Source organism: Streptomyces lunalinharesii (assembly GCF_039532155.1).
Lineage (GTDB): Bacteria > Actinomycetota > Actinomycetes > Streptomycetales > Streptomycetaceae > Streptomyces > Streptomyces lunalinharesii.
On record NZ_BAAARK010000039.1, the window covers coordinates 1 to 57,483 of the forward strand.

46 protein-coding genes and 1 tRNA gene are annotated in these 57,483 nt (G+C 72.9%); 25 read left to right on the plus strand and 22 right to left on the minus strand.

Annotated elements, in window-relative coordinates; all coding sequences use genetic code 11:
• Positions 1–117 precede the first annotated feature (117 nt).
• Complete coding sequence (gene mfd / locus ABD385_RS34535) at positions 118–3,657, minus strand: transcription-repair coupling factor (protein WP_344583392.1); 3,540 nt, start codon at positions 3,655–3,657, stop codon at positions 118–120.
• Positions 3,658–3,974: 317 nt separating this feature from the next.
• Here mfd and ABD385_RS34540 point away from each other — a divergent pair, with 317 nt between their 5' ends.
• Positions 3,975–5,705, plus strand: coding sequence for an MFS transporter (locus ABD385_RS34540; protein WP_425585543.1), 1,731 nt, complete (start codon positions 3,975–3,977; stop codon positions 5,703–5,705).
• A gap of 54 nt (positions 5,706–5,759) precedes the next feature.
• Here ABD385_RS34540 and ABD385_RS34545 read toward each other — a convergent pair whose 3' ends face one another.
• The 3 genes from ABD385_RS34545 to ABD385_RS34555 all read right to left on the minus strand — a co-directional run bounded on the left by ABD385_RS34545 (position 5,760) and on the right by ABD385_RS34555 (position 11,281).
• A complete protein-coding gene (locus ABD385_RS34545; RefSeq protein ID WP_425585544.1) occupies positions 5,760–6,806 on the minus strand; it encodes a coiled-coil domain-containing protein in 1,047 nt (348 codons plus the stop codon).
• 666 nt (positions 6,807–7,472) lie between these two features.
• Entirely contained in the window at positions 7,473–10,268 is a 2,796-nt protein-coding gene (locus tag ABD385_RS34550) for an SUKH-4 family immunity protein (RefSeq protein WP_344583394.1), read from the minus strand.
• 5 nt (positions 10,269–10,273) lie between these two features.
• Entirely contained in the window at positions 10,274–11,281 is a 1,008-nt protein-coding gene (locus ABD385_RS34555; protein ID WP_344583395.1) for an HNH endonuclease, read from the minus strand.
• Positions 11,282–11,715: 434 nt separating this feature from the next.
• Between ABD385_RS34555 and ABD385_RS34560 the strand changes: the two genes are divergently transcribed.
• Both ABD385_RS34560 and ABD385_RS34565 read left to right on the plus strand, forming a co-directional pair.
• The gene (locus ABD385_RS34560; protein WP_344583397.1) at positions 11,716–12,249 is read left to right on the plus strand and encodes a YwqJ-related putative deaminase; all 534 of its coding nucleotides are present in this window, start codon (positions 11,716–11,718) and stop codon (positions 12,247–12,249) included.
• Positions 12,250–12,257: 8 nt separating this feature from the next.
• Positions 12,258–12,818: an SUKH-3 domain-containing protein gene (locus ABD385_RS34565; RefSeq protein ID WP_344583398.1), complete on the plus strand. Its 561-nt coding sequence runs from the start codon at positions 12,258–12,260 to the stop codon at positions 12,816–12,818.
• An 11-nt stretch (positions 12,819–12,829) separates the two neighbouring features.
• Here the strand turns inward: ABD385_RS34565 and ABD385_RS34570 are convergent, their stop codons facing one another.
• The gene (locus tag ABD385_RS34570; protein WP_344583399.1) at positions 12,830–14,299 is read right to left on the minus strand and encodes a sensor histidine kinase; all 1,470 of its coding nucleotides are present in this window, start codon (positions 14,297–14,299) and stop codon (positions 12,830–12,832) included.
• 333 nt (positions 14,300–14,632) lie between these two features.
• Here ABD385_RS34570 and ABD385_RS34575 point away from each other — a divergent pair.
• From ABD385_RS34575 to pth, 5 genes are all read left to right on the plus strand, one after another.
• Positions 14,633–14,704, plus strand: a tRNA-Gln gene (locus tag ABD385_RS34575).
• Positions 14,705–14,835: 131 nt separating this feature from the next.
• Entirely contained in the window at positions 14,836–16,323 is a 1,488-nt protein-coding gene (glmU, locus tag ABD385_RS34580; RefSeq protein ID WP_344583401.1) for a bifunctional UDP-N-acetylglucosamine diphosphorylase/glucosamine-1-phosphate N-acetyltransferase GlmU, read from the plus strand.
• Positions 16,324–16,396: 73 nt separating this feature from the next.
• Positions 16,397–17,371 (plus strand): ribose-phosphate diphosphokinase, encoded by a 975-nt coding sequence (locus tag ABD385_RS34585; protein WP_344583402.1) that lies wholly within the window; start codon positions 16,397–16,399, stop codon positions 17,369–17,371.
• 186 nt (positions 17,372–17,557) lie between these two features.
• Positions 17,558–18,136: a 50S ribosomal protein L25/general stress protein Ctc gene (locus tag ABD385_RS34590; RefSeq protein WP_344583404.1), complete on the plus strand. Its 579-nt coding sequence runs from the start codon at positions 17,558–17,560 to the stop codon at positions 18,134–18,136.
• 88 nt (positions 18,137–18,224) lie between these two features.
• Positions 18,225–18,815 (plus strand): aminoacyl-tRNA hydrolase, encoded by a 591-nt coding sequence (gene pth / locus ABD385_RS34595; RefSeq protein WP_344583405.1) that lies wholly within the window; start codon positions 18,225–18,227, stop codon positions 18,813–18,815.
• 94 nt (positions 18,816–18,909) lie between these two features.
• Here the strand turns inward: pth and ppc are convergent, their stop codons facing one another.
• Entirely contained in the window at positions 18,910–21,675 is a 2,766-nt protein-coding gene (ppc, locus tag ABD385_RS34600; protein ID WP_425585545.1) for a phosphoenolpyruvate carboxylase, read from the minus strand.
• Positions 21,676–21,938: 263 nt separating this feature from the next.
• On the opposite strand from ppc, the gene ABD385_RS34605 reads away from it, so the two are divergent.
• A complete protein-coding gene (locus ABD385_RS34605) occupies positions 21,939–22,961 on the plus strand; it encodes an acyl-CoA desaturase (protein WP_344583406.1) in 1,023 nt (340 codons plus the stop codon).
• A gap of 7 nt (positions 22,962–22,968) precedes the next feature.
• Positions 22,969–23,670: a TetR family transcriptional regulator gene (locus tag ABD385_RS34610; protein ID WP_344583407.1), complete on the plus strand. Its 702-nt coding sequence runs from the start codon at positions 22,969–22,971 to the stop codon at positions 23,668–23,670.
• Between the two features lie 317 nt (positions 23,671–23,987).
• On the opposite strand, the gene ABD385_RS34615 is transcribed toward ABD385_RS34610, so the two are convergent.
• Positions 23,988–24,845, minus strand: coding sequence for a trans-aconitate 2-methyltransferase (locus ABD385_RS34615; RefSeq protein WP_344583408.1), 858 nt, complete (start codon positions 24,843–24,845; stop codon positions 23,988–23,990).
• A gap of 201 nt (positions 24,846–25,046) precedes the next feature.
• Between ABD385_RS34615 and ABD385_RS34620 the strand changes: the two genes are divergently transcribed.
• From ABD385_RS34620 to ABD385_RS34630, 3 genes are all read left to right on the plus strand, one after another.
• On the plus strand, positions 25,047–25,544 hold the full coding sequence (locus tag ABD385_RS34620; RefSeq protein ID WP_016573281.1) for a MarR family winged helix-turn-helix transcriptional regulator: 498 nt from the start codon (positions 25,047–25,049) through the stop codon (positions 25,542–25,544).
• A 66-nt stretch (positions 25,545–25,610) separates the two neighbouring features.
• The gene (locus tag ABD385_RS34625; RefSeq protein ID WP_344583410.1) at positions 25,611–26,432 is read left to right on the plus strand and encodes an SDR family NAD(P)-dependent oxidoreductase; all 822 of its coding nucleotides are present in this window, start codon (positions 25,611–25,613) and stop codon (positions 26,430–26,432) included.
• A gap of 119 nt (positions 26,433–26,551) precedes the next feature.
• Positions 26,552–28,606 carry a beta-galactosidase gene (locus ABD385_RS34630; protein WP_344583412.1) on the plus strand — a complete coding sequence of 685 codons (2,055 nt, stop codon included), beginning with the start codon at positions 26,552–26,554 and terminating at the stop codon, positions 28,604–28,606.
• A gap of 19 nt (positions 28,607–28,625) precedes the next feature.
• Here ABD385_RS34630 and ABD385_RS34635 read toward each other — a convergent pair whose 3' ends face one another.
• From ABD385_RS34635 to galT, 4 genes are all read right to left on the minus strand, one after another.
• The gene (locus ABD385_RS34635) at positions 28,626–29,405 is read right to left on the minus strand and encodes a LuxR C-terminal-related transcriptional regulator (protein WP_344583413.1); all 780 of its coding nucleotides are present in this window, start codon (positions 29,403–29,405) and stop codon (positions 28,626–28,628) included.
• Positions 29,406–29,654: 249 nt separating this feature from the next.
• The gene (gene galK / locus ABD385_RS34640; protein ID WP_344583415.1) at positions 29,655–30,830 is read right to left on the minus strand and encodes a galactokinase; all 1,176 of its coding nucleotides are present in this window, start codon (positions 30,828–30,830) and stop codon (positions 29,655–29,657) included.
• Between the two features lie 63 nt (positions 30,831–30,893).
• Positions 30,894–31,892, minus strand: coding sequence for a UDP-glucose 4-epimerase GalE (gene galE, locus ABD385_RS34645; RefSeq protein WP_344583417.1), 999 nt, complete (start codon positions 31,890–31,892; stop codon positions 30,894–30,896).
• The gene (galT, locus tag ABD385_RS34650; RefSeq protein WP_344583418.1) at positions 31,889–32,935 is read right to left on the minus strand and encodes a galactose-1-phosphate uridylyltransferase; all 1,047 of its coding nucleotides are present in this window, start codon (positions 32,933–32,935) and stop codon (positions 31,889–31,891) included. The genes galE and galT overlap by 4 nt, the downstream gene beginning before the upstream one ends.
• Positions 32,936–33,219: 284 nt before the next feature.
• Here galT and ABD385_RS34655 point away from each other — a divergent pair, with 284 nt between their 5' ends.
• A complete protein-coding gene (locus tag ABD385_RS34655; protein ID WP_344583419.1) occupies positions 33,220–34,887 on the plus strand; it encodes a sodium:solute symporter family protein in 1,668 nt (555 codons plus the stop codon).
• Positions 34,888–34,901: 14 nt separating this feature from the next.
• Positions 34,902–35,222, plus strand: a complete 321-nt coding sequence (locus ABD385_RS34660; RefSeq protein ID WP_344583421.1) for a hypothetical protein — start codon at positions 34,902–34,904, stop codon at positions 35,220–35,222.
• On the opposite strand, the gene ABD385_RS34665 is transcribed toward ABD385_RS34660, so the two are convergent.
• Together ABD385_RS34665 and ABD385_RS34670 are read right to left on the minus strand one after the other, a co-directional pair.
• A complete protein-coding gene (locus tag ABD385_RS34665) occupies positions 35,210–35,896 on the minus strand; it encodes a response regulator transcription factor (protein ID WP_344583422.1) in 687 nt (228 codons plus the stop codon). The two genes, ABD385_RS34660 and ABD385_RS34665, sit on opposite strands and share 13 nt — an antisense overlap.
• A gap of 193 nt (positions 35,897–36,089) precedes the next feature.
• Entirely contained in the window at positions 36,090–37,892 is a 1,803-nt protein-coding gene (locus ABD385_RS34670) for an ABC-F family ATP-binding cassette domain-containing protein (RefSeq protein WP_344583424.1), read from the minus strand.
• Positions 37,893–38,084: 192 nt separating this feature from the next.
• On the opposite strand from ABD385_RS34670, the gene ABD385_RS34675 reads away from it, so the two are divergent.
• Positions 38,085–38,657, plus strand: a complete 573-nt coding sequence (locus ABD385_RS34675) for a Uma2 family endonuclease (protein ID WP_344583426.1) — start codon at positions 38,085–38,087, stop codon at positions 38,655–38,657.
• On the opposite strand, the gene ABD385_RS34680 is transcribed toward ABD385_RS34675, so the two are convergent.
• Together ABD385_RS34680 and ABD385_RS34685 are read right to left on the minus strand one after the other, a co-directional pair.
• Positions 38,654–38,851, minus strand: coding sequence for a DUF397 domain-containing protein (locus tag ABD385_RS34680; RefSeq protein WP_344583428.1), 198 nt, complete (start codon positions 38,849–38,851; stop codon positions 38,654–38,656). The two genes, ABD385_RS34675 and ABD385_RS34680, sit on opposite strands and share 4 nt — an antisense overlap.
• Entirely contained in the window at positions 38,832–39,692 is an 861-nt protein-coding gene (locus ABD385_RS34685; protein ID WP_344583429.1) for a helix-turn-helix domain-containing protein, read from the minus strand. The genes ABD385_RS34680 and ABD385_RS34685 overlap by 20 nt, the downstream gene beginning before the upstream one ends.
• Before the next feature lie 195 nt (positions 39,693–39,887).
• Here ABD385_RS34685 and ABD385_RS34690 point away from each other — a divergent pair, with 195 nt between their 5' ends.
• The 5 genes from ABD385_RS34690 (at position 39,888) to ABD385_RS34710 (ending at position 45,033) form a co-directional block, all read left to right on the plus strand.
• Positions 39,888–40,157 (plus strand): hypothetical protein, encoded by a 270-nt coding sequence (locus ABD385_RS34690; RefSeq protein ID WP_344583459.1) that lies wholly within the window; start codon positions 39,888–39,890, stop codon positions 40,155–40,157.
• Positions 40,150–40,773, plus strand: a complete 624-nt coding sequence (locus tag ABD385_RS34695; protein ID WP_344583460.1) for a DUF6879 family protein — start codon at positions 40,150–40,152, stop codon at positions 40,771–40,773. Before ABD385_RS34690 ends, ABD385_RS34695 begins: the two co-directional genes overlap by 8 nt.
• A gap of 24 nt (positions 40,774–40,797) precedes the next feature.
• The gene (locus ABD385_RS34700) at positions 40,798–43,221 is read left to right on the plus strand and encodes an ATP-binding protein (RefSeq protein WP_344583430.1); all 2,424 of its coding nucleotides are present in this window, start codon (positions 40,798–40,800) and stop codon (positions 43,219–43,221) included.
• 323 nt (positions 43,222–43,544) lie between these two features.
• On the plus strand, positions 43,545–44,396 hold the full coding sequence (locus tag ABD385_RS34705) for a flagellar biosynthesis protein FlhF (protein ID WP_344583432.1): 852 nt from the start codon (positions 43,545–43,547) through the stop codon (positions 44,394–44,396).
• Positions 44,397–44,445: 49 nt separating this feature from the next.
• On the plus strand, positions 44,446–45,033 hold the full coding sequence (locus tag ABD385_RS34710; protein WP_344583434.1) for a Uma2 family endonuclease: 588 nt from the start codon (positions 44,446–44,448) through the stop codon (positions 45,031–45,033).
• Positions 45,034–45,054: 21 nt separating this feature from the next.
• Here the strand turns inward: ABD385_RS34710 and ABD385_RS34715 are convergent, their stop codons facing one another.
• The 7 genes from ABD385_RS34715 to rsmI all read right to left on the minus strand — a co-directional run bounded on the left by ABD385_RS34715 (position 45,055) and on the right by rsmI (position 52,219).
• The gene (locus ABD385_RS34715) at positions 45,055–46,443 is read right to left on the minus strand and encodes a hypothetical protein (RefSeq protein WP_344583436.1); all 1,389 of its coding nucleotides are present in this window, start codon (positions 46,441–46,443) and stop codon (positions 45,055–45,057) included.
• Positions 46,444–46,565: 122 nt separating this feature from the next.
• Positions 46,566–47,507, minus strand: coding sequence for a 4-(cytidine 5'-diphospho)-2-C-methyl-D-erythritol kinase (locus ABD385_RS34720; protein WP_344583438.1), 942 nt, complete (start codon positions 47,505–47,507; stop codon positions 46,566–46,568).
• A complete protein-coding gene (gene rsmA / locus ABD385_RS34725) occupies positions 47,504–48,403 on the minus strand; it encodes a 16S rRNA (adenine(1518)-N(6)/adenine(1519)-N(6))-dimethyltransferase RsmA (RefSeq protein WP_344583439.1) in 900 nt (299 codons plus the stop codon). Before rsmA ends, ABD385_RS34720 begins: the two co-directional genes overlap by 4 nt.
• Positions 48,400–49,560, minus strand: a complete 1,161-nt coding sequence (locus tag ABD385_RS34730) for a resuscitation-promoting factor (protein WP_344583441.1) — start codon at positions 49,558–49,560, stop codon at positions 48,400–48,402. The genes rsmA and ABD385_RS34730 overlap by 4 nt, the downstream gene beginning before the upstream one ends.
• A gap of 117 nt (positions 49,561–49,677) precedes the next feature.
• The gene (locus tag ABD385_RS34735; RefSeq protein ID WP_344583443.1) at positions 49,678–50,553 is read right to left on the minus strand and encodes a TatD family hydrolase; all 876 of its coding nucleotides are present in this window, start codon (positions 50,551–50,553) and stop codon (positions 49,678–49,680) included.
• 33 nt (positions 50,554–50,586) lie between these two features.
• Complete coding sequence (locus ABD385_RS34740; protein WP_344583445.1) at positions 50,587–51,081, minus strand: hypothetical protein; 495 nt, start codon at positions 51,079–51,081, stop codon at positions 50,587–50,589.
• 259 nt (positions 51,082–51,340) lie between these two features.
• On the minus strand, positions 51,341–52,219 hold the full coding sequence (gene rsmI / locus ABD385_RS34745; protein ID WP_344583447.1) for a 16S rRNA (cytidine(1402)-2'-O)-methyltransferase: 879 nt from the start codon (positions 52,217–52,219) through the stop codon (positions 51,341–51,343).
• A gap of 107 nt (positions 52,220–52,326) precedes the next feature.
• Here rsmI and ABD385_RS34750 point away from each other — a divergent pair, with 107 nt between their 5' ends.
• From ABD385_RS34750 to ABD385_RS34765, 4 genes are all read left to right on the plus strand, one after another.
• Positions 52,327–54,066, plus strand: a complete 1,740-nt coding sequence (locus tag ABD385_RS34750; protein ID WP_344583449.1) for a dolichyl-phosphate-mannose--protein mannosyltransferase — start codon at positions 52,327–52,329, stop codon at positions 54,064–54,066.
• A gap of 156 nt (positions 54,067–54,222) precedes the next feature.
• Positions 54,223–55,878, plus strand: coding sequence for a penicillin-binding transpeptidase domain-containing protein (locus ABD385_RS34755; protein WP_344583451.1), 1,656 nt, complete (start codon positions 54,223–54,225; stop codon positions 55,876–55,878).
• Between the two features lie 94 nt (positions 55,879–55,972).
• Positions 55,973–56,488: a YbaK/EbsC family protein gene (locus tag ABD385_RS34760; RefSeq protein WP_344583452.1), complete on the plus strand. Its 516-nt coding sequence runs from the start codon at positions 55,973–55,975 to the stop codon at positions 56,486–56,488.
• Positions 56,485–57,333, plus strand: a complete 849-nt coding sequence (locus ABD385_RS34765; protein ID WP_344583454.1) for an EamA family transporter — start codon at positions 56,485–56,487, stop codon at positions 57,331–57,333. The genes ABD385_RS34760 and ABD385_RS34765 overlap by 4 nt, the downstream gene beginning before the upstream one ends.
• Positions 57,334–57,483: the final 150 nt, after the last annotated feature.

The window sequence follows — 57,483 nt, forward strand, 5'->3', positions numbered from 1 at the left end:
TGCACAACGCCCCCGCAGGCCCGACCCCGGCACCACCCACCAACCGACGCCCCCACCCGAACCCACCCCCGCCGAAGGCGAAACCGCACCCCCACGGCCGAGAAAACCAACCGCAGATCAGCCCAAGATCGTCGTGAGGAACTCGCCGACCCACGCCAGCAGTTCCCGCCCCACCACCGGCTTGCCGCCGATCCGGCCGGTCGTCGGGCGCGGGACCAGGATCTGCCGGGTGGCCGGCTTGAGGACCGTCCGGGGATGCAGCCGCTTGAGGCGCAGCTCCTGGGACTCCCGCAGCTCCACCGGCCCGAAGCGGATGTTGGAGCCCTGGAGGGTGATGTCGCTGACGCCGCAGGCGCGGGCCAGCATCCGCAGGCCGGCGACCAGGAGGAGGTTCTCCACCGGCTCGGGCAGCTTGCCGTAGCGGTCGGTGAGTTCCTCGCGGACCGCCGCGACGTCCTCCTCGGAGGTGGCCGAGGCGATCGCCCGGTACGCCTGGAGCCGCAGCTGCTCGCCCGGCGCGTAGTCGTGCGGCACGTGCGCGTCCACCGGGAGTTCGATCTTGACCTCCAGCGGCGGCTGCTCCTCCTCGCCGCCCTCCAAGGACGCGCGGTAGTCGGCGACCGCCTCGCCGACCATCCGGACGTACAGGTCGAAGCCGACGCCCGCGATGTGGCCGGACTGCTCGCCGCCGAGGAGGTTGCCCGCACCGCGGATCTCCAGGTCCTTCATGGCGACGTACATGCCGGCGCCCATCTCGGTGTGCTGGGCGATGGTCGCCAACCGCTCGTGCGCGGTCTCGGTGAGCGGCTTCTCCGGCGGGTAGAGGAAGTAGGCGTAGCCGCGCTCCCGACCACGACCGACCCGGCCGCGCAGCTGGTGCAGCTGGCTGAGGCCGAAGTTGTCGCCGCGCTCGACGATCAGGGTGTTGGCGTTGGAGATGTCGATGCCGGACTCCACGATCGTGGTGGAGACCAGGACGTCGAACTTCTTCTCCCAGAAGTCGACGACGACCTGCTCCAGCTGCGTCTCCCCCATCTGGCCGTGGGCGGTCTGGACGCGGGCCTCGGGCACGATCTCCCGGAGCCGGGCCGCCGCCCGGTCGATGGACTCGACGCGGTTGTGGATGTAGAAGACCTGGCCCTCGCGGAGCAGTTCACGGCGGATCGCAGCGCCGATCTGCTTCTGCTCGTAGGGGCCGACGAAGGTCAGGACCGGGTGCCGCTCCTCGGGCGGCGTGGTGATCGTCGACATCTCCCGGATGCCGGTGACCGCCATTTCGAGGGTCCGTGGGATCGGCGTCGCGGACATCGTCAGCACGTCGACGTTGGCCCGGAGCTTCTTCAGCTGCTCCTTGTGCTCGACGCCGAACCGCTGCTCCTCGTCGACGATGACCAGGCCCAGGTCCTTGAACTTGGTCTCGGACGAGAACAGCCGGTGGGTGCCGATGACGATGTCCACCGCGCCCTCCCGCAGCCCCTGGAGGACCGCCTTGGCCTCGGTGTCCGTCTGGAACCTCGACAGTGCCCGGACGTTGACCGGGAACTGGCCGTAGCGCTCGGTGAAGGTGCCGAAGTGCTGCTGCACGAGGAGGGTGGTGGGGACCAGCACCGCCACCTGCTTGCCGTCCTGGACGGCCTTGAAGGCGGCCCGGACCGCGATCTCGGTCTTGCCGTAGCCGACGTCGCCGCAGATCAGCCGGTCCATCGGGACCGACTTCTCCATGTCCTCCTTGACCTCGGCGATGGTGGTGAGCTGGTCGGGCGTCTCCACGTACGGGAAGGCGTCCTCCAGCTCGCGCTGCCAGGGCGTGTCCGTGCCGAAGGCGTGCCCGGGGGCCGCCATCCGGGCGGAGTACAGCTTGATCAGGTCGGCGGCGATCTCCTTGACGGCCTTCTTGGCGCGCGCCTTGGTCTTCGTCCAGTCCGCGCCGCCGAGCCGGTGCAGCGTCGGCGCCTCGCCCCCCACGTACTTGGTGACCTGCTCCAACTGGTCGGTGGGGATGTACAGCCGGTCCCCGGGCTGGCCGCGCTTGGCCGGCGCGTACTCCACGAGGAGGTACTCGCGGGTGGCGCCCTGGACGGTGCGCTGCACCATCTCGATGTACCGGCCCACGCCGTGCTGCTCGTGGACGATGAAGTCACCGGCCTGGAGGGTGAGCGGGTCGATCTGCTTGCGGCGGCGGGCCGGCATCCGGGCGGCGTCCTTGCCGGCGGCCTTCTGCCCGGACAGGTCCGTCTCCGTCAGCACCGCGACCTTCAGGCCGGGGTCGACGAAGCCGTTGTCGATCGATCCGCACGCCACGTGCACCACCGACGGCGCGATCTCGCCGAGGTCGGCCTCCAGGCGCGCGGCGATGCCCTCGCCGCCCAGCACCTCGACGGTGCGGGCCGCCGGACCGTGGCCCTCGGTGACGAACACCGTCCGCCAGCCGTCCGCCAGCCACTGCTTGGTGTCGGCCAGCGCCCGCTGGGTGTCGCCGCGGTACGTCTCGGGGGCGTGCATGCCCAACGTGAGGGTGTCCCCGTCGGCCTCCGCCTCGTCGGCCGCGAACGGCGACACCGACCACCACATCATGCCCAGTTCACGGGCCCGGTCCCGGACGTCCGCGATGCCCCACAGGGACGCCGCGCCCACGTCGATCGGGGCCGCGCCGCCCCCGGCGCTGGCCGCCCAGGACGCCTGGAGGAACTCCTGGCTCGTCGCCACCAGGTCGGCCGCGCGGGTCCGGACCCGCTCCGGGTCGCAGACCACCGCCATGCTGCCCTTCGGCAACACGTCCAGCAGCAGCTCCATGTCGTCGACCAGCACCGGGGCCAGCGACTCCATGCCCTCGACGGCGATCCCCTCGGCGATCTTGCCCAGCAGTTCGCCCAGCTCCGGGTGTTGCTCGGCGAGGTCCGCGGCCCGTGCCCGCACCTCGTCGGTCAGCAGCAGCTCGCGGCACGGCGGCGCCCACAGCCCGTGCTCGGCCACCTCCAGGGACCGCTGGTCGGCGACCTTGAAGTACCGGATCTCCTCGACGTCGTCGCCCCAGAACTCCACCCGCAGCGGGTGCTCCTCGGTCGGCGGGAAGACGTCCAGGATGCCGCCGCGGACCGCGAACTCGCCGCGCTTCTCGACGAGTTCGACGCGCGCGTAGGCGGCCGCCGCCAGGCCGTCGACGACCGCTTCGAGATCGGCCGTCCGGCCCGTCCGCAGACTCACGGGCACCAGCTCGCCCAGCCCCTTGACCTGCGGCTGGAGCACGGAACGGATCGGCGCGACCACCACCGACACCGGGCCGGCCGTCGGGTCGTCGGCGCTCGGGTGGGCCAGCCGGCGGAGCACCGCCAGGCGCCGGCCGACGGTGTCCGAGCGCGGCGAGAGCCGCTCGTGCGGCAGCGTCTCCCAGGACGGGAACTCCACGACGGAGTTCTCCTCGCCGGCCGGCATCAGCGAGCGCAGCGCGGCGGCCAGGTCCTCGGCCTCCCGGCCCGTGGCGGTCACCGCCAGCACCGGGCGGCCGGTGCGCCGCGCCAGCGCCGCCACCGCGAACGGGCGGGCGGCCGGCGGCCCGACCAGGTCGACGTGCGGCCGGTGCCCGTCGGCCGCGGCCTTGACCGCTTCGGTAAGCGCCGGGTCCCGTACGACGGCGTCGAGCAGACCACTCAGGCTCATGAAAAGGTTCCGTCCCAGCGAGGCGAACAACGCGACCGGTCCGCCACCCCTCGACGGCGCCGGCGGGCGCACACGGACCAGGGCTGACCACCTTACGCCGGCCCGCCGACAACCGGCCGCCGCGACGGCCGGCGCCGCCGTCCACGCTGCGAGAAACCCCATTCCGCCCGGCCACCGCGCGTGCAAGGGTGTCCAGCGGAATCGTGCCGACTACACGTATGCCCACCGCACGGACCCCGGTCGCCCGGGCACCGGCCGCGCGGGGCGGGGCGCACACCGGGTCGGTCACGCCGCAGCAGGGCAGGAGGGGGGCCACGGTGAGCCGCACCACCGAGGACAGTCACGGCACGGGCCGCAACGGCATCGGGAACCAGCCACCCGACGGGCCGGCCGCCGCCCGCCGCGGCCCGGTCGTCGCCGCCCTGATGCTCGGCATGGCGCTGGCCGCCCTCGACTCGACGATCATCGCCACCGCCGTCCCGCAGATCGTCGGCGACCTCGGCGGCTTCGCCGTCTTCTCCTGGCTCTTCTCCGGCTACCTGCTCGCCGTCACCGTCACCCTCCCCGTCTACGGCAAGCTCTCCGACACCTACGGCCGCAAGCCGATCCTGCTCACCGGCATCGTGCTGTTCCTCATCGGCTCCCTGGCCTGCGCCGGCGCCTGGAACATGGGCTCGCTGATCGCCTTCCGCGTCCTCCAGGGGCTGGGCGGCGGCGCCCTCCAAGGCACCGTCCAGACCATCGCCGCCGACCTCTACCCGATGAAGGAACGCCCCAAGATCCAGGCCAGGCTCTCCAGCGTCTGGGCCACCTCGGCGGTGGCCGGCCCCGCGCTGGGCGGCCTGCTCACCACCTACGGCGACTGGCGCTGGATCTTCCTGGTCAACCTGCCCGTCGGGGCGGTCGCCCTCTGGCTGATCGTCCGCCACTTCCACGACGTCCACCGCGACCGGCCGACCGCCGGCACCCGCACCCGCACCCGCGTCGACTGGCCCGGCGCGCTCGCCGTCTTCGCCGCCGGCGGCCTGCTGCTCACCGCCCTCGTCCAGGGCGGCACCGCCTGGCCGTGGCTCTCCCCGCCGTCCCTCCTGCTGTTCGCCGGCAGCGCCGTGGCCACCCTCGCCACCGTCCTGATCGAACGCCGCGCCGCCGAACCGATCATTCCCGGCTGGGTCTGGCGCCGCCGCACCATCTCCGCCGTCAACGTCGCGCTGGGCGCCCTGGGGCTGCTGATGGTCGCCCCGACGGTCTTCCTGCCCACCTACGCCCAGGCCGTCCTCGGCCTCGGCCCGATCGCCGCCGGCTTCGTGCTCTCCGTGATGACCCTGAGCTGGCCGATATCCGCCGCCTTCAGCAGCCGCGTCTACAACCGCATCGGCATCCGCAGCTGCGCCCTCCTCGGCATCGGCGGCGCCGCCCTCGTCCTGCTCGCCTTCCCCCTGCTCCCCTATCCCGGCGCCGCCTGGCAGCCCGCCCTGCTCATGCTCACCCTGGGGGCCACGCTCGGCCTCTTCCAACTCCCGCTGATCATCGGCGTCCAGTCCTCCGTCGGCTACGCCGAACGCGGCACCGCCACCGCCTCGATCCTCTTCTGCCGCCAGGTCGGCCAGTCCCTCGGCGCGGCCCTCTTCGGCGCCGTCGCCAACGCGACCCTCAACGACCGCCTCACCCACGCCCCGGCGGCCATCCGCGCCGGCCTCCCGCACGACCTGGACGCCGTCTCCCGCGCCCTGCAACACGCCGGCACGCTCGCCGCCGGCACCGCCGACTACCTCCGGCGGGCCGTCGCCACCACCGTCGAGCACGTCTACCTCGGCGCCGCGGCCGCCGCCGCCCTCGCCTTCCTCAGCGTCCTGGTGTTGGCCCCGCGCCGCTTCCCCGTCCACCCGGACGCCCAGCCGACGCCTCCCGCCGAGACCGCGCCCGACGCCACCGCTGCCGGCACGACCGGCGACGCGGTCACCTCGGGGGGCGTTGCCGCCGGGGACGCCCGCCCCCTCGGGGACACCGGCAGGAACGACGGCGCGAGCACCCCGTCCGCCGGCTGACGGCGGCGGCCCGCCCGCCCACGGAGCCACGGGGCACGGCCGCCGACCGGTGCCCTAGCGCCGGCCCTGGCCGCCCCGGTCCGCCCGCGGCAGCTCCGTCTCCCGGGTCTCCTGGGCGTCCGGCTCCCGCTCCGGCTCCGCGGCCGCACCCGTAGTCGTACCCGCACCCGTGCTCGTCCCGGGCGCCGGCGACCCGGCGCCCGCCCCCGCACCGGAGAACTGCGCCGGGTCCTTCCCCGTCAACGCCGCCAGGCTGTTCCGCACGTGCGTCATGTGCACCCGGACCTCCTCGCGCGCCTCGTCGTGCTCCCGCACGACCCGCTCGGTCGTCCGCTCGATCCGCTCCAGCTCGACCTTGGCCTGCGCCAGCAGCTCCGCCGCCCGTGCGTCGGCGTCCTCCAGCCGGTGCCGCGCGGACTCCTCGGTCTCCGCCGTCAGGCGCCGCCGCTCGGCCATCACCGCTTCCCCGTGGGCGTCCAACTCGGCGACCCGCTGGTCCATCTCGTTCTCCAGCCGCGCCAGCTCCCGCTCCAGGGCGTCCCACTCCTCGGTGTGCCGGGCCTCCTGGTCCTTCAGCAGCCGCTCGGTGCGCCGCCGGGTCTCGGCCAGTTCCTCCGCCGCCTCGGCCCGCGCCTGCTCGGCCTCCTGGCCGGCCTCCGTCACGAGCTCCGCCGCCTCGTCGGTCGCGGCCTTCTCGGTGTGGCGCGCGTCCTCCGCGGCCTCCGCACGCAGCCGCTGCGCCGCCTCGTCCGCCGCGTCCTGGACCTGCTGCGCGTACTCGGCCGTGTCGTCGTGCGCCCGCTCCGCGTCCGCCTCCGCCCCGGTCAGCAGCCGCACCGCCTCGGACTCCGCGGTCGTCAGGATCAGCCGCGCCTGCTCACCGAGGGACTCGTACGTCTGCTCCGGCAACTGGGCGACGTAGCCCTGCAGTTCGTCGAGTTCGGCTTCCATCTCGTTGGCCAGGACCGTCAGCCGGGCGGCACGCTCCCAGCAGGAATCGCGGTCGATCGAGAGCCCCTCGACGCGCCGGTCCACGTCCTCCGGCCGATAGCCGCGCCCTCGTACGGTCTCGAACCCGTGAGGCGAAACCGAAGTACTCATCCCTCAAGCCCCTCTCCGCTGCGCACAGCAGTGGCGCGAACCCGCAAGCTTCCGCACAGTCCGGCGCACATCTTTCTGGATCGGCCCGAAGCGGCCTCATCACGACACTCCGCCCATTCCTTCCCACAAGGATGCGCCATTTGCCACCAGAAGCCGGAATTGGATCTTCGCCCGCCAGGGGGTTTCGCCACCTCCCACGTTGCCGAGGCGTCCCGCGCGCCACGGCGCCACCCCTGCGTCGCCCCTGCGTCGCCCCGCTTCCGTCAGCCGTCCGGGCATTCCGGGGGGCTCCGGCGACTCGGGGAACTCAGGGAACTCGGGGGCTCGTCAGGGCGAGTTCGCCGTCACGGCGCACGGCCTGAACGGTGGGGGCCGGGAGGGGTCGAGGGCGCACCCCTGCGGGCCGGGCCGGCGGCCTGCGCGGCCCGGGTGGCCGGTTGACGGTCGGGCCGGCGGCACCCGGATCGCCGTCGCCCGAACGGCGGCGCGGGCGTCGGAAGCACGGACGCCGGCTTGCCCTGTGGGGTACCGGCACCGGCGCGGGCGGGGCCGCCTCAACCGCCCGCGGCGCATCATCACGCACGGCACGCGGCATAACGGCGCGGCGCGGCTACGGACGGCCCGTGCAACCGCTCCGGGCTCCGCAACCGCGCCGCGCGCCGCCGCCTACAACAAGCCGTCCCACATCTGTTCCAGCAGGACCGACCACCACGTCTCCGGGGACCCCAGCGCCGGCGGGTCCAACGCCACCAGCTGCGCCTGGAAGTCCACCGTCCAACGGCCGGCCTGGTCGGGCGTCAGCCCGTACCGCAGGCGCCACATCCGCCCCAGCATCGCCAGGCACCGCACGAACTCCGGCAGCCCGCTGTTCACGAACTGCGGCGCGACGGGCTGCCCGCCGGGTCCTGCCTCCAACGGGACGGCCACGATGTTCGCGGTCCCGTACTGGACGCACAGCTGGCGCCCGAAGTCGTTGCCCATCACCAGGTACGAACCGGCGTCCGGCGACGGCTGCACCCGTCGTTCCATCGCCAGCTCCGCCAGCGTCGGCACCGGCCGCCCCGGCTGCGCCTGCGCCCAGAAGAACGGCCCGAAGTCGACCGGCAACCCGGCCCAGACCAGGGTCTGCGCGACGACGTCCGGCACGCCCTGCCGGGAGACCGCCCGCTGGTCGAAGCGGAAGACCCCCTGCGGCCCGAACGCCTGCTCCAGTTCGTGCCCGATCGCCTGCGGCGGCGCCGGCGGCACCGGCTGCACCTGCGACGGGTGCGGCAACGGCGCCCGCACCGGCGCGGGCCGCGCCGGCCCGTCGGCGACCTGGTGCAGCTCGCCCTGGTGCTCGACCAGGTGCCGGACGCCCTGCTGCCGCGACGCGTGGTCCTTGCCGTACGCGGCGGTGTGGCTGATCCGGACCTGCGGCCAGGTCTCCCGGATCATCCGGGCGCAGTAGCCACCGGGCAGATCACAGCACTCCAGCTCGGTGTGGAGCTCCACCACCTGCTGCGGCGGGACGTTCAGCGCGCGCAGCTCGTGCAGCAGTTGCCACTCCGGGTGCGGCGTGCCCGGCGCCGAGCGGCGCACGATCTTCTGCTCGCTGCCGTCCGGGGCGCGGTAGCTCAGGACGGCCATGTAGCCGGGGCCGACGGTCGGCTGACCGCTGGGCGCCGGCGGGTAGCCGTACGCTCCGGGCGCGCCCTGCCCGCCCGGAGCCCCCTGGCCGCCGGGGCCCGGCACTCCAGGACCCGGCACCCCGGGCGGACCGGGCTGCGGACCGGGCGGCGCCGGCGGGGCCATCGGCGGAGCCGGCGGCATGCCGGGGCCGGCGGCGGGCGGCCCGCCCGGGCCGGCGGACAGTGCGGCGCCGTCCGCGAGCATCGTCGCCGCGGCGTGCACCCCACCGCCACCGCCGGCACCGGCCAGCGGAGCGGGCGGCGGCGGAGGCGGCGGGGGCGGACCGTCCTGGCCGCTGGGCACCGTGCCGCCGGACTTGCCGGACGCTCCCACGGGCTTCGGCGCGCCCAACGGGCCGGGCGGCGGCGGGGGCGGCAAGCCGGGACCGCCGGCACCGCCGGGCCCACCAGGACCACCGGCAGCGCCCGGACCGGGCGCGGGCGCCTGCAGGGCCGCGCCGTCCGCGAGCATCGTCGCCGCGGCGTGCACCCCGCCCCCGCGACCACCCGCGCCGGAACCCTCGGCACCGGAACCGCCGGAACCGCCGGAGCCGTCGGCACCGGCCGCGCCACCCGGGCCGTCGACCGCGCTCAAGTCCATTGCGGACGCGTCCAGTTGGGACACCAGTTGAGTCGGCACGTAACCGCCGGCCGGCGCACCGGTCGCGCCCGGGGCAGCCGGGCCGTCACCGGGACGCCCGTCCGTCTCCTGGGCCCCGCCGGTGGCAGCCGCCCCGGACGTCCCGTCGGCGTGCGGGGGCGGCTCCAAGCCGGGCGGCGGCGGCACGTCGGCGATCGGCGTGCCGGTCGGCGGCGGCAGGTCGCGCAGGGCGGCCGGCGTCGTGGAGGGCGCGGGCGGGGCCGGTGGGGCGGGCGGCATCGGCGGCGGCGCGGACGGCATCGGCGGCAGTCCACCGGCGCCGCCGGGGCCGGTCCGGCCGGGCACGTCGGGCGCCGGCGGGGGCAGCGCGGGCGAGAGCTTCGTACGCGGCAACTGGCTGCCGCCGTGCAGCAGTTCGGTCTTCGCGTCGGGCCGCACCCGCGGCGTCGACGGGGTGTCCTCGTCGTCGGAGCCGGCGAGCGGCGGCGCGAACACCGTCTGCGGCGGCGCCACCGAACGGTCCTCGCCGCCCCCGCCCGCGGTGGTGTCGGCGGCGGCCCACGAGGTGTCGTCCCCCGTGGCCGCCCCGGACGCAGACGGCGCGGAGGTCGGGGCGGGGGAAGGGGAAGGGGAAGCCGGGGGCGCGGCCGGCGACGGGGCGTCGGCGGGCTCCGGCCCCGCGTTCACGTTGACGTCGGCCCAGGCGTCCGCGGCCACCTCCGCGTCCGCGGCCGTGCCCACCGCTCCCGTGCCCGCGGAGTCCCCGTCCGCCGCGGCCCCGGACTGCGTCCCGCCGTCGGCCGGCTTCCGGCCGCCGATCCCGATCGCGTCGGCCGCCTCCTGCAACCACTCCGGCGGTGTCAGCAGGAACGACGTGGCCTCCAGGTCGATCCGCTGCGGGGGCTCGGCCGCGCCGTACCCGGCCTCCGCCGCCGCGCCGTACTCCTCCTCGTAGCGGCGGATCACCTCGCCCACCGGCAACCCCGGCCACAGCGTGGTCTCCCCGCTGTCCCGGGCGATCACCAGTCGGCTGCGGCCGCCGTCGGCGACCGGGCCGCCGTCGCGGTCCTCCGCCCACGCCACGAAGCCGAGCGCGAACTCCCGCACCCGCACCTCGCGGTGGAACTCCGACGCCACCTCGCCGTTCACCCACTGCTCGGCGCGCTCCTGCGCCTGTGCGAACGTCACCACTGTGCTCAGCCCTCCACCGGTACGGCGTACGCGAATCCGCCGTCCACCATCAGGTTCGCCACCGTCTCCAGCTCCGGCGGGTTGCCCGCCAGCCGCAGGAGGAAGTCGTCGAAGTCCGCACCGCACGGCAGCATCAGCCGCTCCACCCGTTCCTGCACCGACCACCCGTCCTGATCGCGGGCGTCGTCGTACGGGCAGAACCACACCGAGCCGAGCGCCTCGCCGCGGACCTTCACCGCGATCACCCCGCCCTGGGCGAACGCCACGCCCAGGTAGTCCTTGGTGAAGTGGTCGCGCAGGCACTTGTTGACGTAGACGAGGTCGTTGACCGCGGCGTCGTCCAGCACCGTGAAGAACGGCTGGTCGACCAGGAGCCCCAGTTCCGCGTCGAGGGCCGCGCCCACCGGGGCGCAGCCGCCGGCCGCCTTCAGGAACGACCGGTACGCGCCGGGCAGCCGGTAGCCCAGCGCCTCCTCGGCCTGGACCAGCTGCTCCTCGCCCACCGACAGTTCCCGCCGCGGCAGTCCGAAGTGCACCGGACGCGTCTCCTGGAGGGGCCGCGTCCCGCGCTTGTCGTGCGCCACCGTCGTCGTCGCCAGCCCCGCGTGGTGCCGCAGCAACGCCTTCACCTCGACCGGGACCAGTTCCATCCGCCGGGTCCCCGCCACGTGGTGCCAGGTCCAGCCGTGCGGGGTGGCCACCGCCGGCACGTCTATCCACAGTTCGTGGCCCTGTGCGTGCAGCGCCGCGTTCGCCGACACGAAGTCCGTCAGCCGCAGCTCGTCGACGCCGAAGCCCTCCGGCGGCTCGGCGATCTCCGCGGCGGCCCGGGCGTACGGCGAGAAGTCCGGGAAGCCGTTCCCGTCCATCCGCACCCCGGCCGGATGGCGCGCGGCGCGCACCGGATCCGGGAAATGCACGACCTGCCCGGCGTAGGCCGAGTTCGGTGGCACGGGACGTCCTTGGGCCTGGAGGCCGGGATGCGCCCCCAGCCCTTGCCGACCTGTCGTCATCGCGGTTGCCCCCTGGCTGAAGCTGGCTTTGGGGCACAGCCTATGTGGTGCCGCAACACCCTCCACCGCCCCCGTCCCGCCCTCTCCCCCGTCGCCGGACCGGCCGCTCGGCGGCGCCGTCGGGCGGTGGCGTGCCCGGGCGCGCCCCGCCCGCGTCCGTGCGGTGCCGCCCGGTGCCCGGCGCCGCGCCACATCCGGTCCCCGCGACGCACCCGCACCACGCGTCAGCCCCACGACACACCCGCGTCACCCTCCGCCCCGCACCCCCGGGCGCCGCCCGCCGGCACCCCGCCGACCAGCCTCGTTACCGGACATCCGACGGACCGTCACACGCCAGTGACATCCCCGACAGCGCGTCCGACTACCGCAACACCCAGCACCTTTGGCAATCTGACCTCCGCAACCGGGGGGATTGCAGGGAGGGAAGCACGACCATGAGCACCACCGCACACCACACGACCACCGCGGGCGACCCCCGCGCGGCCGGCGACCCCCGCATCGGCTGGAGCGGCACCGCCGACGCCGACCGCGCGCCCGACCTCCACCACCGCCGCGACGGCATCCTCCCCACCGTCGCCGCCGCCTTGTCGGTACGCGGACAAACCCTGACCTGCACGGCGAGCAAGGCGGAGCAGCCCCCGACCCTGCACCCGCTCGTACAGGACTTCCTGGACACCCTCACCACCGCGCAGCGCGAGCGCTTCACCGGCCGCTGCCCGGAAGCGGTCCTCCTCTCCCGCCACCTGACCGCCGTCGAGAGCAACCGCGGCAAGCGCGCCTCCCGCAAGCCCCTCACCAACGGCGAAGCCCGCCGCTCCCTGAAACACTCCAAGATCACCGCACGTCACATCCGCGAGGACGGCGATCCCCAGCACGGCAGCTACGCACCCCCCTGCCGCTCCTGCGACGCGCTCCTCGCCCACTTCGGCGTCATGCCCATCGGGGCCACGACGCCCCAAGGGAGCTGACCGCCACCATGCCGCCCACCCCCGCGCCGCACACCCCGGCCCACGAGGACCCCGGGTCGACCCGCTTCCCCGCCGCCGTCGACATCGCCCTGCACAACGCCGGCTGGGAACCCGGCCGCTGGGACATACAACAGGCCGAACGCTGGGCCGACGCCCTGCGCACGCACGCCTCGCCCGGCGGCCACCGCCACACGGTCTTCCCGGCCGCCGTCGAGGCCTGGGCCGAGTTCGGGGGGCTGTGCATCGCCGGTCCGGGCCCCGGCCGCCACATCGCGCCGACCCCCTTCGTCATCGACCCGCTGCTCGGCCGCCACCTCGCGCGGACCCTCGGCGACCTCGGCCGCGCCCTGGACACCGACGTCGCCCCGCTCGGGCAGGAGCAGTTCCCGGACACCAAGGCGACCCGCGGCACCACGTACCCGCAGGCCACCCTCGCCATCGACACCGAGGGGCGGATCTACAGCCTCGACCACACCGGCGACTGGTACCTCGGGCACGACCTCGACCAGGCCCTCGGCACCCTCATCCTCGGTACCCGCCCCAGCCGCCTCACCGTCTCCGGCGACTGACGGCCGCGGCCTCAGCCCGCCGCGCCCGCGGCCCGTACCTGGGCCACCGGCACCACGGCCGACACCCGGAACCCGCCGGCGTCGGTCGGGCCGGACACGAAGGCGCCGCCCAGGGCCGCCACCCGCTCCCGCATCCCCAGCAGGCCGTTGCCGCCGCTCGGCAGCCCGGCGTCGGTCGCGCCCCGCTCCGACGGGCCGTTCTCCACCTGCACCGCGACCTCCCCGCTCCGGTGCGCCAGGCGCACCCGCGCCCGGGCCCCGGGCGCGTGCTTGTGCACGTTGGTGAGCGCCTCCTGCACCACCCGGTACACGGTCTGCTCCACCCGCGCCGCGTACCGGCGCCCGTGGACGTCCGCCGCGGGGGACTCGGCCGCTTCCTCCGCGCCGTCCTGCACCGAGAACTCCACCGCCATCCCGGCCGCCCGGGACTGCTCGACCAGTTCCCCCAGCTCCGTCAGGCACGGCCCGTCGCCGTCCGGTTCCGCGCCGCCCGCCGGCGCCCCGGCCGAGCCCGCGAGCGCGTCCGTCGGCGCCCGCCCGGATTCCGTCGACGGCCCCTCCGCGGTCTTGCGCGACACCCGTGACGCCACGGCCGCCAGGCGCTCCGGCTCGTCCGAAGCCGCCGGGCCCCGCACCGCGGCCCCCTCCGCCGTGCGCAGCACCCCCAGCATCTCCCGCAGTTCGGTCAGCGCCTGGCGCCCCATGTCCCCGACCAGGGCGGCGTTCCGCGACGCCTTCTCCGGGTCCTTCAGGGCCACCGCCTGCAACGCCGCCGCGTGCACCACCATCAGGCTCACCCGGTGCGCCACGACGTCGTGCATCTCCCGGGCGATCCGGGTCCGTTCCTCGTTGCGGGCCCACTCGGCCCGTTCCTCGGCCCGGTCCGCCAGCAGCGACAGCTCCCGTTCCAGGCCGTCCGCCCGCTCGCGCAGGCTCTCCACCAGCCGCCGCCGCGCGCCGACGTAGAGCCCCCACAGCACCGGCGGGGCGGTCAGCACCAGGCCCACCGCGAGCGCCATCACGATCACGAACCAGGACGGCGGGTGGAAGTCCGGCGCCGCCGCCACGTCCTGCCGCATGCTGAAGAAGGTCGTCACCACGGTGCCGACCACGGTCATCCCGGCCAGCAGCCCTATGATCCGCCGCGGCACGTCCGACGCCGCGAGCGTGTACAGGCCCACGACGCTCAGCAGGCCGCCCATCTCCGTGGGCATCACCGCGATCGAGGTCAGCACCACCGCGACCGGCCAGCGCCGGCGCACCAGCAGCATCGACCCGGCCACCAGGCCGAACAGCACCCCGGCCAGCGTCGGGATCCCCGACGAGTGCGCGAACGGGATGCCCTCGCCCATGCACTCCACCATGGACGCCAACGCGAGCAGCACGTCCAGTACGGCGCTGCGCCGTCGTGTCCACCACCAGGGACCGCCCCCCGGTCTGCCTCGCGCGGCCACGCTCTCACTTGCCCCCGATGCGGTCATACCGACCAGCGTACGGGCGCCGGCCCGCCTTCCCCCGGTCTCCTCCCGGCCCGTTACCGCGCCTCACGTTCGGTGAGCGCGCGGACCGCCGGGCCGCACGTTTCCCCTTCGCGCGGGCACGGCGTTCCGCGGCCCGCTCCCCTTCGCGCGGGCACGGCGTTCTGCGGCCCGCCCCGACCGGCCGGCCCCGCGCCCATGCCCCCGGCGGCGCCCCGTCGTTCGGGTTTCGCGCGGTAGTGATCCATACCGTCGCGTCGAAGGCCGGTGGTACGGCATAGTGTTGGGTGTCGAGCGGCCAGCCTGACGGAATGTCCGGTTTAGCTTGCTTTGCACTCCCCTGTGGTGTAATAGGCAGCACTGAGGTTTTTGGTACCTTAAGTCCGGGTTCGAGTCCTGGCGGGGGAGCACAGTCACCACATCGCGACGTCCGGGTCCTGACCACACGGTCAGGACCCGCCCTCGTTTCCTCCGCAAAACGCCCCGGTATCCTTCGGATGACCACCACCCGAAGTAGCCAAGAAGCCGAAGGGCATCCCGTGAGCGCCAACCGCCCGGCCGCCGTCGTCGTTCTCGCAGCGGGTGAGGGAACCCGCATGAAGTCGACGACCCCCAAGGTCCTGCACGCGATCTGCGGCCGATCCCTCGTCGGCCACGTCGTCGCCGCCTCCCGCGAGCTGGACCCCGAACACCTCGTCGTGGTCGTCGGCCACGCCCGCGAGCAGGTGCGCGAGCACCTCGCCGCGATCGACCCCGCCACCCGCACCGCCGTGCAGCACGAGCAGAACGGCACCGGCCACGCCGTCCGCACCGCGCTCGAAGAGCTGAGCGGCGACGGCGTCACGCTGGACGGCACCGTCGTCGTGGTGTGCGGCGACACCCCCCTGCTGACCGGCGAGACGCTGCGCAAGCTCAGCGAGACGCACGCCGCGGACAAGAACGCCGTGACCGTGCTGTCGGCCGAGGTGCCCGACTCGACGGGCTACGGACGGATCGTGCGGGACGAGGAGTCCGGCGCGGTGACCGAGATCGTCGAGCACAAGGACGCGAGCGAGGCCCAGCGGGCCATCCGGGAGATCAACTCCGGGGTGTTCGCGTTCGACGCGCGGCTGCTGGTCGAGGCGCTGGGCAAGGTCCGCACCGACAACAGCCAGGGTGAGGAATACCTCACGGACGTGCTGGGGATCCTGCGTTCCGCCGGGCACCGGGTGGGCGCCGCGGTGGCGGCCGACCACCGCGAGATCCTGGGGATCAACAACCGGGTCCAGCTGGCGGAGGCCCGGCGGCTGCTCAACGCACGGCTGCTGGAGCGGGCGATGCTCGCCGGCGTCACGGTGGTCGACCCGGCGTCGACGTGGGTGGACGCCTCGGTGACGTTCGAGCAGGACGCCACGGTGCACCCCGGGACACAGCTGCTGGGTGCGACGCACGTGGCGTCGGGGTCCGAGGTCGGCCCGCAGTCGCGGCTGACCGACACCGTCGTGGGTGCGGGGGCGTCGGTGTCGTTCACGGTGGCCGACGGCGCGGAGATCGGGCCGGCCGCCTCGGTGGGCCCGTACGCGTACCTGCGTCCGGGCACGGTCCTGCACGTGAAGGCGAAGGCCGGCACGTTCGTCGAGATGAAGAACTCGCAGATCGGCGAGGGCACGAAGGTGCCGCACCTCTCCTACGTGGGGGATGCGACGATCGGCGAGTACACCAACATCGGTGCGGCCAGCGTGTTCGTGAACTACGACGGCGAGGCCAAGCACCACACGACGGTCGGCTCGCACTGCAAGACGGGCTCGGACAACATGTTCGTGGCGCCCGTCACGATCGGGGACGGCGCGTACACCGCGGCCGGTTCGGTCATCACCAAGGATGTGCCCCCGGGTTCGCTGGCGGTCGCGCGCGGCCAGCAGCGCAACATCGAGGGTTGGGTCGCACGCAAGCGGCCCGGGAGCGCCGCCGCGCAGGCCGCTTCGTCCGCCCACCAGGAAACGGAGTCGGGTCAGGGCTCTGACCCGAAGTCCGAGGGTGAGCGGTGACTGTGCCAACGGGTACGCCGTGCGGCGCGTACGGTGACGAGCGCACGCAAACTGTGATGCAAGGAGATTTGCTGTGACCGGGATCAAGACGACCGGCGAGAAGAAGCTGATGCTCTTCTCCGGCCGCGCCCACCCCGAGCTTGCCGAGGAGGTCGCGCACCAGCTGGGTGTGGGCCTGGTCCCGACGAAGGCGTTCGACTTCGCCAATGGCGAGATCTACGTCCGTTACCAGGAGTCGGCGCGCGGCGCGGACTGCTTCTTGATCCAGAGCCACACGGCTCCGATCAACAAGTGGATCATGGAACAGCTGATCATGCTCGATGCGCTGAAGCGGGCCTCGGCCCGCAGCATCACCGTGGTCGTGCCGTTCTACGGGTACGCGCGTCAGGACAAGAAGCACCGCGGTCGCGAGCCGATCTCGGCGCGCCTGATCGCGGACCTGATGAAGACGGCGGGCGCGGACCGCATCGTCACCGTGGACCTGCACACGGACCAGATCATGGGCTTCTTCGACGGCCCGGTGGACCACCTCTTCGCGCTGCCGGTGCTGGCGGACTACGTGGGCGCCAAGGTCGACCGGGACAAGCTGACCGTGGTGTCGCCGGACGCCGGCCGGGTGCGGGTGGCGGACCGCTGGTGCGACCGCCTGGGCGCGCCGCTGGCCATCGTCCACAAGCGCCGGGACAAGGACGTGGCGAACCAGGTCACCGTCCACGAGGTCGTCGGTGACGTCAAGGGCCGGGTCTGCGTCCTGGTCGACGACATGATCGACACCGGTGGCACGATCTGCGCGGCGGCCGAGGCGCTGTTCGCCAACGGTGCCGCGGACGTGATCGTGACGGCCACGCACGGCGTGCTGTCGGGTCCGGCCGCGGACCGGCTGAAGAACTCCAAGGTCAGCGAGTTCGTGTTCACCAACACGCTGCCGACGCCTTCGGAGCTGGAGCTCGACAAGATCACGGTGCTGTCGATGGCGCCGACGGTCGCGCGGGCGATCCGCGAGGTGTTCGAGGACGGCTCGGTGACGAGCCTGTTCGACGAGCAGTGAGCCGGCGGCCGGCGGTGGCCGGCTAGATCGACTTTGGGGCGGCCTTTCCCGCCGGGTAGACTCATCGAGTTGCTCGGCGAGGGAGGCCGCCCTTTGGCGGTTGTCCGTTATCGACGCGCTCTTCGTAGCAGGTCTGTCGTGGGCCGGGTGACGCCCCGCAGATTCTTTGAGATACGAGGAGCTGGCATGGCTGAGATCAAGCTTGTCGCTGAGGCCCGGAACGACTTCGGCAAGGGCGCCGCGCGCCGTCTGCGCCGCGAAGAGAAGGTTCCGGCGGTCATTTACGGCCACGGCGCGGACCCGAAGCACGTGGCGGTCGACAGCCACGCGCTGATGATGGCCCTGAAGACCCCGAACGCGCTGATCCGCCTTGAGGGCGAGGGCACCGACGAGCTGGTGATCCCGAAGGCCGTGCAGCGCGAGGCGATCCGGCGCTTCCTCGTGCACGTGGACTTCCTCGCCGTGAAGAAGGGCGAGAAGGTCGCCGTCGAGCTGCCGATCCAGATCGAGGGCGAGCTGGCCCCCGGCAGCAACCTGCTGGAGCACCTGCTCAACACGCTGCCGGTCGAGGTCGAGGCGACCCACATCCCCGAGTCCGTCACCGTGTCGATCGCGGGCCTGGACGCCGGTCACACCGTGCTCGCCAAGGACATCGCGCTGCCGGCCGGCGCTTCGCTGACCGTCGAGGGCGACACCCCGGTGCTGCAGGTCGTCGCCGCGCAGGCGGAGGCCCCGGCCGAGGCCGCCGAGGGCGCCGAGGGCTGAGTCCTCGCGCGGTAGTTTCTTCCCAACCGCTGTCGCGGTGCCGGACGGCGCCGGGGCGGCGGTTGGGTCGTTTTGAGGAGACGTGAACATGACCGATGCGGCGAGCCCCTGGCTCATCGTGGGGCTCGGCAACCCGGGCCCGGAGTACGCCGGCAACCGCCACAACGTGGGGTTCATGGTGGCGGACCTGCTGGCGGAGCGGATGGGCGGCCGCTTCAAGGCCCACAAGACGCGGGCCCAGGTGGTGGAGGGGCGCATCGGCCCGCCGGGCCCGTCGAACCGTCGGGTGGTGGTGGCCAAGCCGTCGTCGTTCATGAACCTCTCGGGCGGGCCGACGACCGCGCTGCGGGACTTCTTCAAGGTTCCGGTGGCCAACATCGTCGCCGTGCACGACGAGTTGGACATCGACTACGGCACGCTGCGGTTGAAGCTGGGCGGCGGTGACAACGGACACAACGGCCTGAAGTCGATCACGAAGTCGCTGGGCGCGGAGTACCACCGGGTGCGGTTCGGGATCGGACGGCCGCCGGGGCGGATGCCGGTGGCGGACTTCGTGCTGAAGGACTTCTCGTCGGCGGAGCGCAAGGAACTGGCGTACTTCGTGGACCGGGCGGCGGACGCGGTGGAGGCGTTGGTCCTGAAGGGCCTGGAGCGGGCGCAGACGACGTACAACTCGTGACGCGCGGCCACCTCCGCGCGTCAGCACGACGACGGCGGGGCCGTCCGGAAGGCGTTCCGGACGGCCCCGCCGTCGCGTGGGTGGGCGGTGCCGGTCAGCCGGTGTTGCGCAGGCCGGCCGCCACGCCGTTGACGGTCAGCAGCAGGGCGCGGGAGAGCAGCGGGTCGGGCTGCCGGTCGGCGGCGGCCGCGTCGCGCTGGCGCTTGAGCAGGGAGACCTGGAGGTAGGAGATCGGGTCCAGGTAGGCGTCGCGGACGCGGAAGGTCTGCTTGAGCACCGGGTTGGAGTCGAGGAGTTCGGCCTCGCCGGTGATGCGCAGGACCTCGGCGACGGTGAGCGCGTGTTCGGCCTTGATGACGGCGAAGACGTGCTGGAGCTCTTCGGGGACGAGGGTGTCGACGTAGTGCTCGGCGATCCGCAGGTCCGTCTTGGCCAGCGTCATCTCGACGTTGGAGAGGAAGTTGCGGAAGAAGTGCCAGTGCCCGTGCATTTCGTCCAGGACGGTGTCGAGGCCGGCTTCGCGGGCGGCCTTGAGGCCGGTGCCGACGCCGAACCAGCCGGGGACGATCTGCCGGGACTGGGTCCAGCCGAACACCCACGGGATGGCGCGGAGGCCGTCGAGGCCGGCGCCGGAGTCGGGGCGGCGGGAGGGCCGCGAGCCGAGGTGAAGGTCGGCGAGCTGGTCCACCGGGGTGGAGGCGAAGAAGTACGCGGGCAGGTCCGGGTCCTCGACGAGGCGGCGGTAGGCGCCGTGGGCGGCGTCGGAGACGGTCTCCATGGCCGCGTCCCAGCGGGCCAGGGCCTCGTCGGACTGTCGCGGCTCGGTGTGCAGGGCGGATGCCTGGAGCGTCGCGGCGACGGTCAGTTCGAGGTTCTCCCGGGCGAGTGACGGGACGAGGTACTTGTCGGAGATGACCTCGCCCTGCTCGGTGACCTTGATCTCGCCTTCGAGGGTGCCGTAGGGCTGGGCGAGGATCGCGTCGTGCGAGGGGCCGCCGCCGCGACCGACGGTGCCGCCGCGGCCGTGGAAGAGGCGCAGGCGCACGCCGTGGCGGTGCGCGACGTCGCGGAGCAGCCGCTGGGCGCGGTGGATCTCCCACTGGCTGGTGGTGATGCCGCCGAACTTCGAGGAGTCGGAGTAGCCGAGCATGACCTCCTGGACGTCGCCGCGGAGGGCGACCAGGCGGCGGTAGGAGGGGTCGGAGAGCATGTCGTCGAGGAGCTGGTCGGCGATCTTCAGCTCGTCGGTGGTCTCCAGCAGCGGAACGATGCCGATCTTGGCCCAGCCGGCGTGCAGGTCGATCAGGCCGGCCTCGCGGGCCAGGACGGCGGCGGCGAAGACGTCGTCGGAGCCCTGGCACATCGAGATGATGTAGGACTCGATGACCTCGGGGCCGAAGGTCTTCTTGGCCTGGCGGATGGTGCGGAAGACGCCGAGGGTCTTGGCACCGGCCTCGTCGAGGGGCGGCGGGGTGGGGGCCAGCGGCCGCCGGGAGCGGAGTTCCTTGGCGAGCAGCTTGCGCCGGTAGTCGCGCGGCATGTCCACGTAACGCCAGGACTCCTCGCCGAGGCGGTCGAAGAGCTGGCCGAGGGCGTGGTGGTGGGCGTCGGCGTGCTCGCGGACGTCCATGGTGGCGAGCTGGAGGCCGAACGCGGAGATCGTGCGCAGGGTGCGTTCGAGGCGGCCGTCGGCGATCAGGCCGCCGCGGTGGGCGCGCAGCGAGGTCTGGATGAGGGCGAGGTCGTCGAGGAGTTCGCTGGTGCCGAGGTAGTCGCGGCCCGGCACGTGCGGGGTGTCGCCGGCGAGGCGGTCGCGGGTGTTGAGGAGCTTCTGCCGGATGCAGGTGGCCTTGAGGCGGTAGGGCTCTTCGCTGTTGAGGCGCTTGTAGCGGGGGCTGATCTCCGGGAGGAGGTCGAGGTCGTGCTGGAGCGAGGCGAGCAGCTCGTCGGTGGCGCCGCAGTTGCGGATGGAGTTGGACAGGGCGCCGCGGAGTTCGTCGACGTGCTCCAGGGCGTCGCTGATGCCGTGCTCGTGCTGGAGGATCAGCACGTCCCAGGTCACCTGCGGGGTGACGTTGGGGTTGCCGTCGCGGTCGCCGCCGATCCAGGTGCCGAAGGTCAGCGGGCGGGAGCCGGCGGGGAGTTCGGTGCCGGCGCGCTCAAGCTCGGCGGCGAGGTCCTCCAGGACGTCGCCGACGGCGCCGCGGCCGAGCTCGTCGAGGTAGTAGATGGCGTTGCGTGCCTCGTCGGTGGGCTCGGGGCGGGCGACGCGCAGCTCGTCGGTCTGCCAGATGAGGTCGACGTTCTCGGCGAGGCGCAGGTCGACGCGGCGGCGGTCCGTGGCGTCGGTGCGGTCCAGCAGCTCGGCGATCTTGCGGAGCTTGGTGAGGACGGACCGGCGGGCGGCCTCGGTCGGGTGGGCCGTGAAGACCGGGCGGACGCCGAGGTTGCGGGCGGTGGCCCGCAGGTGCTCGGGGTCGGCGTCCTTGAGCATGTCGGCGGTGCGGGCCAGGATGCCGCCCTCGGCGGCGCGCCGGGCGCGCAGCTCGCGACCGCGGTGCACCTGCTCGGTGACGTTGGCGAGGTGGAAGTACGTGGAGAAGGCGCGGACCAGCTTGGCGGCGGTGATCAGGTCGGTCTCGCCCAGGAGCCGGGCGGCGGCCTCGCCGTCGGAGCGGGTCAGGGCGCGGACCTGTTCCACGAGGTCGAGGAGGTCCTGGCCCTCCTGCCGGACGAGGGTCTCGCCGAGGAGGTCACCGAGGCGGCGGATGTCGGCGCGCAGGGCCCCGTTGTCACCGCTGGTGCCCTGGGCGGCCCCGGGGGTGCTGGACTCGGCGGGGGTGTTGTCGGCACTGCTCACAGGTGCGGCTCCTTGCAAGGGATGGTGCAGTCATTGAGCACGTCTGGGCGGGGTGCGGACCGCGCTGTCCGACGCCCCCAGGATAGGTCTGCCCGCCGACCGGGGATCACACCGTCCGCGGGTTGGGCATCAGGAGTGCGGGGCCGGTGGTGGGGCCTGTCACGGCCTTGTCCCAGGCGGTGTCGCTGCCATACTTACGAGACCGTAGGTTACGGTCCCGTAGGGCCGTAGCCGTGCCCCGAGCCCCCGACGAGGGACGCCACATGACCGCTGGTCCAAACGCCGTGGAAGAGTCACCGATGCCGCTCGATGTGCCCCCCGGTTCTGCTGCCTCCTCCGCCGTGCCGTCCGCGACGCTGGGCGGCGAGCAGCGCAGGTCGCTGGAACAGATCACCCTGCTGATGTTCATCACCGTGCCGTTCCTGGCCCTGCTCGCCGCGGTGCCGCTGGCCTGGGGCTGGGGCGTGAGCTGGCTGGACCTCGGGCTGATGACGGCGATGTACTTCATCGGTTGTCACGGCATCACCATCGGTTTCCACCGCTACTTCACGCACGGTGCGTTCAAGGCGAAGCGTCCGCTGCGGATCGCGCTCGCGGTCATGGGGTCGCTGGCGGTGGAGGGGCCCCTGGTCCGCTGGGTCGCCGACCACCGCAAGCACCACAAGTTCTCCGACGCCGAGGGCGACCCGCATTCGCCCTGGCGGTTCGGGGAGACCGTCCCGGCCCTGATGAAGGGCCTGTGGTGGGCGCACGTCGGCTGGATGTTCGACGAGGAGCAGACGCCGCAGCACAAGTACGCGCCCGACCTGATCAAGGACCCGGCGATCCGGGCGATCTCCCGCCAGTTCGTGCTGTGGACCACGGTGTCGCTGCTGATCCCGCCGCTGGTCGGCGGGCTGGTGACGTGGTCCTGGCAGGGCGCGCTGACCGCGTTCTTCTGGGGCTCCCTGGTCCGGGTGGCGCTGCTGCACCACGTGACGTGGTCGATCAACTCCATCTGCCACGCGGTCGGCAAGCGCCCGTTCAAGTCCCGGGACCGCTCGGGCAACGTCTGGTGGCTGGCGGTGCTCTCCTGCGGCGAGTCCTGGCACAACCTGCACCACGCCGATCCGACCAGCGCCCGGCACGGGGTGCTGAAGGGCCAGCTGGACTCCAGCGCCCGGCTGATCCGCTGGTTCGAGCTGGCCGGCTGGGCGCACGACGTGCGGTGGCCGAACGCGGCGCGGATCGACGCCCGGCGCCAGGACGGCGCCCGGGGCGAGGAGAACGCCCCGCTGGGGGCATGATTGACGGGTGGCGATCGACAGCAGCGCGAGCAACGGCAGTAAGGGAAAGTCCTCCGGCTCCTCCGGGTCCCCCGCTTCGGGCACCCGACGGGCCCGCCGGGTGCGGATGACCGGCGCGGAGCGCCGTGAGCAGTTGCTGGACATCGGCCGCACGCTGTTCGCCGAGCGGGGTTACGAAGGCACGTCGGTGGAGGAGATCGCGGCGAAGGCCGGGGTCTCCAAGCCGGTGGTCTACGAGCACTTCGGCGGCAAGGAGGGGCTGTACGCGGTGGTCGTGGACCGCGAGATGCGGCAGCTGCTGGACATGGTCACCGGTGCGCTGACCGCCGGGCACCCGCGCGAGCTCCTCGAACAGGCGGCGTTCGCGCTGCTCGACTACATCGAGACGTTCACCGACGGCTTCCGGATCCTGGTCCGGGACTCCCCCGTCGCGCAGTCCACGGGCACCTTCGCGTCGCTGATCAGCGACATCGCCACCCAGGTCGAGGACATCCTGGGCCTGGAGTTCAAGGCCCGCGGCTTCGACCCGAAGCTGGCGCCGCTGTACGCCCAGGCGCTGGTCGGCATGGTGGCCCTGACCGGCCAGTGGTGGGTCGACGCCCGCAAGCCGAAGAAGGCGGAGGTGGCGGCGCACCTGGTGAACCTCGCATGGCACGGGCTGGGGAACCTGGAGCCCAAGCCACGACTGATAGGGCACCGCAAGAACTGAGCGGGGCGTCGAAGATGCCGACGTGTGCGGACGCTCAGCCCCTCGGCGATCCGGCCCGAGTTGCCCAACAGCGTGGGGAACGCGGGCTTTCGAGTGTCCGTCAGGGCTGATGCGCGTCGCCCCGTCGTAGCCACGGCACCCCTGTCACCTGGGCCGACCCCCAGGGTCCGGCCGTGATCCGAGCGCTACGGCGCGCCCGTCGTCGGGTGGGCCCGCGCACCCGCGCCGGCCTCGAACCAGCAGCCTTCTCCTGCCTCCCCAGGCCGGCGGCGAGCTGGATGTGGTCGAGGCCGGTGCTCACTGCGGAGCCTCCGGATTCAGGCGGTCGGGGCGGCGCCCCGCGCGGGTGGAGCCGAGGGCCCGGGCTTCTGGGCTACGGCGAAGATGCGGCGGAACGGGAAGACCGTGCCGTGCCGGCCGGTCGGGTAGGCGCGGCGCAGGGCGTCGCGGTATTCGGCGAGGAAGGCGTCGCGCGCCTCCGGGTCGCCTTCGAGGGCGGTGAGGACGGGGCGCAGGGCCGTGCCCTTGACCCAGTCGAGGACCGGGTCGTCGCCCTGGAGGAGTTGGACGTAGGTGGTCTCCCAGGCGTCGGTGGCGCAGCCGAGGTCGGTGAGGCGCTGGAGGTAGTCGGCGGGGTCGAGGATGTGGACGAAGCGGCGGCCCTGCCGGTCCAGGCGGTCGCGCCACTGCGGGGCGTCGCACAGTTCGCCGAGGAGGGCGTGACTGGGCGAGGTGAAGTTGCCCGGGACCTGGAAGGCGAAGGTGCCGCCGGGGGTGAGGGCGTCGATCCAGCGGGCGAAGGAGTCCGGGTGGTTGGGGACCCACTGCAGGGCCGCGTTGGAAACGATCAGGTCGAAGGGTTCTTCGGGGGCCCAGTCGGCGGCGTCGGCGGGGGCGAAGTCGAGGTGGCCGCCGCCGGGGGTGGGCCCGGCGTAGGACTCGGCCTCCTTGAGCATGTCGGTGGAGTTGTCGTAGCCGGTGATGTGGGCGTCCGGCCAGCGGTCGGCGAGCTGGACGGTGACGTTGCCGGGGCCGCAGCCGAGGTCGGCGATGCGGGCGGGGCGGTCGGGGCGGGGGAGTTCTGGTATCCGGGCGAGGAGGTCGTGGAAGGGTCGGGTGCGGTGTCCTGAGTGGTGGAGGTACTGCTGGGGATCCCAGACGGGTGCGTCGTGCATGTTCGATAACCCCTTTGCTGGTGCAGGGCAGGCACTGTTCTGTTGTGGAGCCTGCCGGACGGCCTCCGAGCGAGTTCTGGCCATCTCGGGCGGATTCCGTGCTGCGCCCACGATGCCCAGTAGTCCGGGAAAATATATCTTGACATCAAGAAGCTTGCCATCAAGAGACTTTACATCGACAGACCCTTTACACTGATCGCCATGGAGGACGAGGTCGATCGACTGGTCGCAGCATGGCGCCGCGAGCGCCCGGACCTCGACGTGGAGCCGCTTGAGGTCCTCAGCCGCGTCTCCCGCCTGGCCAGACACCTCGACCGGGCCCGCCGTCTCGCCTTCTCCGAGGTGGGCCTGGAGCCCTGGGAATTCGACGTGCTGACCGCGCTGCGGCGCGCCGGCGCGCCCTATCAGCTCTCCCCCGGCGCCCTGCTGACGCAGACCCTGGTCACCTCCGGCACGATGACCAACCGCATCGACCGGCTCGCCAAGAAGGAATTGGTGGAGCGGTTGCCGGACCCCAGCGACCGGCGCGGGGTGCTGGTCCGGCTGACCGCCAAGGGCCGCGACAAGGCCGACGAGTCGCTGGCCGGGCTGCTCACGCAGGAGCGCGCCATCCTCGCCGAGCTGTCGCGGCAGCAGCGGCACGAATTGGCCGGTCTCCTGCGGCGGTTGACCGGACCGTTTGACAACGTGCCGGGTTAGGCCCACACGGGGCACGCGGCCGGTGTGGGCTTGCCGGGCCACCCCGGGGTGGGCTTGGATCACCGCATGAGCCAGCAGGAGACCGGAGGAACGGGCTCCGTGCCCGTGGGGCCGTACGGCAGTGGTGGCAGGCGCGGACGGCGGTTTTCGGGGCGGACGGTGCTGGTGACCGGCGCCGCCGGCGGCATCGGGGCGGCGACCGCGGACCGGCTGGCCGCCGAGGGCGCGGCGGTGCTGCTGCTGGACGTCGACGACGCCCGCGGGGAGCGCGTCGCGCGGCGCATCCGGGCGGCCGGCGGGCGGGCCTCGTACGAGCACTGCGACGTGGCCGCCGAGGACGACTGGCAGCGGGCCGTCGCGGCGGCGCGCACCCGGTACGGGCCGGTGGACGGCCTGGTCAGCAACGCCTACCTCGCACACGTGGCGCCGGCCGACCGGACCTCGCCGGTGGAGTGGGACCGGCAGCTGGCGGTGAACCTGACCGGGGCGTTCCTGGGCGTGCGGGCGGTCCTCGCGGACCTGCGGGCGCGCGGCGGGGCGGTGGTGCTGACGTCGTCGGTGCACGCGCTGGTGGGGCTGCCGGGGCGGCCCGCGTACGCGGCGTCCAAGGCCGGACTGACCGGACTGGGCCGGCAGTTGGCGGTGGAGTACGGGCCCGCGGTGCGGGTGAACTGCGTCCTGCCGGGTCCGGTGCTGACCGCGGCGTGGGACGGCATCGACGAGGAGCAGCGGCGGGCCAGCGCGGCCGAGACCGCGGCGCGGCGGCTGGGCCGGCCCGAGGAGGTGGCGGCCGCCATCGCGTTCCTGCTCTCCGGGGAGGCGTCGTTCGTGACAGGGGCCAGCCTGGTGGTGGACGGCGGCTGGAGCGTGTACAAGAACTCCTCGTGAGGCAGACCTGAAGACGGGCGGCGTTCCGGGAGCGGTCGTGGCGGGGCGGCGCCCGTGGCGCCCGCGCGCCGCACCGGGTCGCGCGGCGTCTCCATCCCGCATGCGAGCCAGGGGGTCCGATGGGCATCCGATTCGGCGGCGACTACAACCCCGAGCACTGGCCGGAGGAGGTGTGGGCCGAGGACCTGGCGCTGATGAAGGCGGCCCACGTCTCCATGGTCACGGCCGGGATCTTCTCCTGGGCGAAGGTCGAACCCCGGCCGGGGGAATGGGACTTCGGGTGGTTCGACCGGGTCATGGACGGTCTGGCCGGGGCCGGCATCGAGGTGTGCCTGGCGACGATGACGGCGTCACCGCCCCCGTGGTTGAGCCAGGCGCACCCGGAGATCCTGCCGGAGGGCCCGGACGGGCAGCGCCGCTGGCCGGGCGCCCGGCAGCACTTCTGCCCGTCCAGCCCGGTGTTCCGGGCGCACGCGGTGCGGCTGGTGGAGCAGGTCGCGGCGCGGTACGCCGACCATCCGGCGCTCGCACTGTGGCACGTGGGCAACGAGTTCGGGTGCCACACCCGGCAGTGCTTCTGCGACGTGTCGGCGGAGCACTTCCGAAGCTGGCTGCGGGAGCGGTACGGCAGCGTGGCGGCGCTCAACGACGCCTGGTCGACGTCGTTCTGGTCGCAGGCGTACGGGGACTTCGCCCAGGTGCTGCCGCCCCGGAACGCGCCGACGTTCGCCAATCCGGCGCAGCAGTTGGACTACCTGCGGTTCAGCGACGCGGCGTTGCGGGAGTGCTATCTGGCGGAGCGGGCGGTGCTCACGCGGTTGGCGCCCGGGGTGCCGGTGACGACGAACCTGATGCCGCAGCACAAGCCGGTGGACGCGTTCGGCTGGGCGCCGTCGATGGACGTGATGGCGCTGGACTTCTACCAGGACCCGCACGTGCCGGACGACCACGTCCGGGCGGCCTACGTCTTCGACCTGATGCGGTCGGCGCGCGAGGGGCAGCCGTGGCTGCTGCTGGAGCAGGCGCCGGGCGCGGTCAACTGGCGGCCCCGCAACGGGCCCAAGCCGCCCGGGGCGATGCGGCTGTGGAGCTGGCAGGCGGTGGCGCAGGGCGCGGACGCGGTGCTGTTCTTCCAGTGGCGGCAGTCGCTCGGCGGGGCGGAGAAGTTCCACTCGGCGATGGTGCCGCACGGCGGGACGGACACCCGGATCTTCCGTGAGGTGTGCGCGCTGGGGCGGGAGTTGGCGGCGCTGCCGGGGATCGAGGGGTCCCGGTCGCGGGCCTCGGTGGCGCTGCTGGCCGACTGGCAGAGCTGGTGGGCGCTGGAGCTGGATTCCCGGCCGTCCACGGCACTGGACCACTCCCGGATCGCGCTGGACCACTACCGGCCGTTGTTCGAGGCGGGGGTGGCCTGTGACGTGGTGCCGCCGGGACGGGAGCTGTCGGGGTACCGGATGGTGGTGGTGCCGAACCTGTACCTGCTGACGGACCGGGACGCGGCGCGGCTGGCGGCGTACGTGGACGGTGGCGGGCAGCTGGTGGTGTCGTTCTTCTCGGGCATCGTCGACGCCTGCGACCGGGTGCGCCCGGGGGGCTATCCGGGCGCGTTGCGGGAGCTGTTGGGGCTGCGGGTGACGGAGTTCTGGCCGCTGGCCGAGGGACGGTCGGTGGCGGTGGGCGACGGCGGTCCGACCGCGGCCGGGCGGGGCCGGCAGGCCGGGCGGGCCTACGCGGGCCGGGCGGACCTGTGGTCGGAGGAGATCGAGGTGGCCGGCGCCGAGGTGGTGGCGCGGTTCCTGGACGGCGAGCTGGCCGGGCGGCCGGCGGTGACCCGGCACGACCACGGGCGGGGCAGTGCCTGGTACGTCGGGACGCGGCTGGAACCGGCCCTGATGCGGGCCCTGTTGGACGACGTGCGGGCGGCGGCGGGGGTGGCGCCGGTGCTGCCGGGGCTGCCGCCGGGCGTGCAGGCGGCGGTGCGGGAGGGCGCCGGCGGCCGGTACGTGTTCCTGCTGAACCACGGGGGCCGGGCGGTGCAGGTGACGCTGCCGGAGCCGCTGCGGGACGCCTGGACGCCCCGGGCGGCGGCGGTGACGCGGGTGACGCTGGCCGCCCGGGGCGTGGCGGTGCTGACTGGTTTGCAGCGGGCGGGCGGTGGGGGCGCCGCGGAGTGATCCGGCCGGGCGGGCGGGGTCAGGGCAGGGTGAGCGGCCCGGCGGTGACCGGTTCGAGGTCGGCGGGGCCGACCCCGGCCCGGCGGGCCAGCGCGACGGCGGCGAGGGTGGAGTGCACGCCCAGCTTGCCGAGCACGTTCTGCATGTGGGTGCGGACGGTGTGCGGGGAGAGGAAGAGCCGCTCGGCGACCGCCTTGCGGCCCAGTCCGGCGACCATGCAGCGCAGCACCTCGCGTTCGCGCGGGGTCAGGGACTCCACGAGCCGCTCGCTCTCGCTGCGGTGCTTGCGGGACGCGGTCAACTCCCGCAGCACGCCGGTGAGCAGGGCGGGCGGCAGGTGTGTCTCGTCGCGCAGCACGCCGCGGATGACGGCCAGCAGGCGGGAGAGCGAGGAGTCCTTGGCGACCCAGCCGGAGGCGCCGGCCTGGAGGGCGGCGGCGGCCCGGCGCGGATCGTCCCGGTCGGCGAGGACCACGGTCCGCAGGTACGGGTGGCTGGTGCGCAGGCCGGACACGAGGGCGATGCCGTCCAGCGGGACGCGGGGCGGGCTCTCGCGCGCGGTGCCGTCGCGGGCGGGCCCTTGGGGCGGCACGGCCAGGAGCGGGGCGGCCAGGTCGGCGTCGGCGAGCAGGACGTCGAAGCGGCGGCCGTCGGTGGCGGCCCGGTCGAGCGTGCGCAGCGCCGCCGGCGCGCTGCCCGCCGCGGCGACGTCCACGTCCACCTCCGCGGCCAGTGCGGCCGCCAGGGACTCGGCGAAGATGCGGTGGTCGTCGACCACCAGAACCCGGATGCGTTGCACGCAAGACCCCCTGTCTCGGTGAACGGACCATAGCGGGCACGGCGTCCGGATTGAAGATCGCCTCGGCCGGGCGGCGGACGCCGCCGGCCGGTGACCACCCGCCCCGGGCGCGGTACCCGAGCGGTCTCGCCCCCTGATCGGCGCCGGCCCCCACCGGCGCTGGTGACAGCGTACGGACGGGGTGCCCCGGGGGAAGGTGATTGACGAAAGTGGCCGGGGAACGGGGGGCGCCCGGCGCACGGGCGGCGGTTACGGCCCCAGGCGGTGGGCGCCGGGGCCCGGGGCGGCCGGGAAGATCCGGGGCGGGGTGTGGCCGGCGGCGGCGAACGCCGCGTGCAGGGCGTCGGTGACGGGGTCCGCGGCGGCCGCCTCGACGAGGACGAGGGCCGAGCCGCCGAAGCCGCCGCCGGTCATCCGGGCGCCGAGCGCGCCGGCCGCGTTGGCGGTGTCGACGGCGAGGTCGAGTTCGGGGCAGGAGACCTTGAAGTCGTCGCGGAGGGAGGCGTGTCCGGCGGTGAGCAGGGGGCCGATGGCGCGGGGGCGACCGGCGTCGAGATGGGCGACGGTCCGTTCCACGCGGTGGTTCTCGGTGACGATGTGGCGGACGAGGTCCCGGACGACGGGGTCGGACGCCAACGCGTCGAGGGCCGCGGGCAGATGTGCGTACGGGACGTCACGCAGCGCGCGTACGCCGAGCGCCCGCGCGCCGCGTTCGCATCCGGCGCGCCGCTGCGCGTACGCGCCGTCGCCGAGTTGGTGGCGGACGCGGGTGTCGACGACGAGGAGGCGGAGCCCTTCCGCGGCCAAATCGAACGGGACGTGGCGGTGGGTGAGGTCGCGGGTGTCCAGGAAGAGGGCGTGGCCGGCGGTGCAACAGGCGGCCGCGGTCTGGTCCATGATCCCGCAGGGCACGCCGACGTAGCCGTTCTCGGCGCGTTGGGCGAGGCGGGCCAACTCCGCGCGGGGCAGGCCGAGGCCGTACAGGTCGTCCAGCGCGAGGGCGGTGGCGACCTCCAGGGCGGCCGAGGAGGACAGGCCGGCACCGAGCGGGACGGTGCTGGAGTAGTGCAGGTCGGCGCCGCCGATCGGCAGGCCGGCCGCCCGCATCGCCCAGACCACGCCGGCGGGGTAGGCGGCCCAGTCGGCTCCGCGGGCCGGCGGGGCGAGGTCGTCGGTGCGGAGGGTGACGGGGCCGCCCGGGGCGCCGGCGGAGTGCAGCCGCAGCACCCCGTCGGTGCGGGGCGCGGCGGCGGCGATGGTGGTGTGCGGGAGGGCCAGGGGCATCACGAAGCCGTCGTTGTAGTCGGTGTGTTCACCGATCAGGTTGACCCGGCCGGGGGCCGCCCAGGTGCCGGTGGGCTCGGCCCCGTACACCGCGTGGAAGGCCGCCGCGGTGCGGGCCGCGCCGTGCTCCGTGTCTGTCACGTGGACTCCTTCGTGCCGTCCCGGCCGGGGCGCCGCCCCGGGAACCGGTCTCGAACTCCCCGGCTACCGCTGGGAGGTGCCTCCGGCCGGGCCGGGGCCGTCCGGGCTGGTGGTGGCCCGGGCGAACGCCCAGGCGTCGGCGATGATGTCAGCCAGGTCGGTGCGGGTGGGGCGCCAGCCCAGCCGGTCGATGGCGGTGCGCGCGGAGGCGACCAGGACGGCGGGGTCGCCGTCCCGGCGCGCTGCGGTGACCTCGGGAACGGGGTGGCCGGTCACCTTGCGGACGGTCTCGATGACCTCGCGGACGGAGAAGCCGTTGCCGTTGCCGAGGTTGCAGATGAGGTGCTCGCCGGGGCGGGCGGCGGCCACGGCCAGCAGGTGGGCCTCGGCGAGGTCCGCGACGTGGAGGTAGTCGCGCACGCAGGTGCCGTCGGGGGTCGGGTAGTCGTCGCCGTAGACGGAGATGGCGTCGCGCCGGCCCTGGGCGACCTGGAGGACGAGCGGGATCAGGTGCGACTCGGGGTCGTGGCGTTCGCCGTGACTGCCGTACGCGCCGGCGACGTTGAAGTAGCGCAGCGACACCGCGGCCAGGCCGTGCGCGGCCGCCTCACCGGTGATCATGTGGTCGACGGCGAGCTTGGTCGCGCCGTAGGGGGAGGTGGGGGCGGTCGGGTCGGTCTCGGCGATCGGGGTGTTGACCGGCTCGCCGTAGGTGGCCGCGGTGGACGAGAAGACGAGCCTGCGCACGCCCGCCGTGCGCATCGCGGCGAGCAGTGCCATGGTGCCGCCGACGTTGTTGGTCCAGTACTTCTCCGGCTGCTGGACGGACTCGCCGACCTGCGAGAACGCGGCGAAGTGCAGGACCGCGTCGTACGTGGCGTCCAGCCACCGGTGCGCGTCGCGGAGGTCGCCCTCGATGAACGTCGCCCCGGCGGGCACGGCCTGGCGGAAGCCGGTGGAGAGGTTGTCGAGGACCGTGACCGCGTGGCCGGCCTCCAGCAGGTGTTGGGCCACCACGCTGCCCACGTAGCCCGCCCCGCCGGTCACCAGGTAATTGCTCATGACTCGCTCGCTACCTCTCGCAGTCGCTCGGCCGCAGCCTCCGGCGGCACGTCGTTGATGAACACGTTCATGCCGGATTCGGAACCCGCGAGGAACTTCAGCTTGCCGGGAGTCCTGCGGACGGTGAAGAGCTCAAGGTGGAGCGCGAACTGGGAGCGGTCCGCGGCGTGCACGGGTGCCTGGTGCCAGGCGGAGACGTACGGCGTCGGGGGCGCTTCCGGCCCGAAGATCCGGTCGAACCGGCGCAAGACTTCCAGGTAGATCTGTGGGAATTCTGTGCGGGCCGGCTCGTCGAGCGCCAGCAGGTCCGGGACCCGGCGCTTGGGGTAGAGGTGCACCTCGTAGGGCCAGTGCGCGGCGTAGGGGACGAAGGCGACCCAGTGGGCGCCGTCCAGGACGATGCGCCGGCCGTCGGTGAGCTCGCGGGCGACGACGTCGTCGAAGAGGTTGCGGCCGGTGGCCTCGCGGTGGGCGGCGAGGGAGGCCAGCATCCGTTCGGTGCGGGGGGTGACGAAGGGGTACGCGTAGATCTGGCCGTGCGGGTGGCCGAGGGTCACGCCGATCTCGGCGCCGCGGTTCTCGAAGCAGAAGACCTGTGCCACGCCCGGGAGTTGGGAGAGCGCCGCGGTGCGGTCGGTCCAGGCGTCGAGGACCAGGGCGGCCTGTTCCGCGGTGAGGTCGGCGAACGAGGCGTCGTGGTCGGGGGTGAAGCAGACCACCTCGCAGCGGCCGTGTTCGCCGGTGAGCGAGGGGAAGCGGTTCTCGAAGACGACGACGTCGTAGCCGTCGGCGGGGATCTCGGTGTGCCGGCCGGCGGTGGAGGGGCACAGCGGGCAGGCGTCGACCGCGGGGTGGTAGGGGCGGCCCTGGCGGTGCGAGGCGACGGCGACGGCGTCGCCGAGGAGCGCGTCGGTGCGGATCTCGGAGGTGGTGGCGACCGGGTCCAGCGGGCGGGGGTCGGCGGCGGTGCGGTCGGCGGCGTCGGACGCGTCGTAGTAGAGCAGTTCCCGGCCGTCGGCGAGCCGGGTCGTCGTCTTCTTCACCGGGAGCTCCTCATCATGGCGGGCACACCACCCAAACACAAACAAACACAATGAAGCACAACCCAACAGAGACGTCAACGCGCAGCCCTGCCCGCCCCCTTGAGCCAACAAACCGGCTATAGCGGACATATATCCGCCCAACCCACAGCCTTCGCCCATGATCCAACAACTGAAACGCACAAAACTATTCAGTTTTCGGTCGAGCGTGCGTACGTTTTTGTGCGTTCGCTTCGCGCACACCGCCGCGCTCCCCGAAAAGGCTGTGCTTCCCGAAAAGAGGGTTCATGATCACCCTGGCCGACGGGCTACGACTCCCCACCAACGGGCTCGACTACACGATCCTGGCCATCTACTTCGTCGTCGTCCTCGGCATCGGGTTCGCCGCCAAACGCAGCGTGCGGACCAGCCTGGACTTCTTCCTCTCCGGACGGTCGCTGCCCGCCTGGGTCACCGGGCTCGCCTTCGTCGCCGCCAACCTCGGCGCCACCGAGATCCTCGGGATGGCGGCGACCGGCGCGCAGTACGGCGTCGCGGTCGTCCACTGGTACTGGATCGGCGCCATCCCGGCCATGGTCTTCCTGGGCCTGGTCATGATGCCCTTCTACTACCGCTCGAAGGTCCGCTCGGTACCGGAGTTCCTGCTCCAGCGCTTCGACAAGTCGGCGCACCTTCTCAGCTCGATACTCTTCGCCTTCGCCGCCGTCCTGATCGCGGGCGTCAACCTCTACGCCCTGTCGATCGTCGTCGAGGCGCTGCTCGGCTGGCCGCAGTGGGTCGCCATCGTCGTCGCCGGACTCTTCGTCCTCGCCTACATCACCATCGGCGGACTCTCCTCGGCGATCTACAACGAGGTGCTCCAGTTCTTCGTGATCCTCGCCGCGCTCATCCCGCTGGTCGTCCTCGGCCTCAAGCGGGTCGGCGGCTGGGGCGGCCTGACCCACTCGCTCACGTCGTCGCACGGCGACAACTTCCTCACGGCCTGGGGCGGTACGGGCATCGGCCAGGCCAACCCGCTGGGCGCCAACTGGCTGACGATCATCCTCGGCCTGGGCTTCGTGCTCTCCTTCGGCTACTGGACCACCAACTTCGCCGAGGTGCAGCGCGCACTGTCCGCGAAGAACCTCTCCGCCGCCCGGCGCACCCCGCTCATCGCCGCCTTCCCGAAAATGTTCATCGTCTTCCTGGTGATGATCCCGGGCCTGGTCGCCGCGGTGCTGGTGCCGAAGCTCGGCGCCCCGGGCAACCTGCAGTACAACGACGCGATCCCCTACCTCATGCAGGAGCTGCTGCCCAACGGCGTGCTCGGCATCGCCGTCACCGGCCTGCTCGCCGCCTTCATGGCCGGCATGGCGGCCAACGTCTCGTCCTTCAACACCGTCTTCACGTACGACATCTGGGCCAAGTACGTGAAGACGGACCGGCCCGACGGCTACTACCTGCGCTTCGGCCGGCTGATCACCGCGATCGGCGTGCTCGCCTCGATCGGCACCGCGTTCATCGCCTCGTCGTTCTCCAACATCATGGGCTACCTCCAGACCCTGTTCTCCTTCTTCAACGTGCCGATGTTCGTGGTCTTCATCATCGGCATGTTCTGGAAGCGGGCCTCGATGAAGTCCGGTGTCTGGGGCCTGCTCGCCGGCACCACCGCCGCGATGGTCAACTACTTCTGGATCTACAAGCAGGGCGTCATCGCCATCCCCACCGACCAGGGCGCCAACTTCGTCTCCGCCATCGTCGGCTTCGTCGCCGGCGCGGTGGTCATGGTCGCCGTCACGCTCTTCACCGCCCCCAAGCCGGCGGCCGAACTGGCCGGGCTGGTCTACGGAACCACCGCGCCGGGCCTCGCCGAGCCCCCCGCCGAGGGCGACAGCGCCTGGTACCGCAAGCCCGCGCTGCTCGGCTGGGGCGCCCTCGTCCTCGCCGCGCTGTGCTACCTGCCCTACTCGCTCTGACCGGAGACCCCACCATGTCTGAACTGCAGAACGAAGTCAGCGAGTTGGAACGCACGTCGGCCACCGCCGCCCGACTCTTCGACATCCGCCGCATCATCGGTGGCCTGTTCGTCGTCTACGGCGTGATCGTCACCATCGCCGGGCTCACCGCCTCCGACGCGGACCTGGCGAAGGCCCAGGGCATCAACATCAACCTGTGGACGGGCCTGGGCATGCTCGCGCTCGGCCTGTTCTTCCTGGTCTGGCTCCTGCTGCGGCCCACCGTCCCGCCGTCCGCGGCGGAACTCCACGAGGCCCAGGGCGCCCAGGGCGGCCGACCGGATCAGGAGGGCTGACCCCCGGGGACCCGCTGGAGGCGCTCCAGCAGGCCGGTGCGGGCGGCCAGCGCGGCCGCCTCCAACCGGGAGCCCACCTCCAGCTTCATCAACACCCGCTGGACGTGGGTCCGGGCGGTGCTCGGCGCGATGTCCATGCCCGCCGCGATCACCCGGGTGTCCTCGCCCTCCGCGACCCGGATCAACACCTCCACCTCGCGGGGGGTGAGCAGCGCCAGCAGCCGCGCGCCCTCGTCGTCGGGCTGGGCGACGGGGTGCAGCAGCTCCTCGAACGCCTGCTGGAGCAGTTGCGGGGCGACCGCCGCCTCACCCGCCCGGGCCTTGAGCATGGCCCGCTCGACGCCCTCGATGCGTTCGTCGTTGCGGACGTAGCCGGAGGCGCCGGCGGCGAACGCGGCGGCGATCCCCCGCGGGCTGGGCACCGGCCCGAGCACCACCACCGCGACCTGCGGCCGCTCCCGCTTGATCCGGACGACCGGGTCGAACGCCCCCGGCTCGGCCGGCCCGGCGGTGCCCAGCAGGCACACCTCCGGCGCCCGGCTCACCACCAGGTCCGCGGCCCCGGCGCTGGGCGCGGCGGCCGCCAGGACCCGGTGCCCGCGCAGCTTCAGGGCCGAGGCGAGCGCCTCGGCCAGCAGACGGTGATCGTCGACCACCATGAGCCGCACGCCCATCGAGCGGACCCCCTCAACTCCCCGACCGGCTGTGTGTTCCCGGGAAGGTACACGGTCGACTGCCGATGCGCGCCCCCTAGCGGGGAGAAGACCACCGGAACGCGGGAATCCAGGCCATTCGGGGCCGATAGCCGCCCTTGCGCCCGGGCCCGCGGAGCACCGCCCGCAGGCCCGCGGGCCGGCCGCCAGTCGGCTACGCGTCCTCGGCCAGCTCCAACCAGCGCAGCTCCAACTCCTCGCGCTGCGCGGCGAGTTCGCGCAACTGTGCGTCCAGCCCGGCGATCTTCTCGAAGTCGGTGGCGTGCTCGGCCATCTGCCCGTGCAGCGTCGCCTCCTTCTCGCCGATCTTGTCCAGTTGGCGCTCGATCCGCTGGAGCTCCTTCTGCGCCGCGCGGTTGACGGCGGCCGGCTTCTTCGGCGCCGCGGCGGCCGGCTGGGCGGGCGCCGGCGTCGCCGCCTCGATCACCTTCTGCCGGCGCTCCAGGTACTCGTCCAGCCCGCGCGGCAGCATCCGCAGGGCCGCGTCACCCAGCAGCGCGAACACCCGGTCCGTCGTCCGCTCCACGAAGTACCGGTCGTGGCTGATGACGATCATCGACCCCGGCCACCCGTCGAGCAGGTCCTCCAACTGCGTCAGCGTCTCGATGTCGAGGTCGTTGGTCGGCTCGTCCAGGAACAGCACGTTCGGCTCGTCCATCAGCAGCCGCAGGATCTGCAACCGCCGCCGCTCACCACCCGACAGGTCGCCGACCGGCGTCCACTGCTTCTCCTTCGTGAAGCCGAACTTCTCGCACAGCTGCCCCGCCGTCATCTCCCGGCCCTTGCCGAGGTCGACCCGGTCGCGGATCTGCTGGACGGCCTCCAACACCCGCAGCGTCGGGGTGAGTTCGGCAACCTCCTGCGAGAGGTACGCCAGCTTCACGGTCTTGCCGACCACGACCTTGCCGGCCACCGGCTGCTGTTCGCCCCCACTACGGGCGGCCGCCTCCAGCGTCCGCAGCAGCGAGGTCTTCCCCGCGCCGTTGACGCCGACCAGACCGATCCGGTCGCCCGGCCCCAACTGCCACGTCAGGTGCTTGAGCAACACCTTCGGCCCGGCCTGGACGGTCACGCCCTCCAGCTCGAAGACCGTCTTGCCCAGCCGCGAGCTGGCGAACTTCATCAGCTCGGCGTTGTCCCGCGGCGGCGGCACGTCCGCGATCAGCTCGTTGGCCGCCTCGATCCGGAACCGCGGCTTGCTGGTCCGGGCCGGGGCACCGCGCCGCAGCCACGCCAGCTCCTTGCGCATCAGGTTCTGCCGCTTGACCTCCTCGGAAGCGGCGATCCGCTCCCGCTCGGCCCGCGCGAAGACGTAGTCGGAGTAGCCGCCCTCGTACTCGTGGACGGCGCCGCGCTGGACGTCCCACATCCGCGTCGCCACCTGGTCCAGGAACCACCGGTCGTGGGTGACGACCACCAGCGCGGACCGCCGCCCGGCCAGGTGCCGGGCCAGCCACGAGATCCCCTCGACGTCGAGGTGGTTGGTCGGCTCGTCCAGCACGATCAGGTCCTGCTCGGCGATCAGCAGCTTGGCCAGCGCGATCCGCCGCCGCTCACCACCGGACAGCGGCCCGATGACGGTGTCCAGCCCCTGCGTGAACCCCGGCAGGTGCAGATCCCCGAACAGCCCGGTCAGCACGTCCCGGATCTTGGCGTTGCCGGCCCACTCGTGATCGGCGAGGTCACCGATCACCTCGTGCCGGATGGTGGCGGCCGGATCCAGCGAATCGTGCTGGGTCAGCACGCCCAACCGCAGGTCACCGGCGTGCGTGACCCGCCCGGTGTCGGCGGACTCCAGCTTGGCGAGGATCCGAATCAGCGTGGTCTTGCCGTCGCCATTCCGACCCACGACGCCGATCCGGTCACCCTCGTTCACGCCGAGGGAGACACCGTCGAGCAGCGCACGCGTCCCGTACACCTTGTCGACGGCTTCCAGATTGACGAGGTTGGCGGCCATCTCACTCCTGCTCTGTGCGTCCCCTGACGGGGCACGGTCGGCCTCCCAGCGTAGTCGGCGCGGGGCGGGGGGCTTCGGGGGAGGACGGGGGTGGTTACGGGCGAGGGGTGGGCGTAGGGGGACGGTCACCCCTTGTGATGACGCCCGGCGATACGGCCACTCCGCGGACAAGCAGGCCGAAGAATCCCACCCATGGAACGACACTGGCCGAGGCCCCCGCTGGACGGGTACACGGTGGACGACCTGTTCACTCTGCCGAATCTCCCCCGGCACACGGAACTGATCGACGGGAGCCTGGTCTTCGCGAGCCCGCAGAACAACTTCCATTGCACCGCGGTCGACCTGCTGATGCACGGCCTGCACACGACTCGGCCCGCCGAGCTCAGGGTCCGTCGCGACATGACCGTCATCCTCGACAGGCGTAACGGCCCCGAGCCCGATGTGAGCGTGATCCGTGCAGCGGCGGACACCGGGCCGGACCAGATGAGCTACCAGGCCAGGGACGTGCTCCTGGCCATCGAGGCCGTCTCCCCTGCTTCGGAATCCCGCGACCGTACGACCAAGCCGTGGAAGTACGCCGCGGCCGGGATCGAGAACTTCTGGCGGGTCGAGGAGAGCGGAACGAACGGCAAGCCCGTCGTCCACGTCTACGAACTCGACCCGATGACCAAGGCATACGTGCACATGGGCGTCCACCGCGATCAGGTCAAGGTCGACAAGCCTTACGCCATCGATATCGACCTGACCGCCATCGACAAGCTCTAAGCGTCTGCCTTGACGGCCGCGACGAAGGACGACCACCCGACAGCGGAGAAGACCAGCGCGGGCCCGTCCGGATCCTTGCTGTCCCGGACGGGGACGATGCCGGGCAGGCCGTCGGCGACCTCGACGCATTCGCCGCCGGTGCCGTTGCTGTAGCTGCTCTTGCGCCACGCAGCATTATTCAAGTCGACTGCCATGCTCGCCATTTCGGTAGTCCTCTGCCGCTTTCTCGATCATGGACAGAGACGCCGCGGGCGACAGTGCGGCGGCCCTGAGCAGATCGTACGACTCGCGGTACTGCTTCACGAGCGCCGGATAATCGATCACTTGGCCGCTGTGAAGGTTCTCCGTGTAGACGACCGGAGGGGAGTCGGAAAACGTCATGTTCCTGGCCGTCCCCATCATGTACGGGTGCAGGACATCGGTTTCCGGAATGATCTGCACAATCGAGTACGTCGCCCTGACCACCGTCGCGATGTGCTCCAGCAGTTCTGCCATCTGCTCGTTCGGAAGGGCTCGGCGGCGAAGCAGCGACTCGTCCAGCACCATCCAGAACTTCGGGGGCGTCGGCCCGTCGAAGATCACGGTCCGGGACATCCGAGCAATCACCTTCTCCTCGACCTCCTCGTCCGTCGCCCTGGGCATCGCCGCCCGCACAACCGCCCGTGTGTACGCCGGCGTCTGAAGGAGCCCGGGAACGAGCATCGGCGCCCACTCCTCGATGGTCTCCGCCCGCTGCTCCATCTCCAACGCGTCCGCGAAGTACTCCGCATGTCCCGCCCGGCGGGCCTTCGCCGCCGCCTCGCAGCGGCGCTCGAAGAAGCCGTTCGTGTGGAGCTTCTTGTCGACGTGGAGGGCCAGGTCCAACGGCATGCTGCGCTCGCCGCGTTCGATCTGGCTGAGCAGCGAGATACCGCGATACGTGCCCTCCGCCAACTGTTCGAGCGTGAGCCCGGCCTGTTCCCGGAGATAGCGCATCTCGGCGCCGTAGAAGCACGGGACGCTGGCCGAGGGATCGGCGTCCTTACGAGGGGGCATAACTCACCACCGCTACTTGCTGGTTGCCCGGTACAACGCGATTCCTCGGCACGTTACGCGCGTGCGGCGCCACCGGGTGGGCGATCCGTCACGATGCGCACATGTGAGTGGCGTTTCGCGCCCTGCCCCTCTCCTTGTTCACTCAGTAGAGTCTCCGTGGCGTTACGTGACAACGAGGAGCTGGAGGTGGCACTCGTGACCCGTTCCTGGGAAGCGGACCCAGCGGCGTTATTCGTTCGGCGGCTGGGGAAATCGGCGGCGGAGCTGGGCAATTCCCAGGGCCGGGACGAGTGCCCGGACATCTGGCAGCTCAGCAACGGCGACATCGCCGTCATCGGCCGCGACCTGACCGACGACTACGCGTCCCGCCTGCCCGAAGGCGTGGCGCTCGGGGCGGACGAACGGCTCGTCGTCATCCCCGGCGACATGCTCAGCGCGGCGAAGCCGGACATTGACGATGCTTGACGGCCACGTTCCGCCGCTCCCCGTGGAGCGTGGTGAGCGGCTCGACAGCGAGAAGTACCGGCGCGATTTCCGGGCCCGGGACGCGGCGATCCGGGACGGCGAGTCGTGGAAGCTCGAACGGCTCCAGCACTTCGAGGAGGTCGGGAGCCCGTCCCGTGAGGCGCTGCGACGCGGGGAGTGGGTGCCGGCGCTGCGGGCGTTGGAGGACGGCCGGGACGCTCTGCGCGGGATCCAGGCGGACGAGGAGGCCCGCGGCTCGGTGTTCCACCGGGTGCGTGTGGTGGAGGAGCCGCTGACGCCGTACGTGCAGTGGGAGCTGCATTCGCTGCGGATCAGTGCCGCGTACGGGGAACGGGTGCGGGTCCTGCCCGCCGGGGCGGTTGCCGCGGCCGAGACCGGCGGGCCGCTACCGGAACTGACCATCCAGGACGGCAAGGTGCTCTTCCAGGTGTTGTACACCGACGCCGGGGTACCGGACGGTGCGATCCGCTTCACCGAACCCGACATCGTCGCCCCGTGGACGGCATACGTGCGCAGCGCCTACGCGGCCGCGGAGGACCTCGCGTCGTACTTCGACCGCGTCGTCGCGCCACTGCCGCCGCCCCCGGCGGCCTGACCCGGAAGGGACGCACCGATCGGCATGCCGGCAGACGCCAACGGACGGTCCGGGGACTCCACCAACGACCTCTCCGGGACGTCCCGCGATGTCGTGCAGGCCGGGAGCGTCTCCGGTGGCATCCACTTCCATCATCCGCCGGGCGGGCCCGACCGCCCGCAGACCGTCCCGCGACAGCTCCCCGCCGATGTGCACACCTTCGTCAACCGGAATGACGAGCTGGGGCAGTTGAACGCCGTGCTGACGGGGCGGGACGGCGGTCAGGTCGTGGTGTCCGTGCACGTGGTGGCCGGTACGGCCGGGGCGGGCAAGACGTCGCTGGTCCTGCACTGGGCCCACCAGGTCAAGGGCCGCTTCCCCGACGGCCAGTTGTTCGTCAATCTGCGGGGCTACGATCCGCGCGAGCCGGTCACCGCCGAGCAGGCGTTACGCGGTTTCCTGCGGGCGCTCGGGGTGGCCGCAGGGGACGTACCGCAGGACGTGGACGACGCGGCCGCGCTCTACCGTTCCCTGCTCGCCGAACGGCGGATGCTCATCGTGCTCGACAACGCCGCCGCGGTCGGCCAGGTGCGGCCGCTGCTGCCCGGCAGCGGGGACAGCCTGGTGCTGGTGACCAGCCGCAACCGCCTGGCCGGCCTCACCGTGCGTGACGGCGCGCGCCGGATCACCCTCGGCACGCTCCCCGAACCCGAAGCCGTCGCCCTGCTGCGGGCCGTCACCCGGGACTACCGACCAGGGGACGACCCGGACCAGCTCACGGAGCTGGCCCGGCTGTGCGCACACCTCCCGCTCGCCCTGCGGATAGCCGCCGAGCGGGCCGCCAGTCACCCGCACCTGCGCCTCGACGATCTCCTCGCCGACCTGCACGACGAGTCCGCGCTCTGGGACGCGCTCAGCACCGGCATCGACGAGGAGGCCGAAGCCGTCCGAACCGTCTTCGCCTGGTCCTACCGCGCGCTGCCACCGCACTCCGGGCAACTGTTCCGGCTCCTGGGCCTGCACCCGGGGCCGGAGTTCGGGCTGCACGCGGCCGCCGCGCTCGCCGCCCTCCCCCTCGGCCGCGCCCGACAGGTGCTCGACGACCTCGTCGGCGCCCATCTGCTGGAGCAGACCGGACCCGACCGCTACCAGTTCCACGACCTGCTGCGCGCCTACGCGGCCGACCAGGCCCACGACGAGGAGCCGGCGGAGCTGCGCGAAGCCGCCCTGCGGCGCGTCCTGGACTGGTACCTGCACACTGCCGACGCGGCGCAGACCTGGCTCCAGCCCGGCGAGGACCACCTGCCGCTCCCCCGGTCGACCACGCCCCTGCCGCCGCTGGCCTTCGCCGACTACGACGCCGCCGCCGACTGGGCGGAACGCGAACGCCCCACCTTCGAGCACCTCGTACGCGCCGCAGCCGCGGCCGGACTCGACCGGCATGCCTGGCAGCTGACCGCGGCCTCGTGGAACGCGCTGGCGGCTTCAGCCTCCTTCGCCGACTGGCTCGGCTTCGGGCACCTCGGCCTGGCGTCGGCCGAGCAGGCGGACGACACCGACGGGCAGCTGCTGCTGCTCAACCAGCTCGGCATGTCCTACCGGTCGGTGGGCCAACTCGACCTGGCCAAAGACCACTTGGGACGCGCCCTCGACCTTGCCCGCACCGCCGGGAAACGGATGGACGAGGCGCACGCGCGGAACCTCCTGGGCCTGATCCACCTGCGCAGCCGCCAGTTGGAGGCCGCCGCCACCGACTTCGCACAGGCCATCGAGATCTTCCGTTCCCTGCCCGAGGCGGGCGGGGAGCGCTGGTCCGCCACCGCCCTCGCCAACCTCGCCGGAGCCCATCTGGAGGCCGGCCGCCTCCCGGAGGCGGACACCGCCCTGCGCGCCGCCCTCGCCGCGCACCGCGCCCTGGGCAACCAGCAGAGCATCGGCAACGCCCTCTGGCTCACCGCCCGGCTCCACCGCGAGCGGAACGAGGCCACTGCGGCCCGTGCGGCCATCGACGAGGCCCTCGCCCTCGCACTCGGACTGCGCAACCGCGGGCTGGAGGGCTTCTGGCTGCTCACGCTCGGTGCCGTACAGCGCGCCGCCGGGCAGCACGGTGACGCGCTGGCCTCCTACCAGCGCTCGGCCATGCTCCACCGGCGTCTCAAGGACCGCGGTCGTGAAGCCCTGGCCTGGCGTGGCACGGGGCAGACGTACACCGCGCTCGGCCGCCACGGCGAGGCCGCCGGATTCCACCGGCAGGCCGCAGCCGTCCACCGCGACCTCGGGGACGCCTGGGAACTCGGCGTGGAACTGGACCACTTGGCTGTTGCCGTCTCTCCGGAAGACCCTGCGGCGGCGCGTGCCCACTGGACCGAAGCCCTGGCTCGCCTGACCCCGTACACCGGCCCCCGCGCCACGGCCATCCGCGCACGCGTGGCGCAACGCCTGGCCGAGTCCGACGACACGGGCGGGTGACGGTGAACGGCCACCGCATCGTGGGTTTCCGCGACCCGGTGGACCAGGTCCCGGCGGGGCGCGACGTAAAGGCGTAAAGCCCGGGGAAATCCCCCCTCCCAACCCCACCAGCCTCCCCGTGTGCGCGCCACTCACACGGGTGACATATGCCAACTCGGTTGTGATTGGGGTGGGTTGAGCGGCATATGCTCGCCGCGACCGGTGCACACCTGCCCGACCGCACACATGCTTCGGCCCCCGGCCGGGACTGGCATCCCGAACGAGGGCCTGACCACCAAGGAAGCAGACCTTCCCGATGGCTACCACTAGGGACAACCCTCCCCATGGCTTTCCAGAACCCTAGCGCGCCCTTGCGCCACGCGTCCCGCGTTCCCGCGCCGACTCCCCCGTCCGGTGTCGTTCACGTCAACTCCCGTCACACCAGTCGCTACACGGTGGTCGGCAACCACCTCGCCCAGCACCGCGGGCTGACGCTCGTCGCGATCGGGCTGGCCGTGCACATCCAGTCGCTGCCCGCCGGAGCGCGCATCGGCATCAAGTGCCTGACGGCCCGCTTCCCGGAGGGCGAGGCCCGGATCGCCTCCGCGCTGCGGGAGTTGGAGGCCGCCGGGTACCTGGAGCGCACGCGGGAACGGCTGCCCAGCGGCCGGGTGGTGACGCGCACGGTGTCGTACAACCAGCCGGGGGCGGCGCCCCACCGCCCGGCGCCCCGCCCCGCCGACCGGGCCCCCAGGCCGCGAAAGGAACCGCGGACGAGACCGGCGCCGCAGCGGGAGCGTGCGCCCCTGCCCGCACCCCGCCGCCCCGACCCGGTCGGCGCGCGCACGGCCCATCGCATCCTCGCGGAGTTGCGGCGCGACGATCCGCGCCTGCTGCTCTCCGAGGCGGACGTGGCACGCCTCACCCCCGCCGTGCACGCCTGGCTCGAACGTGAGGCGCCACCCGACGCCGTACGCCGCACCCTGGCGGCCGACCTGCCGCCCGGCCTCCGCAACCCGGCGGCCCTCCTCGCCCACCGCCTCACGGCGTCACTGCCGCCGCCCCTCCCCGCCAGCGCACCGGCGCCCCCGCGCCCGGACCCCCTCCAGACCTGCGACGCCTGCGAGCGCGCCTTCCGCGCGCCACACCCAGGACGCTGCCGCGACTGCCGATCCACCCTCATGGAGGCCACCTAGCATGAACGTGACGACCCTTGCGCCTGAGCACAGACGAGGAGCGCGCGCCATGACCATCGCCCCTGACGACGCACGGCAGGTTTCTTCCCAGTACCAGGCGATGCGCGACATCGTCGGGCGAATGCAGGATCGCGTTCCAGGCAAGCTGGAGATCACCGTTGAAGGGATCGTTCACGACATGATGTCTCCCAGGCGCCCGCACGAGCTGACCGCGGCCCAGGTCAGCCGCCGTCTGGAGAAGGTGATGCCGGACGGACTCCTGGCCCACACAGGAACCCCTGACGTGGAAGAAGAGCCGGAGGGCATCATGCGCCACCCCGACGTGGTGGTGATCGCCTGGGACGACATGGAGGGGCAGGGATCTTTCGACCCCCGCACGCTCGTCGCCGCCATCGAGGTCGTCTCCCAGTCCAACCCGGACAACGACTGGGTGGGCAAGGTGCGCGACTACCCCTTGATCGGCATTCCGATCTACGCGGTCTTCGACCCCCGCACCGGGACCGGCGCCGTCTTCACGGACATCCACCCGACCCCGGAAGGCCCCCGCTACGCCACCCGCAAGGACTTCGTCTACGGCGAGGACGTCACCATCGCCGAGTGGACGATCTCGACGGAGAAACTGCCGCGCTACCCGTGACGCCGCGCCCGCGCCGGCCCGTCAGTCCACGTACTCCACCGTGATCGGGGCGGTGTTGTTGGTCAGGTCCGGGTCCGGGTGTTCCGGATCGGGCTGCACAGAGACCGTGCCCCGGGCGCCCTCGACCCGTTTGTCGATGCGGAACCGCAGGGTGGGCGGGTCGATCAGGGGTGCCGGGCACAGCACCTTCCGGCTCTTCTCGTCGACGTAATCGCAGTAGAGCTCTTCGTGCCCTTCGCCCGTGGGGTGCCACGCCAGGCTGACACCTTCGGGCAGGGTCAGGAACACGCCGTCCTCGTAGTAGCCGTCCAGGTCCTTCACGCTGACGTCGTTCGTCTGGCCCACCTGGCCCTTGAGCGCGAACCCGTTGACCTGTAGGTCCCGGGCCCGGGTCGTGAGGAACGGCACGACGCCGTAGGCGAACTCCGGGCCGAACGTGGCGAACAGGCTGCCGTCGACCGGACGGAACCCGAGCGGCGCGCCGGTACCCCGCGGGGCCGAGTCGGGCAACTGCACACTGGACGGCGTGTTGGGGGCGGGATACACGGTGTAGGTGATCGCGCCCTGTCTCCCGGTCCCGTCGATCGCGGCAGTGAAAGGCCGGTCGGTCTCGTACGCCGCTCCGGCGGGCAGCGGCCGGGGGAACGTACAGACCGCCGTCTTCGGTGCGTCCGCCGTGTCGTAACGGCAGTTGCTGAACTCCCTGCGCAGCGTCGCCTGCCCCTTCACGTCCACCACGACGCTGAGGTCGTCGTCCAGACCTGATCTCCCACTGATGCCGAAGGCGGGGCGCACCTTCACCTCGGAGCCGGGCGCCACGTCGGTCAAGCCTTCACCTTGGCGTGCGGCGAACTGTGGTGCTCCGGCGACCAGTTGGATCGTCCGGTGGATGGTGGGGGCGTTGTCGCTGGTCACGGTGATCTCTATGGGCCCGGCCGGGCCGTCCTCCACGTCCCTCCTCACCACCGTGTCGAACAGCAGGAGGTTCACGGAGTCGCCCGCCTTGAGGTTCTTCGGGGTGCAGGTGATGAGACCACGGACGCCCTTGCATCCCTGCTCCCGATGCATGTTGTTGAACGTCACCGACTTCGTGGCGGTCGTGTCGACGGTCACCTTGATGTTCCTGGCGCTCACCTGCCCCGTGCCCGGGGAGACCCGGCTCGCCGCCAGGCCGACGGAGAACAGCTCGGAAGGGTCGCCCATCTCCGCCCGTTCCGACTCCGTGTAATTCCGAAGGTAGCTCGTGGCCAGCTCGTGCGTGAACGTCAGCTTCGCCCGCTGGGGAGGTTCGTCCGCCCGCGGGGACGCCGCGCAGCCGGAGGCCGCCATTCCGCCGAGCACCACCAGCAGGGCCGCCGCCCCGGCCGTGGCCGCGCTTCGTCGCCGGATGCCCGCTCTCGAATCCGTCATGCAGGTCCAGACTCGAACGGCGGGTCGAACGGTTGCCGGCGGACGGACACGTTACGGCTACGGATCGATCACGGACCGTAGTGCTCGGTGCCGTACGGCGTGCTCCCGTTACCCCTGGGGCCTTACCCCTGGGGCAGGACCGTCGCCCCGGGGGCCGGCCCGGTGGTGGTGCGGGCCGTGCGGCAGGTGCCGGAAGCCCGCAGGGCCGCGGCGACCCGGTCGGCCTGGTCGGCGTCGGCCACCAGGAACGCCGTGGTCGGGCCGGAGCCGGAGACCAGGGCGGCCAGCGCCCCGGCGTCCGTGCCGGCGGCGAGGGTGGCGGCCAGCGACGGGCGCAGCGAGAGCGCCGCCGCCTGGAGGTCGTTGCTCAGGGCGGCGGCGAGGGCGGCCGGGTCGCCGGTGCGCAGCGCGTCCAGGAGGGCCGGGGTCGGCTCGGGGTCGGGGACGTCGGCGGTGGTCGCGCCGGTGCCGGAGGCGTCGCGCAGGCGGTCGCACTCCTTGTAGACGGCGGGGGTGGACAGGCCGCCGTCGGCGACCGCGAAGACCCAGTGGAAGGTGCCGCCGACGGGCAGCGGCTCCAGGAGTTCGCCGCGGCCTCGGCCGAGGGCCGCCCCGCCGACCAGGCTGAACGGCACGTCGCTGCCCAACTCGGCGCAGATCGCGAGGAGTTCGTCCTGCCCGGTGGCGGTCCCCCACAGGGTGTCGCAGGCCAGCAGGGCGCCGGCGGCGTCCGCGCTGCCGCCGGCCATGCCGCCGGCGACCGGGATGTCCTTGGCGATGTGCAGGTGGACGGCCGGGGCCAGGCCGTGCCGGGCGGCCAGCGCGCGGGCGGCGCGGGCGGCGAGGTTGGACTCGTCCAGCGGCACCTGGTCGGCGTCCGGGCCGGTGCAGGTGAGCGTCAGGGCGTCGGCGGGGGTGGCGGTGACCTCGTCGTGCAGGCCGACGGCGAGGAAGACGTTGGCCAGGTCGTGGAAGCCGTCGGGGCGGCGGCCGCCGACGGCGAGCTGGACGTTGACCTTGGCGGGCACCCGGACGGTGACGCGGTCGGGGGCGCTGCGGGTCATCGGGCGGTCTCCTGGTCCGTGGCCGGGACCTTGTTCTCGGCGATGGCGATGAAGGACTCGATGCTCAGCGACTCGCCCCGGGCCTGCGGGGAGACGCCGGCCGCGACCAGGGCGGCCTCGGCGGCCGGTGCCGAGCCGGCCCAGCCGGCGAGGGCGGCCCGCAGGGTCTTGCGGCGCTGCGCGAAGGCGGCGTCGACGACCGCGAAGACCTCTTCCCGGGAGGCCCGCGAGGGCAGCGGTGCGCTCCGGCGGACGAGCGAGACCAGACCGGATTCGACGTTGGGCGCGGGCCAGAAGACGTTGCGGCCGATCGCGCCGGCCCGCTTGACCTCGGCGTACCAGTTGGCCTTGACCGACGGGACGCCGTAGACCTTGTTGCCCGGGCCGGCGGCGAGCCGGTCGGCGACCTCGGCCTGGACCATGACCAGGGTCCGTTCGATGGTCGGGAACCGCTCCAGCATGTGCAGCAGCACCGGCACCGCGACGTTGTACGGGAGGTTGGCGACCAGGGCGGTGGGGGCCGGGCCGGGCAGCTCGGTGACGTGCAGGGCGTCGCGGTGGACGAGCGCGAAGCGGTCGGCGCGCTCGGGCAGCCGGGCCGCGACGGTGCCGGGCAGCGCCGCGGCGAGCACGTCGTCGATCTCGACGGCGATGACCCGGTCGGCGGCCTCCAACAGCGCCAGGGTCAACGAGCCCAGGCCCGGACCGACCTCGACGACCACGTCGTCGGGGCGGACCTCGGCGGTCCGGACGATCCGGCGGACGGTGTTGGCGTCGATGACGAAGTTCTGGCCGCGCTGTTTGGTCGGGCGTACGCCCAGCGCGGTGGCCAGTTCCCGGACGTCGGCGGGGCCCAGCAGCGGGCCGGTTTCGTCAGTGGTCTTGCGGTCGCTCACCCGTGAAGCTTACGGCCGCAGACCGGCCACGGGCTCGCGCCCCGGGTGACGTAGAGCTTCTTGGCCCGGAAGGTCTGCTCGTCGGCGGGGGCGTCCTGGGGTCGGCCGGCGCCGCCGAGCCCGTGCCAGGTCCCGACGTCGAACTGGTAGAGCCCGCCGTAGGTGCCCGAGGCGTCGACCGCGTCCGGGCGGCCGCCGGCCTCGCACTGGGCGAGCGCCTGCCAGGCCAGGCCGTCGGCGCCGCCGACGGAGGTGGGCAGCGCCTGGGTGCCGACGTGGATGATCTGCGGGCTGGGGCGGTGGACCGTCTCGACGGCCACCTTGTGGGGCTTGCGGCGCACCCCGTTGACGGTGTCGCGGCGGTAGGTGACGCGCCGCAGGCCGGGGACACCGGGGCGGACCACCACTTCGGTGCCGCGCGGCAGCGCCGGGTCGGGCCGCTTGACGGTGCGGAACGGCACGGGCTGCTCGTGGACCTCGGTGGTGCCGGTGATGCGCAGCACGGAGACGGTCTGGCCGTCGCGGGGGAAGCTGTCCGGCGGCACCGAGGTGGTGTCCCGGTCGCGCAGTGCCAGGCCGGCCTGGGCGAGGGCCTCGCGGACGGTCGCGGCGTTGGTGCGGACGTGGTACTCGCGGCCGTCGGCGACGAAGACCAGGGCGCGTTCGGTGCGGACGTGCAGTTCCAGGCCGTGCCGGGCGATGTGCTGGGAGCGGGCGGCGGAGAGGTAGGCGCCCTCGGCGCGGACCCCGAGCTGGTGCAGGGCCCCGGCGACGGTGTCGGCGGTGGTCCACACCTGGCGGCGCTGCCCGTCGAGGGTGAGCATGACCGGCCGGCCGTGCCGGACCACGATCTCGTCGCCGCTGGCCAGGTCGGTTCCGGGGGTGGGGGCGACGATGTCGTGGCGGCCGATGTCGAGTTTCTGGTCGCCGAGGAGTTCGTCGACGTCGTCGGCGAAGGTGTGCAGGGTGCGGGGATCGCCGTCGATGCTGAGCTTGACGGCCTTGTCGTGCGCGACGAAGGCGGTGGTGCCGCCGGCGAGGAACGCGACGACCAGTGCGCGGGGCAGCAGCCGGCGCAGTTGTTCCGGGGTGTCGGTGGCGCGCCGGCGGCGGCCACGGCCGCGCCCGACGCGTTGGCCGCTCTGCGAAGCACTCACGCTGTACCTGCCACGGGTGTCGTCCGGTAACCGGTCAAGCGCGGAATGTAGCGGAGTGCGGGCGGCGGACCCAACTCGCCGCGGTGGCGCGGGGTAGCCAAACGGTTCCCGGCGGCGTCAGTAGTCGAACGCGCGGGCGGTGTTGGCGGCTACGGCCGAGGCCAGCGCGTCCTCCGTCATGCCCTTCACCACGGCCATGGCGCGCAGCGTGTACGGGATGAGGTAGGGGGCGTTGGCCCGTCCGCGGTACGGCGCGGGGGTGAGGAAGGGGGCGTCGGTCTCGACGAGCACCAGTTCGGGCGGGGCGACGGCGAGGGCGTCGCGCAGCGGTTGGGCGTTCTTGAAGGTGATGTTGCCGGCGAAGGACATGAAGTAGCCGGCGGCGGCGCAGGTCTCGGCCATCGCGGCGTCGCCGGAGTAGCAGTGGAAGACGACCCGGTCGGGCGCGCCCTCCTCGCGCAGGATGCGCAGCACGTCGTCGTGGGCCTCCCGGTCGTGGATGACCAGGGCCTTGCCGCGCCGCTTGGCGATCTCGATGTGGGCGCGGAAGGAGCGCTGCTGGGCGGCGGTGCCCTCGGGGCCGGTGCGGAAGTAGTCCAGGCCGGTCTCGCCGACGCCGCGGACCTCGGGGCGGGCGGCGAGGGCGTCGATCTCGGTGAGCGCGGCGTCGAGGGCGGCGTCCCCGCCGCCGGCCCGGGCCCCCTGCCGGGACCAGCCGTCGGGGTCGCCGAGCACGATCCGGGGTGCTTCGTTGGGGTGCAGGGCGACGGCGGCGTGCACCGCGGCGTGGGCGGCGGCGGTGTCCGCGGCCCAGCGCGAGCCGGCCAGGTCGCAGCCCACCTGGACGAGGGTGGTCACACCGACGGAGGCGGCCTTGGCGAGCGCCGCCTCGACGGTGGTGTCCTGCATGTCCAGATGGGTGTGCGAGTCCGCGACCGGCACCCGGAGGGGTTCCGGCAGCGGCGGCGGGGTGTCGTTGTCCTGCTTGGCCATGGCCGCGATCCTACGAGGGCCGCGGCCGGCGCCTCACCTGCGGTGGTGCTGGAAGGGGTGCAGCAGGTCGGAGAGGTGCCAGTGGTGCCGTTCGGGGTCGGCGGTGCTGCCGGTGCGTCCGGAGCCGTCGCGGGGGCCGGTGTCCTCGTGCCCGGCGGCGTCCTCGCGGTGGGCGGCCTTGCGGTGGTGCTGCGGGCGCTGGTGCAGGTGCGCGATCGCGTCGGAGACCATCGAGACCTGACCGGAACGCATGATGCGGACGACGTGGCCGCCGCAGTTGGCGCACGTGGGGTGGGTCAGGGGGGACGGGACGCGCTCGCCGTCCGCGTAGTAGACGGCGTGCGTGACGCCCTTGGCATCCACCTGGTGCTCGATCTCGTACGCCTGCTCCCAGCCGTGGCCGCAGCCCATGCAGCAGAAGGCGTACGCCTCGTGGGCCGCGGGCTCGGACCGACGGGGGTGGGGCGGAACGGTGTGTGCGGGCGCCGCACCGGGGGTACCGGCGGTGGTCTTCGTGGTGTCGCTCATGTGCGCTCCTCTTGTCCGCTGGACAAGCTCTCCGGGGACGGGAGGTCCCGGTTCCCAGGGAACGCCTTTCGCGGGCGGAACGCAGCCGAGCTGCTACCTATTGGCCCAGATTTGGCAGGTCGTAGGACAAACGCACCGCTGGGCGGGTGATCGCTTTACCTTCGATGCCGGCCGTTTACCTTCCCGCAGGTCGGATCATGGCTCTGGTCTGGGCTTTTGTGCTCTCCCGAGCGGTTTCACGCTCAGCCGGGCGGGCCGGTCACGCCGTCCCGGGCGCGCCCCGTCCGGCGTCCCGCTCGGCGTTCTTCGCCGCCACCACCGCGTCGAAGACCTCCCGCTTGGGCAGCCCGGCGTCCGCCGCCACCGCCGCGATCGCCTCCTTGCGGCGCTCCCCGGCCTCCTCGCGCACCCGCACCCGGCGCACCAGCTCCGCGGCGTCCAGCTCCCCCGGCCCGCTCTCCGGGGCGCCCTCGACGACGACGGTGATCTCCCCGCGGACGCCCTCGGCGGCCCACGCCGCCAGCTCGCCCAGCCCGCCGCGCCGGACCTCCTCGTAGGTCTTGGTCAGCTCGCGGCAGACCGCCGCCCGCCGGTCCGCGCCGAAGACCTCGGCCATCGCGGCGAGGGTGTCGTCCAGGCGGTGCGGCGCCTCGAAGTAGACCAGGGTGCGCCGCTCGTCGGCGACGTCCCGCAGCCGGGACAGCCGCTCCCCCGCCTTGCGCGGCAGGAACCCCTCGAAGCAGAACCGGTCCACCGGCAGCCCGGACACCGCGAGGGCGGTGAGCACCGCACTCGGCCCGGGCACCGCGGTGACCTTGATGTCGCGCTCGACGGCCGCCGCGACCAGCCGGTAGCCCGGGTCGGAGACCGACGGCATGCCGGCGTCGGTGACCAGCAGCACCCGCGCCCCACCGGACAGCGCGTCCGCCAGCTCGGGCGTGCGGGCCGCCTCGTTGCCCTCGAAGTACGACACGATCCGGCCGGTCGGCTGGACCTCCAGCGCCTGGGTCAGTCGGCGCAGCCGCCGGGTGTCCTCGGCCGCGATCACGTCGGCGGCGGCCAGTTCGGCGGCGAGCCGCGGCGGGGCGTCCGCGACGTCACCGATGGGCGTCCCTGCAAGTACCAGCGTTCCAGTCACGCCCCCATCCTCCCAGCCCCGCGCCGGTGCCCGGCCGGGCCCGGGCCGGAGACGCGCGGTACCGGCCCGGCGCCGCGCGCCCCCGCCGCACAGACCGCTTCCCTACGATGGGCCGGGTGACGAGTGACACCAGTGCGACGCATCCGGCCGCCCTGCGCACCCCGGAGCCGGCCGACCGGCCCCCCGCGTGGCAGCGGCGGCTGCGCCGGTTCGGGTACGCCGGCCGGCCCGCGGCCGACGTCCACACACGGCTGGTGGCGCCGTTCCCCGAGCCGGACGGGCGGGTGTGGGCGCTGTTCGGCACCGGCCCGGAGCTGGCCCGGCGGCTCGCGCGTTGGTCGGGCTGGCTCGGACCGCTGCTGGTGACGCTGTTCGCGGGCGTGCTGACCTTCTGGAACCTCGGCAGCCCGCGCAAGGTGATATTCGACGAGACGTACTACCCCAAGGACGCCTGGTCGCTGCTCCAGTACGGCTACGAGGGCACCTGGGCGAAGAACGCCAACGACGCCCTGCTGGCCCATCCCCCGCAGATCCTGCTCTCGCCGGAGCACTCGTACGTCGTCCATCCGCCGATGGGCAAGTGGCTGATCGCGCTGGGCGAGTGGGCGTTCGGGATGAACCCCTTCGGCTGGCGGTTCATGACCGCGCTGCTCGGCACCCTGTCGGTGCTGCTGGTCTGCCGCATCGGGCGGCGGCTGCTGCGCTCGACGGCACTGGGCTGCCTGGCCGGCGCCCTGCTGGCGGTGGACGGGCTGCACTTCGTGATGAGCCGCACCGCGCTGCTCGACCTGATCGTGATGTTCTGGGTGCTGGCCGGCTTCGGCTGCCTGCTGGTGGACCGGGACCGCACCCGGGCCCGGCTGGCGGCGGCGCTGCCCCTCGGCCCGGCCGGGGTGGCCCGACCGGACGACGACGTCGGCGACCGGCTGCGGCTGGGCTGGCGGCCCTGGCGGCTCGCGGCCGGACTGTGCCTGGGCCTGTCGGCGGCGACGAAGTGGAACGGCCTGTACTTCCTGGCCGCGTTCGCGCTGATGTCGGTGCTGTGGGACATGGGCGCGCGGCGCACCGCCGGCGCCCGGCGCCCGTTCCGGTCGGTGCTGCGGCGCGACGCGCTGCCCGCGTTCGGCGCCACGGTCGTGGTGGCGCTCGCCACCTACCTGGCGTCCTGGAGCGGCTGGATCGCCACCAAGGGCGGCTACTACCGCGACTGGGCCACCTCCCCCGAGGGCCAGCAGGGCTCGTTCACCTGGCTGCCGGACTGGCTGCGCAGCCTGTGGCACTACCAGAGCGAGGTCTACGCCTTCCACACCGGCCTGACCACGCCGCACACCTACATGTCCAACCCGTGGAGCTGGCTGGTCCTGGGCCGCCCGGTCTCGTACTTCTACGAGGACCCCAAGGCCGGGCAGGACGGCTGCACCGCCGCCGAGGGCTGCGCCCGCGAGGTGCTGGCGCTGGGCACCCCGCTGCTGTGGTGGGCGGCCTGCTTCGCGCTGCTGTACGTGCTGTGGCGGTGGCTGTTCCGACGGGACTGGCGGGCCGGGGCGATCGCCTGCGGCGTCGCGGCCGGCTACCTGCCGTGGTTCCTCTACCAGGAGCGGACCATCTTCCTCTTCTACGCCGTGGTCTTCGTGCCGTTCCTGTGCCTGGCGCTGGCGATGATGATCGGCGCGATCATCGGACCGCCGGGGGCCAGCGAACGGCGGCGCACCCTCGGCGCGGTCGGCGCCGGTGTCCTCGTCCTCCTGATCGTGTGGAACTTCATCTACTTCTATCCCCTCTATACGGGTATGCCGATCCCCAAGAGCGCCTGGCACAACCGGATGTGGTTCGACAGCTGGGTCTGAGCCGAACCGATGTGGCGAACCCGTCACATCGGTTCGACGGAGCGTCACCGGACCGTGCCCGGATCGAGACTCACCGCGTGCCCGTGTCCCTTAGAGTGCGATGGGCGTTCTTGGGTGCGTACTCAAGGATCAAGCTCCTGGGAGGGGATCGGTGGCATGCGCCGCGAGGTGAAGTACGGACTGATCGGCGGGTCGGTGGCCCTGGTGGCGGGCGTCGTCGGTGGTTTCACGCTGTTCGGCGGATCGGACGACGGGGCTCCGCAGGCGGTCAGGTCGGCGGATGCCAAATCGGGCGACGGCGGCCCCGCGGTGCCCTCCGGCCCGCTCACCGCCAAGGAAGTCAACACCACCGCCCAGACCTTCCTGACGGCCTGGCAGTCCGGTGACGTCGCCAAGGCCGCGGCGCTGACCGACAACCCGGACGCCGCCCGGACCGCCCTGACCGCCTTCGCCCCGCAGGCGAAGTTCTCGAAGGTGACGCTGAAGCCGGGCACCCCGGCCGGCGACAAGGTGCCGTACACGGTCAGCACCGAGATCGCCTACAAGGCCGTGAAGACCCCGTTCTCGTACGGCAGCACGGTGACCCTCCAGCGCGCCAAGGCCACCGGGAAGCCGCAGGTCGCCTGGGAGCCGTCGACGCTCTACCCGGGTCTGGCCAAGGGCGACGAACTGCGCACCGGGGAGGCCGAGGCGCCCCCGATCAAGGCGGTGGACCGCAACGGCGTCGAGCTGACCGCCAAGGACCACCCGACGCTCGCCGGGGTGCTGGACAGCCTGCGCACCAAGTACGGCAGCAAGACCGACGGCAAGCCGGGCGTGGAGCTCTACGTCCACCGCGCCAAGTCCGCCGACAGCAACAAGCAGCAGCCCGACAAGACGCTGAAGGTGCTCTCCAAGGGCACCCCGGGCACCCTGCACACGACGCTCGACGCCAAGCTCCAGACCGCCGCCGAGAACGCGATCAAGGGCAAGAAGTCGGCGTCCGCGGCGGCCGTCAAGCCCAGCACCGGGGAGATCCTGGCGCTCGCCAACTCCCCCGCCGGCGGCTTCAACGTGGCCACCCAGGGGTCGCTGGCGCCCGGTTCGACGATGAAGATCGTCACGTCCGCGATGCTGATGGACAAGGGGCTGACGGCGCCGGACAAGAAGAACCCGTGCCCGAAGTTCGTCACCGTCGGCGGCTGGAAGTTCCAGAACCTCAACAAGTCCGAGATCCCCGACGGCACCTTCGCGCAGAGCTTCGCGGCGTCCTGCAACAACGCCTTCATCGGGCACGCCAAGGACCTCGGCGACGACGACCTGACCAAGGAGGCCCGGGACGTCTTCGGCATCGGGCTGAACTGGGCGACCGGCATCCCCACCTTCGACGGCGCCGTCCCCGTCCAGCACGACGCCCAGATGGCGGCCTCGCTGATCGGCCAGGGCGGGGTCCGGATGAACCCGCTGAACGTCGCGTCGATCGCCGCCACCGCCCAGTCCGGCGGGTTCCGCCAGCCGTACATCGTCGCGCCGTCGCTGGACAACCGGGCCTTCGCCAAGGCCGCGCGCACCATGAAGCCGGACACCGCGTCCAACCTCAAGTCGCTGATGAAGCTGACCGCCACCGCCGGCACGGGTGCCGAGGCGATGCAGGGCATCAGCGGCGACATCGGCGCCAAGACGGGCTCCGCCGAGGTCGACAACCAGGACAAGCCCAACGCCTGGTTCGCCGCCTACCGCAACGACCTGGCGGCCGCCGCGGTCGTCCCGGCCAGTGGGCACGGCGGCACCAACGCCGGCCCGGTGGTCCGCGCCCTCCTCACCGCCGGCTGAGCCGCCCCGGACGCCGGACGCCCCGAACAGCCGGGGTGTCCAGCGTCCGGATCTCGTTCGCATGGCCCGTACAGCTTTCGCTAGCGTGCGGGCCATGAGCGATTCCGCGACCGACAATCCTCCGACCGCACCGACCGCCCAGGCCCACCCCCGCTTCGCCGAAGCCCTCGCCGCGCTCGACCTCAGCGTGGCGGTGCGCGCGTTCCCCGAGGCCACCCGGACCGCCGCGGAGGCCGCCGCGGCGGTCGGCTGCGACCTCGCCCAGATCGTCAAGTCGTTGATCTTCGTCGCCGACGGCGAGCCGGTGCTGGTCCTGATGGACGGCGCCTCCCGGGTGGACCTGGCGCGGGTCCGCGACGAACTCGGCGCCGCCAAGGTCACCCGGGCCGACGCCGCGCTCGTCCGCGAGACCACCGGCTACGCCATCGGCGGCGTCCCGCCGTTCGGCCACCGCACCCGCACCACCGTCCTCGCCGACCGCCGCCTCCTCGCCCAGGACACGGTCTGGGCCGCCGCCGGCACCCCGCACACCGTCTTCCCGCTCGCCCCGCGGCCCCTGCTCGCCCACGCCGGGGCCCGGCTGGTGGACGTGCGCGAGCAGTCCTCGTGACGCCGCTGGTCGTGGCGGCCGTGCTGCTGGCCGCCGTCACCCACGCCAGTTGGAACGCCATCGCCCACGGGATACGCGACCAGCTCCTGGCCTTCACCCTGGTCGGTGGCGGCGGGGCGCTGTGCGGCGCGGCCCTGGCCTGCTTCACCCCGCTGCCGGCGGCCGCCGCCTGGCCGTACCTGCTGGGCTCCGCGGTCCTGCACATCCTCTACCAGGGCCTGCTGATGCAGTCGTTCCGCATGGGCGACTTCGGCCAGATGTACCCGATCGCCCGGGGCACCGCGCCGCTGGTCGTCACGGTCCTCGCCGCGCTCTTCGTGCACGAGGTGCCGAGCAGCTGGGCGCTGGCCGGGGTCGCACTGGCCTCCGCGGGCCTGGTGGGGCTGGCGGTCTGGGGCATCCGCGGCTCCGGCGCCCGCCCGCACTGGCCGGCGATCGCGGCCGCCCTCGCCACCGGCCTGTCCATCGCCTCGTACACCACCGTCGACGGCCTGGGCGTCCGCGCCTCCGAGACCCCGCTCGGCTACATCGGCTGGCTGATGCTCCTCGAAGGGCTGGCCATCCCCCTCTACGCGCTGGTCACCCGCCGCGGCCGCCTCGTCGCCGAACTCCGGCCGTTCGCCCTGCGCGGGTTGGCCGGCGGGGTGCTCTCGGTGTTCGCGTACGGGCTGGTGCTGTGGGCGCAGACCCGCGCACCGCTGGCGCCCATCGCGGCGCTGCGCGAATCGTCGATCATCGTCGGGGCCGCCATCGGCACGGTGTTCTTCAAGGAACGCTTCGGGCTGCCGCGGTTGGCGGCGGCCGGGTTGATGGTGGCGGGGATCGGGCTGATGCTTGCCGGCTAGGCCGCCGGGGGGGGCTTCCCACGTTGTTGGGTTTGCCGCCGTGGGGCGTCTGTCCTTTCGCCTTCGGCGGGGGTGGGGTGTGGGGCGTCGCCCCTTTGTCGTTCGTGGTGGCGGGTCCGGGGGCCGCGGGGTGGGTTGTCGGACTGCTGC

Coding starts and splice junctions, on each gene's coding strand:
- ABD385_RS34655 (WP_344583419.1), top strand. CDS start 33,220: ATGATCACCCTGGCCGACGGGCTACGACTCCCCACCAACGGGCTCGAC.
- ABD385_RS34715 (WP_344583436.1), bottom strand. CDS start 46,443: ATGACGGATTCGAGAGCGGGCATCCGGCGACGAAGCGCGGCCACGGCC.
- ABD385_RS34695 (WP_344583460.1), top strand. CDS start 40,150: ATGCTTGACGGCCACGTTCCGCCGCTCCCCGTGGAGCGTGGTGAGCGG.
- ABD385_RS34755 (WP_344583451.1), top strand. CDS start 54,223: ATGCGCCGCGAGGTGAAGTACGGACTGATCGGCGGGTCGGTGGCCCTG.
- ABD385_RS34665 (WP_344583422.1), bottom strand. CDS start 35,896: ATGGGCGTGCGGCTCATGGTGGTCGACGATCACCGTCTGCTGGCCGAG.
- ABD385_RS34570 (WP_344583399.1), bottom strand. CDS start 14,299: ATGACCGCATCGGGGGCAAGTGAGAGCGTGGCCGCGCGAGGCAGACCG.
- ABD385_RS34670 (WP_344583424.1), bottom strand. CDS start 37,892: ATGGCCGCCAACCTCGTCAATCTGGAAGCCGTCGACAAGGTGTACGGG.
- ABD385_RS34565 (WP_344583398.1), top strand. CDS start 12,258: ATGCCGCCCACCCCCGCGCCGCACACCCCGGCCCACGAGGACCCCGGG.
- ABD385_RS34605 (WP_344583406.1), top strand. CDS start 21,939: ATGACCGCTGGTCCAAACGCCGTGGAAGAGTCACCGATGCCGCTCGAT.
- ABD385_RS34720 (WP_344583438.1), bottom strand. CDS start 47,507: ATGACCCGCAGCGCCCCCGACCGCGTCACCGTCCGGGTGCCCGCCAAG.
- ABD385_RS34625 (WP_344583410.1), top strand. CDS start 25,611: ATGAGCCAGCAGGAGACCGGAGGAACGGGCTCCGTGCCCGTGGGGCCG.
- mfd (WP_344583392.1), bottom strand. CDS start 3,657: ATGAGCCTGAGTGGTCTGCTCGACGCCGTCGTACGGGACCCGGCGCTT.
- ABD385_RS34590 (WP_344583404.1), top strand. CDS start 17,558: ATGGCTGAGATCAAGCTTGTCGCTGAGGCCCGGAACGACTTCGGCAAG.
- ABD385_RS34545 (WP_425585544.1), bottom strand. CDS start 6,806: ATGAGTACTTCGGTTTCGCCTCACGGGTTCGAGACCGTACGAGGGCGC.
- ABD385_RS34560 (WP_344583397.1), top strand. CDS start 11,716: ATGAGCACCACCGCACACCACACGACCACCGCGGGCGACCCCCGCGCG.
- ABD385_RS34710 (WP_344583434.1), top strand. CDS start 44,446: ATGACCATCGCCCCTGACGACGCACGGCAGGTTTCTTCCCAGTACCAG.
- pth (WP_344583405.1), top strand. CDS start 18,225: ATGACCGATGCGGCGAGCCCCTGGCTCATCGTGGGGCTCGGCAACCCG.
- ABD385_RS34740 (WP_344583445.1), bottom strand. CDS start 51,081: ATGAGCGACACCACGAAGACCACCGCCGGTACCCCCGGTGCGGCGCCC.
- ABD385_RS34630 (WP_344583412.1), top strand. CDS start 26,552: ATGGGCATCCGATTCGGCGGCGACTACAACCCCGAGCACTGGCCGGAG.
- ABD385_RS34760 (WP_344583452.1), top strand. CDS start 55,973: ATGAGCGATTCCGCGACCGACAATCCTCCGACCGCACCGACCGCCCAG.
- ABD385_RS34555 (WP_344583395.1), bottom strand. CDS start 11,281: ATGACGACAGGTCGGCAAGGGCTGGGGGCGCATCCCGGCCTCCAGGCC.
- galE (WP_344583417.1), bottom strand. CDS start 31,892: ATGAGCAATTACCTGGTGACCGGCGGGGCGGGCTACGTGGGCAGCGTG.
- ABD385_RS34750 (WP_344583449.1), top strand. CDS start 52,327: ATGGGCCGGGTGACGAGTGACACCAGTGCGACGCATCCGGCCGCCCTG.
- ABD385_RS34735 (WP_344583443.1), bottom strand. CDS start 50,553: ATGGCCAAGCAGGACAACGACACCCCGCCGCCGCTGCCGGAACCCCTC.
- ABD385_RS34680 (WP_344583428.1), bottom strand. CDS start 38,851: ATGGCAGTCGACTTGAATAATGCTGCGTGGCGCAAGAGCAGCTACAGC.
- ABD385_RS34675 (WP_344583426.1), top strand. CDS start 38,085: ATGGAACGACACTGGCCGAGGCCCCCGCTGGACGGGTACACGGTGGAC.
- ABD385_RS34685 (WP_344583429.1), bottom strand. CDS start 39,692: ATGCCCCCTCGTAAGGACGCCGATCCCTCGGCCAGCGTCCCGTGCTTC.
- ABD385_RS34620 (WP_016573281.1), top strand. CDS start 25,047: ATGGAGGACGAGGTCGATCGACTGGTCGCAGCATGGCGCCGCGAGCGC.
- ABD385_RS34700 (WP_344583430.1), top strand. CDS start 40,798: ATGCCGGCAGACGCCAACGGACGGTCCGGGGACTCCACCAACGACCTC.
- ABD385_RS34615 (WP_344583408.1), bottom strand. CDS start 24,845: ATGCACGACGCACCCGTCTGGGATCCCCAGCAGTACCTCCACCACTCA.
- ABD385_RS34660 (WP_344583421.1), top strand. CDS start 34,902: ATGTCTGAACTGCAGAACGAAGTCAGCGAGTTGGAACGCACGTCGGCC.
- ABD385_RS34705 (WP_344583432.1), top strand. CDS start 43,545: ATGGCTTTCCAGAACCCTAGCGCGCCCTTGCGCCACGCGTCCCGCGTT.